At 74.6% G+C, this 54,682-nt stretch carries 55 protein-coding genes (1 of these 55 cut by a window edge); 28 read left to right on the top strand and 27 right to left on the bottom strand.

Translation table 11 applies throughout. The annotated features are described in order from the left end of the window. The first annotated feature begins 161 nt into the window (after positions 1–161). From ACQKM2_RS04950 to ACQKM2_RS04975, 6 genes are all read left to right on the top strand, one after another. Positions 162–1,418 carry a cytochrome P450 family protein gene (locus tag ACQKM2_RS04950; RefSeq protein WP_427706651.1) on the top strand — a complete coding sequence of 419 codons (1,257 nt, stop codon included), beginning with the start codon at positions 162–164 and terminating at the stop codon, positions 1,416–1,418. A gap of 104 nt (positions 1,419–1,522) precedes the next feature. Further along, complete coding sequence (locus ACQKM2_RS04955; protein WP_427706653.1) at positions 1,523–1,930, top strand: YciI family protein; 408 nt, start codon at positions 1,523–1,525, stop codon at positions 1,928–1,930. A 35-nt stretch (positions 1,931–1,965) separates the two neighbouring features. Then, positions 1,966–3,111: an RNA polymerase sigma factor gene (locus ACQKM2_RS04960; RefSeq protein ID WP_427706797.1), complete on the top strand. Its 1,146-nt coding sequence runs from the start codon at positions 1,966–1,968 to the stop codon at positions 3,109–3,111. A 370-nt stretch (positions 3,112–3,481) separates the two neighbouring features. Further along, positions 3,482–5,098 carry an alpha/beta hydrolase gene (locus tag ACQKM2_RS04965; RefSeq protein ID WP_427706655.1) on the top strand — a complete coding sequence of 539 codons (1,617 nt, stop codon included), beginning with the start codon at positions 3,482–3,484 and terminating at the stop codon, positions 5,096–5,098. A gap of 66 nt (positions 5,099–5,164) precedes the next feature. Then, positions 5,165–6,169, top strand: a complete 1,005-nt coding sequence (locus ACQKM2_RS04970; RefSeq protein WP_427706658.1) for a DUF4872 domain-containing protein — start codon at positions 5,165–5,167, stop codon at positions 6,167–6,169. A 94-nt stretch (positions 6,170–6,263) separates the two neighbouring features. Beyond that, complete coding sequence (locus tag ACQKM2_RS04975) at positions 6,264–7,331, top strand: chitinase (RefSeq protein ID WP_427706799.1); 1,068 nt, start codon at positions 6,264–6,266, stop codon at positions 7,329–7,331. A 22-nt stretch (positions 7,332–7,353) separates the two neighbouring features. On the opposite strand, the gene ACQKM2_RS04980 is transcribed toward ACQKM2_RS04975, so the two are convergent. Then, positions 7,354–8,328, bottom strand: a complete 975-nt coding sequence (locus ACQKM2_RS04980; RefSeq protein ID WP_427706660.1) for an MsnO8 family LLM class oxidoreductase — start codon at positions 8,326–8,328, stop codon at positions 7,354–7,356. 150 nt (positions 8,329–8,478) lie between these two features. Between ACQKM2_RS04980 and ACQKM2_RS04985 the strand changes: the two genes are divergently transcribed. From ACQKM2_RS04985 to ACQKM2_RS04995, 3 genes are read left to right on the top strand one after another with little or no spacing between them, the layout of a single operon-like run. After that, positions 8,479–8,868 (top strand): GntR family transcriptional regulator, encoded by a 390-nt coding sequence (locus tag ACQKM2_RS04985; protein WP_427706663.1) that lies wholly within the window; start codon positions 8,479–8,481, stop codon positions 8,866–8,868. Further along, positions 8,865–9,734, top strand: coding sequence for an ABC transporter ATP-binding protein (locus ACQKM2_RS04990; RefSeq protein WP_427706665.1), 870 nt, complete (start codon positions 8,865–8,867; stop codon positions 9,732–9,734). Before ACQKM2_RS04985 ends, ACQKM2_RS04990 begins: the two co-directional genes overlap by 4 nt. After that, on the top strand, positions 9,731–10,660 hold the full coding sequence (locus ACQKM2_RS04995) for an ABC transporter permease (protein ID WP_427706667.1): 930 nt from the start codon (positions 9,731–9,733) through the stop codon (positions 10,658–10,660). Before ACQKM2_RS04990 ends, ACQKM2_RS04995 begins: the two co-directional genes overlap by 4 nt. Before the next feature lie 3 nt (positions 10,661–10,663). Here the strand turns inward: ACQKM2_RS04995 and ACQKM2_RS05000 are convergent, their stop codons facing one another. Then, on the bottom strand, positions 10,664–11,404 hold the full coding sequence (locus ACQKM2_RS05000; protein WP_427706669.1) for an SDR family oxidoreductase: 741 nt from the start codon (positions 11,402–11,404) through the stop codon (positions 10,664–10,666). 100 nt (positions 11,405–11,504) lie between these two features. Here ACQKM2_RS05000 and ACQKM2_RS05005 point away from each other — a divergent pair, with 100 nt between their 5' ends. The 3 genes from ACQKM2_RS05005 to ACQKM2_RS05015 are packed head-to-tail and all read left to right on the top strand — an operon-like array spanning position 11,505 to position 13,408. After that, positions 11,505–12,317 (top strand): hypothetical protein, encoded by an 813-nt coding sequence (locus ACQKM2_RS05005; RefSeq protein ID WP_427706672.1) that lies wholly within the window; start codon positions 11,505–11,507, stop codon positions 12,315–12,317. Between the two features lie 60 nt (positions 12,318–12,377). Beyond that, positions 12,378–12,860 (top strand): hypothetical protein, encoded by a 483-nt coding sequence (locus ACQKM2_RS05010; protein ID WP_427706801.1) that lies wholly within the window; start codon positions 12,378–12,380, stop codon positions 12,858–12,860. Next, a complete protein-coding gene (locus tag ACQKM2_RS05015) occupies positions 12,857–13,408 on the top strand; it encodes a hypothetical protein (protein WP_427706674.1) in 552 nt (183 codons plus the stop codon). Before ACQKM2_RS05010 ends, ACQKM2_RS05015 begins: the two co-directional genes overlap by 4 nt. Before the next feature lie 13 nt (positions 13,409–13,421). Here ACQKM2_RS05015 and ACQKM2_RS05020 read toward each other — a convergent pair whose 3' ends face one another. Next, positions 13,422–14,420, bottom strand: coding sequence for a zinc-dependent alcohol dehydrogenase family protein (locus ACQKM2_RS05020; protein WP_427706676.1), 999 nt, complete (start codon positions 14,418–14,420; stop codon positions 13,422–13,424). 162 nt (positions 14,421–14,582) lie between these two features. Here ACQKM2_RS05020 and ACQKM2_RS05025 point away from each other — a divergent pair, with 162 nt between their 5' ends. The 6 genes from ACQKM2_RS05025 (at position 14,583) to ACQKM2_RS05050 (ending at position 21,071) form a co-directional block, all read left to right on the top strand. Beyond that, positions 14,583–14,945, top strand: a complete 363-nt coding sequence (locus ACQKM2_RS05025; protein ID WP_427706678.1) for an ArsR/SmtB family transcription factor — start codon at positions 14,583–14,585, stop codon at positions 14,943–14,945. A gap of 169 nt (positions 14,946–15,114) precedes the next feature. Further along, positions 15,115–16,434, top strand: a complete 1,320-nt coding sequence (locus ACQKM2_RS05030) for a ClC family H(+)/Cl(-) exchange transporter (protein WP_427706681.1) — start codon at positions 15,115–15,117, stop codon at positions 16,432–16,434. Positions 16,435–16,504: 70 nt separating this feature from the next. Further along, positions 16,505–16,960 carry a nuclear transport factor 2 family protein gene (locus tag ACQKM2_RS05035; RefSeq protein WP_427706683.1) on the top strand — a complete coding sequence of 152 codons (456 nt, stop codon included), beginning with the start codon at positions 16,505–16,507 and terminating at the stop codon, positions 16,958–16,960. A gap of 221 nt (positions 16,961–17,181) precedes the next feature. Continuing rightward, the gene (locus tag ACQKM2_RS05040) at positions 17,182–17,535 is read left to right on the top strand and encodes a hypothetical protein (RefSeq protein WP_427706685.1); all 354 of its coding nucleotides are present in this window, start codon (positions 17,182–17,184) and stop codon (positions 17,533–17,535) included. Positions 17,536–17,758: 223 nt separating this feature from the next. Continuing rightward, on the top strand, positions 17,759–18,019 hold the full coding sequence (locus ACQKM2_RS05045; protein ID WP_427706687.1) for a hypothetical protein: 261 nt from the start codon (positions 17,759–17,761) through the stop codon (positions 18,017–18,019). 136 nt (positions 18,020–18,155) lie between these two features. After that, complete coding sequence (locus ACQKM2_RS05050) at positions 18,156–21,071, top strand: BTAD domain-containing putative transcriptional regulator (protein ID WP_427706689.1); 2,916 nt, start codon at positions 18,156–18,158, stop codon at positions 21,069–21,071. 73 nt (positions 21,072–21,144) lie between these two features. Here the strand turns inward: ACQKM2_RS05050 and ACQKM2_RS05055 are convergent, their stop codons facing one another. Continuing rightward, positions 21,145–21,492, bottom strand: a complete 348-nt coding sequence (locus ACQKM2_RS05055; protein WP_427706691.1) for a hypothetical protein — start codon at positions 21,490–21,492, stop codon at positions 21,145–21,147. Between the two features lie 171 nt (positions 21,493–21,663). Then, a complete protein-coding gene (locus tag ACQKM2_RS05060; RefSeq protein WP_427706693.1) occupies positions 21,664–22,329 on the bottom strand; it encodes a MerR family transcriptional regulator in 666 nt (221 codons plus the stop codon). A 152-nt stretch (positions 22,330–22,481) separates the two neighbouring features. Between ACQKM2_RS05060 and ACQKM2_RS05065 the strand changes: the two genes are divergently transcribed. The 3 genes from ACQKM2_RS05065 (at position 22,482) to ACQKM2_RS05075 (ending at position 25,513) form a co-directional block, all read left to right on the top strand. Next, complete coding sequence (locus ACQKM2_RS05065) at positions 22,482–23,816, top strand: YhgE/Pip domain-containing protein (RefSeq protein ID WP_427706696.1); 1,335 nt, start codon at positions 22,482–22,484, stop codon at positions 23,814–23,816. Positions 23,817–23,995: 179 nt separating this feature from the next. Next, positions 23,996–24,811 carry a DUF4389 domain-containing protein gene (locus tag ACQKM2_RS05070; protein WP_427706698.1) on the top strand — a complete coding sequence of 272 codons (816 nt, stop codon included), beginning with the start codon at positions 23,996–23,998 and terminating at the stop codon, positions 24,809–24,811. Positions 24,812–25,153: 342 nt separating this feature from the next. Continuing rightward, positions 25,154–25,513: a subtilase-type protease inhibitor gene (locus ACQKM2_RS05075; RefSeq protein WP_007268161.1), complete on the top strand. Its 360-nt coding sequence runs from the start codon at positions 25,154–25,156 to the stop codon at positions 25,511–25,513. Between the two features lie 39 nt (positions 25,514–25,552). Here the strand turns inward: ACQKM2_RS05075 and budA are convergent, their stop codons facing one another. From budA to ACQKM2_RS05095, 4 genes are all read right to left on the bottom strand, one after another. Next, a complete protein-coding gene (gene budA, locus ACQKM2_RS05080; RefSeq protein WP_427706700.1) occupies positions 25,553–26,314 on the bottom strand; it encodes an acetolactate decarboxylase in 762 nt (253 codons plus the stop codon). 137 nt (positions 26,315–26,451) lie between these two features. Further along, the gene (gene puuE, locus ACQKM2_RS05085) at positions 26,452–27,360 is read right to left on the bottom strand and encodes an allantoinase PuuE (protein WP_427706702.1); all 909 of its coding nucleotides are present in this window, start codon (positions 27,358–27,360) and stop codon (positions 26,452–26,454) included. Positions 27,361–27,427: 67 nt separating this feature from the next. Next, positions 27,428–28,642, bottom strand: coding sequence for an enoyl-[acyl-carrier-protein] reductase FabV (gene fabV / locus ACQKM2_RS05090; protein WP_427706704.1), 1,215 nt, complete (start codon positions 28,640–28,642; stop codon positions 27,428–27,430). 176 nt (positions 28,643–28,818) lie between these two features. Then, positions 28,819–29,391 carry a TetR/AcrR family transcriptional regulator gene (locus ACQKM2_RS05095; protein WP_427706706.1) on the bottom strand — a complete coding sequence of 191 codons (573 nt, stop codon included), beginning with the start codon at positions 29,389–29,391 and terminating at the stop codon, positions 28,819–28,821. A gap of 166 nt (positions 29,392–29,557) precedes the next feature. Between ACQKM2_RS05095 and ACQKM2_RS05100 the strand changes: the two genes are divergently transcribed. Next, positions 29,558–30,343: an SDR family NAD(P)-dependent oxidoreductase gene (locus ACQKM2_RS05100; RefSeq protein ID WP_427706708.1), complete on the top strand. Its 786-nt coding sequence runs from the start codon at positions 29,558–29,560 to the stop codon at positions 30,341–30,343. A gap of 49 nt (positions 30,344–30,392) precedes the next feature. Here the strand turns inward: ACQKM2_RS05100 and ACQKM2_RS05105 are convergent, their stop codons facing one another. Beyond that, the gene (locus ACQKM2_RS05105; RefSeq protein ID WP_427706710.1) at positions 30,393–30,833 is read right to left on the bottom strand and encodes a C40 family peptidase; all 441 of its coding nucleotides are present in this window, start codon (positions 30,831–30,833) and stop codon (positions 30,393–30,395) included. A gap of 264 nt (positions 30,834–31,097) precedes the next feature. On the opposite strand from ACQKM2_RS05105, the gene ACQKM2_RS05110 reads away from it, so the two are divergent. Beyond that, positions 31,098–31,385 (top strand): PRC-barrel domain containing protein, encoded by a 288-nt coding sequence (locus ACQKM2_RS05110; RefSeq protein WP_427706712.1) that lies wholly within the window; start codon positions 31,098–31,100, stop codon positions 31,383–31,385. An 89-nt stretch (positions 31,386–31,474) separates the two neighbouring features. Here ACQKM2_RS05110 and ACQKM2_RS05115 read toward each other — a convergent pair whose 3' ends face one another. The 11 genes from ACQKM2_RS05115 to ACQKM2_RS05165 form a co-directional block, all read right to left on the bottom strand. Then, the gene (locus ACQKM2_RS05115; protein ID WP_427706714.1) at positions 31,475–31,891 is read right to left on the bottom strand and encodes a secondary thiamine-phosphate synthase enzyme YjbQ; all 417 of its coding nucleotides are present in this window, start codon (positions 31,889–31,891) and stop codon (positions 31,475–31,477) included. A 25-nt stretch (positions 31,892–31,916) separates the two neighbouring features. After that, a complete protein-coding gene (locus ACQKM2_RS05120; RefSeq protein ID WP_427706716.1) occupies positions 31,917–33,044 on the bottom strand; it encodes a glycoside hydrolase family 26 protein in 1,128 nt (375 codons plus the stop codon). 227 nt (positions 33,045–33,271) lie between these two features. Beyond that, a complete protein-coding gene (locus tag ACQKM2_RS05125; protein WP_427706718.1) occupies positions 33,272–34,414 on the bottom strand; it encodes an ATP-binding protein in 1,143 nt (380 codons plus the stop codon). A gap of 227 nt (positions 34,415–34,641) precedes the next feature. Further along, complete coding sequence (locus tag ACQKM2_RS05130; RefSeq protein ID WP_427706720.1) at positions 34,642–35,682, bottom strand: vWA domain-containing protein; 1,041 nt, start codon at positions 35,680–35,682, stop codon at positions 34,642–34,644. A gap of 219 nt (positions 35,683–35,901) precedes the next feature. After that, positions 35,902–36,285 (bottom strand): hypothetical protein, encoded by a 384-nt coding sequence (locus ACQKM2_RS05135; protein WP_427706722.1) that lies wholly within the window; start codon positions 36,283–36,285, stop codon positions 35,902–35,904. Positions 36,286–36,335: 50 nt separating this feature from the next. Further along, entirely contained in the window at positions 36,336–37,475 is a 1,140-nt protein-coding gene (locus ACQKM2_RS05140) for a hypothetical protein (RefSeq protein WP_427706724.1), read from the bottom strand. Further along, positions 37,472–38,101 (bottom strand): ankyrin repeat domain-containing protein, encoded by a 630-nt coding sequence (locus tag ACQKM2_RS05145; protein ID WP_427706726.1) that lies wholly within the window; start codon positions 38,099–38,101, stop codon positions 37,472–37,474. The genes ACQKM2_RS05140 and ACQKM2_RS05145 overlap by 4 nt, the downstream gene beginning before the upstream one ends. A gap of 155 nt (positions 38,102–38,256) precedes the next feature. Continuing rightward, positions 38,257–39,654, bottom strand: coding sequence for a hypothetical protein (locus tag ACQKM2_RS05150; RefSeq protein ID WP_427706728.1), 1,398 nt, complete (start codon positions 39,652–39,654; stop codon positions 38,257–38,259). Positions 39,655–39,835: 181 nt separating this feature from the next. Next, complete coding sequence (locus tag ACQKM2_RS05155) at positions 39,836–40,702, bottom strand: NmrA family NAD(P)-binding protein (RefSeq protein WP_427706730.1); 867 nt, start codon at positions 40,700–40,702, stop codon at positions 39,836–39,838. Beyond that, complete coding sequence (locus ACQKM2_RS05160; RefSeq protein WP_427706732.1) at positions 40,699–41,157, bottom strand: hypothetical protein; 459 nt, start codon at positions 41,155–41,157, stop codon at positions 40,699–40,701. Before ACQKM2_RS05160 ends, ACQKM2_RS05155 begins: the two co-directional genes overlap by 4 nt. Before the next feature lie 133 nt (positions 41,158–41,290). Further along, positions 41,291–41,812, bottom strand: coding sequence for a MarR family winged helix-turn-helix transcriptional regulator (locus tag ACQKM2_RS05165; RefSeq protein ID WP_427706734.1), 522 nt, complete (start codon positions 41,810–41,812; stop codon positions 41,291–41,293). A 517-nt stretch (positions 41,813–42,329) separates the two neighbouring features. Between ACQKM2_RS05165 and ACQKM2_RS05170 the strand changes: the two genes are divergently transcribed. Further along, on the top strand, positions 42,330–42,938 hold the full coding sequence (locus tag ACQKM2_RS05170; protein WP_427706736.1) for a response regulator transcription factor: 609 nt from the start codon (positions 42,330–42,332) through the stop codon (positions 42,936–42,938). A 67-nt stretch (positions 42,939–43,005) separates the two neighbouring features. On the opposite strand, the gene ACQKM2_RS05175 is transcribed toward ACQKM2_RS05170, so the two are convergent. From ACQKM2_RS05175 to lanKC, 4 genes are all read right to left on the bottom strand, one after another. Continuing rightward, positions 43,006–44,763, bottom strand: a complete 1,758-nt coding sequence (locus tag ACQKM2_RS05175) for an ATP-binding cassette domain-containing protein (RefSeq protein WP_427706738.1) — start codon at positions 44,761–44,763, stop codon at positions 43,006–43,008. Continuing rightward, the gene (locus ACQKM2_RS05180; protein ID WP_427706740.1) at positions 44,760–46,529 is read right to left on the bottom strand and encodes an ATP-binding cassette domain-containing protein; all 1,770 of its coding nucleotides are present in this window, start codon (positions 46,527–46,529) and stop codon (positions 44,760–44,762) included. The genes ACQKM2_RS05175 and ACQKM2_RS05180 overlap by 4 nt, the downstream gene beginning before the upstream one ends. Before the next feature lie 98 nt (positions 46,530–46,627). Further along, positions 46,628–46,774 (bottom strand): SapB/AmfS family lanthipeptide, encoded by a 147-nt coding sequence (locus ACQKM2_RS05185; RefSeq protein ID WP_401238381.1) that lies wholly within the window; start codon positions 46,772–46,774, stop codon positions 46,628–46,630. Beyond that, complete coding sequence (gene lanKC / locus ACQKM2_RS05190) at positions 46,771–49,410, bottom strand: class III lanthionine synthetase LanKC (RefSeq protein ID WP_427706743.1); 2,640 nt, start codon at positions 49,408–49,410, stop codon at positions 46,771–46,773. Before lanKC ends, ACQKM2_RS05185 begins: the two co-directional genes overlap by 4 nt. A gap of 383 nt (positions 49,411–49,793) precedes the next feature. Here lanKC and ACQKM2_RS05195 point away from each other — a divergent pair, with 383 nt between their 5' ends. Beyond that, on the top strand, positions 49,794–50,219 hold the full coding sequence (locus ACQKM2_RS05195; RefSeq protein ID WP_427706745.1) for a subtilase-type protease inhibitor: 426 nt from the start codon (positions 49,794–49,796) through the stop codon (positions 50,217–50,219). A gap of 10 nt (positions 50,220–50,229) precedes the next feature. Here the strand turns inward: ACQKM2_RS05195 and ACQKM2_RS05200 are convergent, their stop codons facing one another. Next, entirely contained in the window at positions 50,230–50,859 is a 630-nt protein-coding gene (locus ACQKM2_RS05200; RefSeq protein WP_427706747.1) for a TetR/AcrR family transcriptional regulator, read from the bottom strand. 70 nt (positions 50,860–50,929) lie between these two features. On the opposite strand from ACQKM2_RS05200, the gene ACQKM2_RS05205 reads away from it, so the two are divergent. Together ACQKM2_RS05205 and ACQKM2_RS05210 are read left to right on the top strand one after the other, a co-directional pair. Next, entirely contained in the window at positions 50,930–52,594 is a 1,665-nt protein-coding gene (locus ACQKM2_RS05205; protein ID WP_427706749.1) for an FAD-binding oxidoreductase, read from the top strand. Between the two features lie 128 nt (positions 52,595–52,722). Beyond that, positions 52,723–53,250, top strand: coding sequence for a DoxX family membrane protein (locus ACQKM2_RS05210; RefSeq protein WP_427706751.1), 528 nt, complete (start codon positions 52,723–52,725; stop codon positions 53,248–53,250). A 5-nt stretch (positions 53,251–53,255) separates the two neighbouring features. Here ACQKM2_RS05210 and ACQKM2_RS05215 read toward each other — a convergent pair whose 3' ends face one another. Beyond that, on the bottom strand, positions 53,256–53,972 hold the full coding sequence (locus ACQKM2_RS05215) for a DUF4232 domain-containing protein (protein WP_427706753.1): 717 nt from the start codon (positions 53,970–53,972) through the stop codon (positions 53,256–53,258). A 145-nt stretch (positions 53,973–54,117) separates the two neighbouring features. On the opposite strand from ACQKM2_RS05215, the gene ACQKM2_RS05220 reads away from it, so the two are divergent. Further along, positions 54,118–54,682: the 5' portion of a GNAT family N-acetyltransferase gene (locus ACQKM2_RS05220; protein WP_427706755.1), read on the top strand. Its footprint extends 365 nt past the window's final position; the window shows 565 of its 930 coding nt (coding positions 1–565); its start codon is at positions 54,118–54,120; its stop codon lies beyond the right edge, outside the window.

The raw sequence follows: 54,682 nt of genomic DNA on the forward strand, positions 1-54,682 counted from the left end.
GCCAGGACCACCAGGGCCGCGCCGAGCGTGCCGATGGCGTACGCCACCACGAGCCCCGGGCGGCGTCCGCGCGCGGTCATCAGGGCGCCCCCGCCCCGTACGTCGCACCGGCCGCCGTGGCGCTCCTGCCGCGTGACCGGTCCGCCGGGCATCATGGCCGGGTGACGACGCGATCAGGCGACGACCCCGGCCCCGGCGACGGTGAGCGGCCCGTCCGGCTGCCCTACGCCGACCCGGCCTTCGTCGCCGACCCGTTCCCGCTCTACCGGCACCTGCGCGACGAGGCACCCGTCCACCGCGTGGTCATCGCGGGCGGCCTGGACGCCTGGCTCGTCACCCGCCACGAAGACGGCCTGGAGGCCCTGTCGGACCCCCGCCTCGGCAGCGACGTACGCGACGCCACGGACACCCGCCTGCTGCGGCAACTGCCCGACACGGAGCGCGAGGCGATGCTCGGCAACATGCTCCGCAGCGACCCGCCCGACCACACCCGGCTGCGCCGCCTGGTCTCCAAGGCGTTCACCGCCCACCGGGTGGCCGGGATGCGGCCCCGCATCCAGGCCCTCACCGACCGGCTGCTCGACGCGGTCACCCCCGCCGGCCGCGCCGACCTCGTCGCCGACTTCGCGCTGCCCCTCCCCGTCACCGTGATCGGCGAACTGCTCGGCGTCCCGGTGGACGACCGCCGCGACTTCCAGCGCTGGACGGACCGCCTGATCACCCGCGGCGCGGAGCCGCCGGACCCGGCCGTCGTCAACGAGGCCTGGCAGCACATGCGCGGCTACGTCACCGGGCTCATCCGGGACAAGCGGGCACACCCCGGCGACGACCTGCTCAGCGCCCTGGTCACCGCCCGGGACGAGGAGCGGCGGCTGACCGAGGACGAACTGATCGCCATGGTCTTCCTGCTGCTGGCCGCCGGCTACATCACCACCGTCAACCTGATCGCCGGCGGCCTCGCCACGCTGCTCGCCCACCCCGACCAGCTCGGCCTGCTGCGCTCCGATCCCGGACTGCTGCCGGGGGCGGTCGAGGAGTTCCTGCGCTACGACGGCCCGGTGAACCCCGGCATCGCCCGCTTCGCCCGCGAGGACGTCGAGATCGCCGGCGTGCGGATCCCGCGCGGTGCGACCGTACTGATCGCCTCCGCCATCGCGGACCGGGACCCGGTGCGCTTCCCCGACCCCGACCGCCTGGACATCACCCGCCGGGACAACGCCCACCTGGCGTTCGGGCACGGCATCCACTACTGCCTGGGCGCACCGCTGGCCCGCCTCGAAGCCGAGATCGCCATCGGCACGGCCCTGCGCCGGCTCCCCGGCCTCACCCTCGCCGTCCGCCCGGACGAGATCCCCTGGCGGCTCGGCGGCCTGCGCGGCCCCCTGACCCTCCCCGTCGCCTTCACCCCGGCCGGCTAGCGGCAAAGATCCCGGGCGGCGATGTCGAGAACCCCGGGCCGGCTCCGTCTCCCGTATGAACGCGACCGGAAGCGGTCGCACCAGCACCACGGAGGAGAGCCATCATGGCGAAGTACCTGCTGCTCAAGCACTACCGCGGAGCCCCGGCGGCGGTCAACGACGTGCCCATGGACCAGTGGACGCCCCAGGAGATCTCGGCCCACATCCAGTACATGAACGACTTCGCGGCCCGGCTGGAGAAGACCGGCGAGTTCGTCGACGGCCAGGCGCTCGCCCCCGAGGGGACCTTCGTCCGGTACGACGGGGAGGGACGCCCGCCGGTCACCGACGGCCCGTTCGCCGAGACGAAGGACCTCATCGCCGGCTGGATGGTCATCGACGTCGACAGCTACGAACGCGCCGTCGAACTGGCCGGAGAGCTGTCCGCCGCCCCCGGGGCGGGCGGCGAGCCGATCCACGAATGGCTCGAACTGCGCCCCTTCCTGACCGAGCCCCCCACCGTCACGGAGTGACCTCCCCCATGCCCGGTGCACCCGAGGCGTCCGGAATGGACGCGGCCCTGCTCAGGAGCCTCACACCGGGCGTCCTCGCCGTCCTCGTCCGCCGCGGGGCCGACTTCGCGGCGGCCGAGGACGCCGTGCAGGACGCCCTGGTCGAGGCGGTCCGGGTCTGGCCGGCCGAACCCCCGCGCGACCCGAAGGGCTGGCTGGTCACCGTGGCCTGGCGGCGGTTCCTCGACGCGGCCCGCGCCGACACCGCCCGCCGCCGGCGCGAGGACCTCGTCGAGCAGGAGCCGGAACCCGGGCCGGCCCCCGGCGCGGACGACACGCTCCGGCTGTACTTCCTGTGCGCCCACCCGTCGCTGACGCCGTCGTCCGCGGTCGCGCTCACGCTGCGCGCCGTCGGCGGACTCACCACCCGTCAGATCGCCCGGGCCTACCTGGTGCCCGAGGCGGCCATGGCGCAGAGGATCAGCCGGGCCAAGCGCACCGTCTCGGGCGTGCGCCTCGACCGGCCCGGCGACGTCGCCACCGTGCTGCGGGTCCTCTACCTGGTCTTCAACGAGGGCTATTCCGGGGACGTCGACCTCGCCGCCGAGGCCATCCGGCTCACCCGGCAGCTCGATGCCGCGATCGACCACCCGGAGGTGGCGGGCCTGCTCGCCCTCATACTGCTCCACCACGCCCGGCGCGCCGCCCGGACCGCACCCGACGGCAGCCTGGTGCCCCTCGCCCAACAGGACCGCGGGCTCTGGGACACGGCGGCGATCGCCGAGGGCGTCGGGATCCTCCAGGCGGCCCTCGCCCGGGACCGGCTGGGCGAGTTCCAGGCGCAGGCCGCCATCGCCGCCCTCCACGCGGACGCGCGCACCGCGCGGGAGACCGACTGGCCGCAGATCGTCGAGTGGTACGACGAACTCGTACGCCTGACCGGCAGCCCGGTCGTCCGGCTCAACCGCGCGGTGGCCGTCGGCGAGGCCGACGGACCCCGCGCGGGCCTGGCGGCACTCGCGGAGCTGGACGACGCGCTGCCCCGGCACACGGCGGTGGCGGCCCACCTCCACGAACGCGACGGCGACCTCGCGAAGGCGGCCCTGCTGTACGCCGAGGCCGCCCGGAAGGCCCCCAGCCTCGCCGAACGGGACCACCTGACGCGCCAGGCCGCCCGGCTCAACGCCCGCGGACGCCGCTGACCGGACCCCCGTCTCCCGCGCCCGGGTGCTTCCCCGGCCGGGACCGGGAGGGACGGGGCCCGCCGGGGAACACTCCCCGGACGGCGGCGCACTCCCCGAGCGCCGCCCGCCCGGCGTCGGGAGGAGCGGCTTGGACGGCACCACACGCCCGGCCGCCGCCGTGCGCCCGCCTTGACGGTGGCGAAGGAGCGTCCAGCTCCGGATGTGTAGGCACCATCGACCGCCTGTCCGGGCGGGCCCGGGGGTGCGAACCTGACCACGCCGCCCGGCCGAGCCCCGCGCGCACGGGCCCCCCGATCGTGCGCGCCGCCGTTCGACGGCCGCCCGTCCCGCCCGTCCCGTCCGCCCCGTCACCGAGGGAGCCCGCCCTATGCAGACCCGTTCACCCGTCGAGCCGCGCAAACGAGTGGTGTGGGGGATAACCCTCGTACTGACCGCGGTCACCGCCCTGCTCGGGGCCGCGCCCGGGGCCGCCACGGCAGCACCGTCCCCCGCCGCCCCGCCCGTCCCCGTCCTGTCCTGGGGCCCCTGCGAGGGCGCCGCGGCCGGGGACGCCTTCGAGTGCGCGACCGCCCGCGTACCGCTGGACTACCGCGATCCGGCCGGGCCTACGATCCCGCTCGCCGTCACCCGACGGCTCGCGCCCGACCGGGCCCACCGCACCGGCGTCCTGCTGCTCCACCCCGGCGGACCCGGCAACTCCGGTGTGGACTTCGCCCGCAACAGCTACGAGAACCTGCCCGCCTCCCTCCGCGACGCCTTCGACGTCGTCGGCTACGACATGCGCGGTGTGGGGCGCAGCGGACAGATCGAGTGCTGGAACGACAAGGAGTACTCCGCCGCCGTCGACGCCGCACGCGGCGTACCCGGCCCCGGAGCCCTGCGGGAAGCGGTCCGGCAGGGCCTCGACTTCGCCACCGCCTGCCGGCAGCGCGCCGTGGACCTGGCCCCGTACATCGGTACCGGCTCCAACGCCAAGGACATCGACCTGCTCCGCCGGGCCCTCGGCGAGGAGCAGCTCACCTTCTACGGACGCTCCTTCGGCAGCTACGTCGGCACCGTCTACGCCGCGCAGTTCCCCCGCCGCGTCCGCGCCATGGTCCTGGACGGCGCCTACGACCCCCGCACGTACGCCGACCTGCCCTACGCCTACGACGCCGCGCAGTTCACCGCCCTGGACGGGGCCGTGGGCCGGTTCCTCGACTGGTGCGCGCAGGACCCCGCCGGGTGCGGCTTCGGCGACGGCCGGCCCCGCGAGGCGTTCGAGGAGCTCAAGCGGGCGCTGGACGCCGACCCGGTGATCACCCCGAGCGGACGCCCGGCGACCGGCTACACCCTCGCCTACCGCCTGATGTTCAACATCAACTCGGGCAAGGAGATCTGGCCCTACCTGGGGCAGGCCCTCAAGGCGGCGCAGGCGCGCCAGTCCACCTTCCTGCTCAACCCGCCCTCACCCGGGTCCTTCGACTTCCTCAACGTCAACCTGGCCGTGGAGTGCGCCGACCGCGTCTACCCGAAGAGCCCCCTGCTCCTGGGCGCCCTGGTCACCGCCGAGGCGGCCTCCGCGCCGCTGCTGGGGCCGGCGATCGGGTTCGGGCCGCCCACCTACGACCACAACCACGCGACCACCTGCGCCCAGTGGCAGACGGAGCGCCCGAGCCGCCACGAGGGCTCCTACCGCGCGGCCGGCTCCGCCCCGATCCTGGTCCTCGGCACCACGGGGGACCCCGACACCCCGTACCAGGACGCCGTCGCCCTCGCCCGGACGCTGGAGAACGGCCGCCTGCTGACGTTCGACGCCGAGGGGCACACCGCGTACAACCGCAGTGCGTGCGTCAGCGACCTGGCCACGAAGTACCTCGCCACGCTGGCGCTGCCCGCCCGGGGCACCGTCTGCGCGGACGAGGCGCCCCCGGAGGCGTCGGCCCGCCGCACCGCCGGCATCGAGGTCGACGAGACGCGCGACGTGATCCCCGCCCTGCGCTGAACCCCGGCCGCCGCGCGGCGCCCCGGCCGGTCACCGGCCGGGGTCCCGCGCGGTTAGGCTCACCCCATGACTGTGCTCGTATACGAAGACTTCGGCACCGGCCGCCACCGCGAGGCCTCGCTGATCAGGCACGCCCTGGGCAGCGTCCACGACGAGGAGCTCGTGGCCGGTCTCGCCGGGGGCATCGGCTTCATGTACTTCGTCTTCGAGTACGAGGGACGCCTGCCCATCCTCACGATCGTGGCCCAGTCCCACCCCGAGCCCTGGGTACAGGTCGCGCTCGGCCGCCTCGGGGTCCCGTACGAGGCCACCCGCGCGATGAACCCCCGCTGGGGCCGGGTCCGCGCCGCGCTGGACGGCGGGCAGCCCGCGTTCTGCGTGGTCGACCGCTCCTCCCTGCCCTGGCACGCGGCCGACCCGGACGCCGCGATGACCGGCACCGACCCGTACACCGTCGCCATCGCCGGGTACGACGGCGACGACCTGCTGGTCGAGGACGGGGCACCGACCCCGTACCGGATCGGCCGCGAGGAGTTCGGCGCCGCCTGGACCGCCCACCGCAAGGGCCGCCACCAGCTGATCGTCCCCACCGGCCCCGCCGAGGGCGAGCCGGACGTGGACGGGGCGATCGCCTCCACCGTCACGCACCTCACGGGCGCGGTCCTCGGCAACGCCTTCGACGTGAACTTCGGCTTCACCGGGATGGAGAAGCTCGCCGCCCAGCTGCGCGACGGCACCACCAAGACGGGCTGGGAGCGGCGGTTCGGCAGCTCGCCGGAGGCCCTGCGGGCCGGCACCGGGCGGCTGTACGCCTGCCTGGAGGAGGAGTGGACGGCCCCGGGCGCGACCCGGCCGCTGTACGCCGACTTCCTCGACCGCGTCGGGAGGCCGGAGGCGGCCGGGCTCTTCCGGGAGTCCGCCGGCCACTGGGCGGAGCTGGCGATGCTCGGCCGCGACGCCGACCCGGGGGCGGGTGCGCAGGAGCGGCGGGCGCTGTTCGACGCGTGCGCGGAACACGTGGACCGGTGCCTGGAACTGGAGCGCGAGGCGGTCCGGGCCCTGGAGAAGTAGGCCCCGCGCACCCTTGACGGATGGATGGTCTGGACCAACCCTACGTGGTGGCGCGCCACTTCCGGCGCGCACGGACGAAGGGAGCACCCCCGTGATCCGTCGCACCATCCGCCTGCTCGGCCTCGGCCTCGGCCTCGGCCTCGCCGCGTTATGCGTCCAGCTGCCCGCTGCGGCCGCGGCCGAACCGCCGGGGACGCGCGCGCCCGACACCTGTGCGGTGAAGCCCAGGCCGGCCGGCAAGGTCCTCCAGGGGTACTGGGAGAACTGGGACGGCGCCGCGAACGGCGTCCACCCGCCGCTGGGCTGGATCCCCCTGACCGACGGCCGCATCCGCGCGCACGGCTACAACGTGGTCAACGCGGCCTTCCCCGTCATCCGCTCCGACGGCACCGTGCTGTGGGAGGACGGCATGGACAGCACCGTGAAGGTGCCCACCCCCGCCGAGATGTGCCAGGCCAAACAGGACGGCCTCACCGTCCTGATGTCCATCGGCGGCGCGGCCGCCGGCATCGACCTGAACTCCACCGCCGTGGCGGACCGCTTCGTCGCGACGATCGTCCCCATCCTGAAGAAGTACAACTTCGACGGGATCGACATCGACGTCGAGACCGGCCTCGTCGGCTCCGGCAGCATCACCCGCCTCTCCCCGTCGCAGGCCAACCTGATCCGCATCATCGACGGCGTGCTCGCGCAGATGCCGGCCGGATTCGGCCTGACGATGGCCCCCGAGACCGCCTACGTCACCGGCGGCAGCGTGGCGTACGGCTCGATCTGGGGCGCGTACCTGCCCGTCGTCAAGAAGTACGCCGACAACGGCCGGCTGTGGTGGCTGAACATGCAGTACTACAACGGCAGCATGTACGGCTGCTCCGGGGACTCCTACTCGGCGGGGACCGTCGCCGGCTTCAAGGCGCAGACCGACTGCCTCGACCGGGGCCTCGTCGTCCAGGGCACCACGGTCCGGGTGCCCTACGACAAGCAGGTCCCCGGGCTCCCGGCCCAGCCGGGCGCCGGCGGCGGCTACATGGCGCCGGGCCTGGTCGCCCAGGCCTGGAACCCCTACGGCGGCCGGCTCAAGGGGCTCATGACCTGGTCGCTCAACTGGGACGGGTCCCGGAACTGGACCTTCGGCGACAACGTCAGGGCACTCCAGGGCCGCTGACGCCGCCGCCCCCGGGCCGTCCTCAGCCCCCCAGCTGCTTGCGGATCAGCTCGTACGAGCGGACCCGGTCGCGGAAGCCGTAGACGGGCGTGGTCAGCATCAGCTCGTCCGCGCCGGTCTCGGCGGCCAGCTCCGCGAGCCGGCGCACGACGGTCTCGGGGGTGCCGACGGCCTGCTGCGCGCGGAAGCCGGCCAGGGCCTCCAGCTCCGCCGGCGCGAAGGCGTGCGCGGCGGCCTCCTCGGGTGTGGGGAAGGGCATGTCGCTGATCCCCTTGAGCAGGTCCGCCTTGACCACGTTCATCGGCTCGCCGAGCCGCAGGGCCTCCTCCTCCGTGTCCGCGCACACCGCCTCCACGCACAGCAGCACCCGGGGCCGCTCGCACCAGCGCGAGGGGGTGAACGCGGCCCGGTACCGCTCCAGGACCGCCCGGGTGTTCTCCGGCCGGATGTGGTGGGCGACCGCGACCGGCAGGCCGAGTTCCGCGGCGAGCGCGGCCCCGGCGGGGCTGGAGGCGAGCAGCCACGGCTCCGGCAGCGGGCCGAGCGCGACCTCCTCCACGAGGAAGGACAGCACCGCCGCCACGTCCTCCCGGTACTCGGCGTCCGTCGTCGGGTCCGCTCCGCGGCGCAGGGCGCGGGCGATGCCCTCGTCGAAGGTGCCGGGTCCGCGCCCGATGCCCAGGTCGATCCGGTCCTCGTGCAGGGCGGCGAGGGTCCCGAACTGCTCGGCCAGGGCGAGGGGCGCGTGGTTGGGGGCCAGCACGCCGCCCGAGCCCAGCCGGATCGCCGAGGTGGACGCCGCGGCGTGCGCGGTGAGCACGACCGGCGGGAACGCCCCGATCGCGGGGGAGTGGTGGTGTTCGGCGTACCAGACGCGGTGGTAGCCCAGGCGTTCCAGCTCCCGCGCGAAGGCCGCGGTGTCCCGCAGGGTGTCCACGGCCCGGGTGCCGGTCTGGACCATCGCGACTTCGAGCGCGGAGAGGGGTATGTCGATCATGCCGCCAGCATAGGGACCGGCCGCTCCGGCGAGGTCCGCGGCGATCCGTTTTGCGCCACCGGAAGAGCCGGAAGAGCCGGAAGAGGTTGACAGTGATCACTCCCTTGCATCACCCTTTCACTAGTCAACTAGTGAAAGGGTGATGCAGCCGTGCTGGAGTACCGCATCGACCGCCGCAGCGGCATCGCCACGTACCTGCAGATCGTCCAGCAGACCAAACAGGCCCTGCGCCTGGGCCTGCTGGTACCCGGCGACAAGCTGCCGGCCGCGCGCGAGGTCGTCGAGGCCACCGCCATCAACCCCAACACCGTCCTCAAGGCCTACCGCGAACTGGAACGCGAAGGCCTGGTCGAGGCGAAGCGGGGGATGGGCACCTTCATCCGGAAGTCCCTGGGCGCCGCCCCGGCCGACTCCCCGCTCCACGACGAACTCGACGGCTGGGCGCGGCGGGCACGGGCCGCCGGGATGGAACGGGACGACGCGGCCGCGCTCTTCGCATCAGTACTGGACCAACACTTCAAGGGGGACGGCGACGCATGACCGACACCGTGATCGAGGCGGAAGGCCTCGGACTGCGCTACGGACGCAAGGGGGCATGGGCACTGCGCGACTGCTCCTTCCGGCTGCCCGAAGGCCGGATATGCGCGCTCGTCGGCCCCAACGGGGCCGGAAAGTCGACCCTGCTGGCTCTCGCCGCCGGGCTCGTGCTCCCCACCGAGGGCACCCTGCGCACGGCGCCGCGCGAGGAACTCGCCTACGTCGGCCAGGACAAGCCCCTCTACCCGCAGCTCACCGTCGACGAGACCCTGCGCCTCGGCCGGGAACTCAACCCCGGCCGCTGGGACGCGGCGACGGCCGAGCGGATCACGGACGCCGGAGGCCTGTCCCGCAAGGCCCGGATCCGCACCCTCTCCGGCGGCCAGCGCACCCGCGTCGCCCTGGCCCTCGCCCTCGGCAAGCGCCCGGCCCTGCTCCTCCTGGATGAGCCGATGGCCGACCTCGACCCGCTCGCCCGGCACCAGCTCATGGGCACCCTGATGGCCGACGCCGCCGAGAACGGCACCTCCGTGGTGATGTCCTCCCACATCCTCACCGAGCTGGAGGGCGCCTGCGACCACCTCCTCCTCGCGGACGGCGGCCGCATCCGCCTCGCCGGCCCCATCGACGAGGTCAGCGCCGCCCACCGGCTGCTCACCGGCCCGGCCGCCGCCTCCGCCGAACTCGCCCGCCACACCGTCGTGGAAACCCGTACGACGGGCCGCACCCTCACCGCGCTCGTGCGGCCGGGCGGGCCCGTCGACAGCGGGACCTGGCAGACGTCCACCCCCTCCCTGGAGGAACTCTTGCTCGCCCACCTGCGCTCCCCCGATGCCCCGACGTTCGAAGTCACGGGGGTGCGGGCATGAGCGCGGCGACGCTGAAGGGCCCGTACTGGGCCACCGTCCGCCAGCACCGCCACGCGGCCTGGGCGCTGCCCGCGCTGGCGGCGGTCGCCCTCGCCGCGGTGGCCGCCCTGCGCCTGTGGGTCGGCGACCCGGGCTCCGACGGGCCGTCCGTGTTCCCGGCCCGGGGCTACAACCTGCTGCGGCTCTGCATGCAGTACGCGGGCACCGCCCTGCTCCTGCTGCCACTCCTGGTCGGCGCCTTCGTGGCCGGCCCGATGACCGCGCGCGAACTGGAGAGCGGGACCTGGCGGCTCGCCCTCACCCAGTCGACCACGCCCAGGGCCTGGCTCGGCGCGAAGGTCCTCGTCGCCGGTCTGGTGTCCGCCCTCGGGGCGGCCGCGCTGGTGCTGGTCTACCGCCTCGGCTGGACGCAGGTGTCCAACACCTGGCAGCTCAGCCGGTTCGACCGGGGCCCCTACGAGGCCACCGGCCCGGTGCTGATCGGCTACTGCCTGCTGGGCGTGGCCCTCGGCGTCCTCGTCGGCCAGCTCGTCCGGCGCACCGTCGCGGCCATGGCGGTCGCCGGCCTGCTCACCGGAGTCGTGCTGGCGGGCCTCGGCTCTCTCCGGTGGTCGTTCCTGCCCGTGGAGACGAACACCATTCCCTTCGGCGGGAACCCGATGAAGCTGGCACCGCCCGACTCCCTGATGACGGACCTGGGGCTGCTCACCGCCTCGGGTTCGCGGCTGCCCAACGATGCCTGCTTCGAGCGCACCCGGGAGATGGGCGTCTGCCCCGCCGACCTGAACGTCACCGGCCGGTACGCGGACTTCCACCCGGCCTCGCACTACTGGCCGACGCAGCTGATCGAGACCGCCGTGGTCCTCGCCCTGGCCGCCGCCGCGCTCTACGCGGCGTTCCGGATGCTGCGCGCCCGCCGCGGCTGAGGCCTACAGCCCCGCACCACCGGTCGCGTCGACGACGCGGCCGGTGACCCAGCGCCCGGCGTCCGAGGCGAGGAAGGCCACGACGTCCGCGATGTCCCGCGGCTGCCCGACCCGGCCGAGCGCGGCGAGCGAGGCCGCGTGCGCCTCGGCCTCCGGGTTGCCTCGCAGCCAGCCGGCGTTGACGTCGGTGTCGACGATGCCGGGGGCGACCGAGTTCACCGTGACGCCCCGGGAGCCGAGGGCCTTGGCGAGGTTCAGCGTCAGGGTGTCGAGGGCTCCCTTCGTCGCCCCGTAGGCCAGGATCTCCGGCATCGCGAGCCGGGCGGCGCCGCTGGAGATGTTGATGACCCGGCCGCCGTCGCGCAGCCGGCCCAGGGCCTCCTGCACCACGAAGAACGGGGCCCGCACGTTGACCGCGAAGACCCGGTCGAAGCCCTCCTCCGTGACCTCGCCCAGCGGGGAGGGCAGCCCGATGCCCGCGTTGTTGACGATGATGTCGACGCCGTCCAGGCCGAGTCCGTCGTACGCGGCCCAGAGCGCGGCCGCGTCCCCGTGCCGGCCGAACTCGGCCCGCAGGGCGAAGGCCCGGCCGCCGTCGGCGGTGATCCGCTCGACGGTCTCCCGCGCGGCGGCCTCGTCGCCGGCGTAGGTCAGCGCGACGGTGATCCCGTCCGCCGCGAGCCGTTCGGCGATCGCCCGGCCGATTCCCCGACTGCCGCCGGTGACCAGTGCGTTCTTGCCCATGAGGAACTCCCCGTATTTCTGTAGTGGTCGTTACATAAAAAACGTAACACAAGATCCAGAACGCCTGCAACGCCCCGCGGCCGGCCGCTAGGATCCGGCCATGCCGATCACGCCGATACCCGTCCTCCGAGGCGGCAAGCGCACCGATCTCCGAGCCGTCGAGGGGGAGTTGGTCCTGCTGCGGGCGGGCCGGGAGCACCGCATCCCCTTCGAGGCCGTCGCCCTGGTCCACGCCGAGCGGCGGGCCGTCGAGGTCCGGCTCCGGGCACCCGACGGGAGCGCGCCGGCCGTCTACCGGATCGAGGGCGTCAGCGCGGCGGCCGCGACCGCCTTCGCCCGCGCCGTCCACTCGGCACTCCCGCCGATCCCCGAGGGCGCGGCCGCCGTGGACGGCGCCGCCCTGGTCACCGTCCGCGCCGCCGAGCGCGAACCGCTGACCCCGAGGGAGGAGTTCGGCCGGCGGGTGAAGTGGATGGCGTGGACGTCCCTCCTCGCCGTCGCCGCGATGAGCGTGATCGTCTCCTTCGCCACGCACCCCGTCATGATGGTCTTCGTCTGGCTGACGGGCGGTGTCGGCTTCCCCTTCGCGGCCGCGGTCCTCCTGCTGCTGCCCAAGGCAGCCGAGCGCTGGCGCCTGCCCCGGCACGGCATCACCGTGACGGCGGAATACGCCCACAGCGCCGCCGAACCGACCCTCTACCTGTACGGGGACCCGGAGGGCAACGCCCGCACGTTCTACGACGCGAGCGGCCGCCTCCGCCTGGAGGTCAGTTACGACCCCGGGGACCCCGGCCGGGTGGTCCGCGCCGACGGCAAGGGCCGCTGGCTCGACGCGATCCTCCTCTCGTCCGCGTCCCTCATCGCCGTCCTGGCCCTGCTGGCCTTCCTGGCGACGCCCTTCATGTCCGTGTAGGCCGGCCATATTGACGTGCGCATCCCCATCGGAGCTGCGACAGTCACCGTCGTGACCTTGATGAACGTCCTCCTCGACTTCGCGGCGACCGGCCGGATCGGCCCGCTCCACTGCGGTATGCCCCTCGCCGCGGCCGAGGAGGTGCTCGGCCCGGGCCGGCCGCACCCGCAGATCGTGATGAAGGGCCCGGACTTCGACGGGTACCCGTACGTCTGGGGCGGGCTGGAACTCGTCGTCACCCGGCGCCACGTCAGCGGCATCTCGGTACGGCTCGACCCCGGGTCGGCGGCCAGACTGCCGCCCGAGGTGCTGCCGGACGCCGGCGCGTACGCGGCGACCTTCCTGCGCGAGGACTTCATCGCCGCCCTCGACGCCGTCGGCTGCCGGCACGTGGCCAACCCGGTCCTGACCTTCGACGAGCAGTCGGCCGTCACCACCCGGCCCGCCGGGGTCAACGTGCTCTTCGGCGTGCCGGTCAAGGACGCGGACGTCCCGGACCGCAGCCGCTTCCACCTCGAGTTCCTCGACCGGCAGACCGCGTGACCGCCGCCCCGGGACCGCCGGGCCGCGGCTACCGGTACGTCGGGCCCGGGGAACTGCGGGCGCTCGCCGGGCCCGGGGGAGAGGGGCGGTGCGTCCGGTCGGCCGCCGACCTGCACGACTGGCTGCGGGCGGCGGCGCCGGGTGAACGGGCCGAGCCCTTCACGTACGTGGTCGACGGCGCCGGTGCGCTGCGGCTCGCACCCCGCCGCAGCGAGCACGTGGCCTGCGCCGGCGGCGGCCCCGTGCGGGCCGCCGGGGAGATGGGCTTCCGCGAGGAGTCCGGGCGGTGGCGGGTCGACGTGGTGAGCAACCAGTCGACCGGCTACTGCCCGGACACCGCCTCGTGGCCGGACGTCGCCGCGGCCCTGGCCGCGGCCGGCATCCCGCACCCGGCCGGCTTCACCCACCCGGTGCTCTTCCGCCGCTGCCCCGGCTGCCGCGAGGTCAACATCGTGCGGGAGGGGGACTTCGTCTGCGTCTTCTGCGACGCCGAACTGCCCCGGACCTGGAACGTGGACGGCGACCGGGCACCGGCGGACCGCCGCTGAGCGGTCCGCCGCCCTAGTGGGCGACCTCGACGACGATCTTCCCGATCTGCACGCCCGACTCCATGTACCGGTGCGCCTCGGCGATCTCGCCGAGGCCGAAGACGCGGTCCACCACCGGACGGAAGGCCCCCGCCGTCAGACCGGACGTGACGAACGCCTCCGCCCGCCGCAGCCGCGCGGGGTCCCTGGTCGTCTCGTGCATCGTGTACGTCCGCATGTTCAGGGCGGGCATCCCGAGTTCGAAACCGGGATACGGCGTCGGCAGGCCGCTCACCGCCCCGTACAGGAAGAGCGTGCCCCCGGGGGCGACCGCCCTGGCCAGGTCCACCACGCCCGGCCCCGCCACGGCGTCGAAGACGAACTCCGCGCCCCGGCCCCCCGTCAGGGCCAGCACCCGGTCGGCCACCGGCTCCTCGTCGGTGACGATCACCGCCGCCGCCCCCGCCGCGAGCAGCGCCTCCCGCTTGGCGCGGCTGCGCGTCGTGGCGACCGGCACCGCGCCCACCCGCCGGGCGACCTGGATCGCCGCCAGGCCCACGCTGCTGGAGGCGGCCGTCAGCACCACCGTGTCGCCGGCCCGCATCCCGCCGACCTCGACCAGCGCCCCGTACGCCGTCACGTAGGGCATCCACACCGCCGCCCCCTCGACCGCGCCGAGCCCGGCCGGGCGGTGCACGACCGCGGCCGCCGGGACGAGGGCCCGCTCCGCGTAGACGCCGTAGTCGTTCATCGAGAACGCCGGCACCACGCTCACCGCCTCGCCCGCCTCGAACCCGGTCACCCCCGGACCGGCCGCCTCGACCACCCCCGCCGCCTCGGCGCCGAGCCGGGCCGGGAACTCCTTGGCCGGCTCGATGTAGTGGCCGGCCCGGAACAGCACCTCCGCCCGGTTGATGCCGATCGCGTCGACCCGGACCAGCAGTTCGCCGGGGCCCGGTTCGCCGACCGGCACCTCCTCGATCCGCAGTACCTCCGGGCCGCCGTACTCGTGGAACCGCACCGTCGCGGTCATAGTGCCTCCCCCTCCGATCGACGCCGGTACGGGACCCGCACCGCCGTGCCCCCAGCCAACCTGAAAGTTCGACAGCTGTCAAAGTTCGATGGCGGTGGTACTTTGGCAGCCGTCGAAGGCGGAACCAGTCAGGCATGCGGAACACGGGAGGCGGGCGGACCGATGGCGGCAGCGGAAACGGCAGCGGCAGCACGGCGGAGCGGCACCCGGACGGACCGGATCCCGGAACACCCGGACATCGCCGCCATCGGCCTCCAGCAGGTGCTCGAAGCCCTCGTCGACCCGGTGCGCCGGAAGATCGTCGGCGAGCTCTACCACGCCCCGCAGGACCTGGCCTGCGGCACCATCGACCTTCCGGTCGGCAAGTCCACCGCCACCCACCACTTCCACGTGCTCCGCGACGCCGGCCTGATCCGCCAGTACTACGTGGGCACCTCCCGGATGAACGCCCTGCGCCGGGAAGAGGTGGACGAGGCCTTCCCCGGCCTGCTGCGCGCGCTGGTCGGCGTACCCGGGCGCCCCTGACGGGGGCCGGGCGCCGCTTCGCCCGGTCGGGCGCCTCCGGGACGCCCCCACGGCGAGCTTCGCCGGCCCGGACGCCCGGCCGGTCCAGGCTCGGACGACGTCCGTACGGCTCGGTACGGCTCGGTACGGCTCGGTACGGCTCGGTACGGCTCGGTGGGGAGGCAGGCGCATGCCCGGTCCTCGGTCCGGCCCGCCCGGACGCACCGCAGTGGGGTACCGGGCCTACCGGGCCTACCTGGTCGCGGTCCCGGCCGGCGCCCTGGTGGGGCTGGTCGGCGGCGCGTTCCGCCGGTGCCTGGAAGGCGCCGGCGAACTGCGCGGCAGGCTCCTGGAGACCGCCGACGCACTCGGCGGTGCGGGCCGGCTGCTGATCCCGGTGGCGCTCGCCGCGGCCGGTGCGGCGGTGGCCTGCGCGATCGCCCGGCGGGTCCCGACCGCCGCGGGCAGCGGCATCCAGCACGTGGAGGCCGTATGGCGGGAGGAGGCCGGGCCGGGGCCCCGCTCGCTGTGGCTGCTGCCCGCGAAGTTCCTCGGCGGCCTCATCGCGATCGGCTCCGGCCTGGTCCTCGGCCGGGAGGGCCCGATCGTGCACATGGGGGCCTCGATCGGGTCCGGCGCCGGCCGCCTCACCCGTCTGGAGGCCGACGACGCCCGGCAGCTGCACACCGCCCTCAGCGGCGCCGGCCTGGCCACCGCCTTCACCGCACCCCTCGGCGGGCTGCTGTTCGTCTGCGAGGAGGTGACCCGCACGGTCCGGCCCCGCATGGTGCTGCTCACCCTCATCGGCACGGCCTCGGCGCTCGCCTGCTCCCGGTTCCTGGTCGGCGACGCGCCCGTCTTCCCGGTCGCGCCCATGCCGCTGCCGCCGGTGTGGACGCTGCCCCTCTTCCTGCTGTTCGGCGCGGTGGCCGGGCTGCTGGGCGCCGCCTACGCCGGCCTCGTCGTGGGGACCCTCTCCGTGTGCGACCGGCTCACCCGGGTGCCGCCCGTGGCCCGGGCCGCCGCCATCGGGGCCGTCGTCGGCCTGCTCATGGCGTACGACCCGCTGCTGGCCGGGGGCGGCGACCCGCTCAGCGAAGCCCTGCTGGCGGGCGGGACCCCCGCCGCGGCGGTGCTGGCCGGCTGCTTCGCCGTCCGGTTCGTGGCCGGCCCGCTCAGCTACGCGGCCGCGACCCCGGGCGGGCTGTTCGCCCCGCTGCTGGCCCTGGGAGCCCTGTGGGGGACCTTCGCGCACGCGGTCACCGCGCCGCTGCTGCCGCCCGGGGCGGCCGGGCCGGGGGCGTTCGCGGCGGTCGGGATGGCCGCCCTGTTCGCCGGCGTCGTACGGGCACCGTTCACGGGCGTCGTACTGGTGCTGGAGATGACCGGCGCCACCCCGCTCGTCCTGCCGCTGCTGGTCGCCTGCTTCGCCGCGACACTCGCCGCCGACGCCGTGGAGAGCGAGCCCGTCTACGACGGCCTGCGGCGCCGGATGCTGGAGCGGCCCTGACCCGGCGGAGGGTGACCGCCGCCCGAACCCCCCCCGCCGGGAGGCGGCTCTGTGATGGTGTGGCCTTCCGATGCCCACCGCACTCCCAGGGGAGGCCGCCGTGCCGGCGACACCGCAGCAGATCTTCGAGGGCTACCTCTACGCAGGAACCGTGAGCCGCAACGCCGACGCCCTCGCCGAGACCTTCACCGAGGACGGGGTCTTCGAGGCGCCGCTCATGCCGGACGGCGCCGCCTTCCCCCGGAGGCTGGCGGGCCGCGAGGAGATCCGCACCGCGATGGCGGCGTACTACGCGCGCCCCGTCGAGGGCGGCCGCGCGCCGAACTTCGAGAAGTCCGGCTACGTGCTCCACACCACCTCCGATCCCGACGTGTTCATCGCCGAGATCGACACCGTCTTCGACGGCGACGCCGCCGACGGGGACGCCGCGCAGGACCGGGCCGTCTCGCTGGTGCAGATCTTCCGCGTCCGGGACGGGAAGATCGCCCGTCTGCGCGACTACTTCGACCCCGCGCTGCTGGACTGAGCCCCCGCACGCACCGCCCGGGGGTGCAGTGGCGATTCGCCGGGTGAACGCATTGGCCCGAACGGGTGAGTTCCCCCTTCGGGCCCTGTCCCCGCCCGGCCCGGGGTCGTTACAACCGGATCGTGATCAAGAACGGCCCCCGCGGGCGCGACGACGGTCACCGCCGCCCGCCGGCGTTCCCCGAACAGCGACAGAGCGACAGAAAGAAAGACGGCTTTTCCATGAACAACCGCCTGCGGTACCTCGCCGCGACCCTGGCAACCGGTGTCACCCTGGCGCTCACCACCGGTGCTCCCGCCGACGCGCGTCCGGGCGGCGTCGACAGCCAATGCGGCAGGTACATCTGCGTGATGACCGCCCACCACAACCGCTTCGTCCAGGACATCACCGTGCAGACCAAGGACGGTCTGCCGGGCACCCTGCGCTCCTACTGGGGCGGCTTCCACAGCCCGAAGGTGGTCGCCGCCTCGCACCGCTGGCCGGTGAACTACGAGCAGGCGAACGCGAAGCTGGTCTGCGGCGGCCTGGAGCGCGACGGCCGCACCATCGAGGACGGCATCTGCGTCACCATCTGACCCCGGCCCGCCCTCCCGGAAGCCGTCGGCCCGGCCCCAGTGCCCCCGGCGGCATCCTCGCGCCACGTCCCGAGTGGCGAACGGCTGCGCGGAGCGCCCCTTGAGCCGCGCTCTTCCCCGTGGCTCCCTTCCGTCCCGCCGCCGGCGGCTCGTTCGCGCTCTGGCCGCCGGCCGGCGCTGCCGTCACCGTCGACAGAGCAGACGTCGACCGAAGGGACGCCCCTTGGCAGCACCGGCAACACCGCTCCCCACCCCCCGCAAGCAGCTCGTCACCGCATGGCAGGGCCGGCTCCTGACCCGGTTCGCCGTGGTCGTGCAGCACTTGTTCGCCCGCCACGCCAACCGTCCGGACGTCGCCCTGCGGAACGCGGCCATGCGCGCGGCGAACAGCCGCGGCGTCGGCCGCGTCGAGCTGATGCGGGCCACCGGCCTCAGCACGACGACCGTGGCCAACGCCCTGGCCCGCAAACCCACTACCGAATAGCCGCCGACACCGGGGCCCGCGCCGCCACCGCGTGCCCCGGCCACCGCGCAGCCGTCAGGACCGTACGGCGGGCGCAGTTGATCAATACCCGTCTCTGGACGACAATGTCCGATCGTTCAGACTTCGGGGGTGGCTGATGAGGTTCGGCATATTAGGGCCGCTGACGGTGGAGGACGACGCGGGCCGGCTGCGCCCCGTCGCGCGGCCGAAGTCCCGGGCCGTGCTCGCCGCCCTTCTCCTCGACGCGAACCGCGTAGTCGCGTTCGGAAGCGTGATGGCCGCCCTGTGGGGTGACGACCTGCCGGCCTCCGCGCTCGCCTCCATGCACAACCACGTCGCGCGCCTGCGCAAGGACCTGGGGCCGGACGGCGCGACCCGACTCCGCACGGCAGGCCGGGGATTCCAGCTCCGGGTCGCGGAGGGGGAAGCCGACTCCGACTCCTTCCTCCGGCACGGCGAGCGCGCCAGGGAAGCCCTGCGGCTGGAGAAGTGGGACGAAGCGGAGCGGGAAGCCGGGGCGGCGCTGGAGCTGTGGAGGGGCACACCCCTGGCCGACGCGTCGACGGCGCCGGAGCATCCCGGGATCGTCTACCTGGAGGAGCAGAGGCTCCAGACCCTGGAGTGCCGGTTCGAGGCCCTGCTCAACCTCGGGCGGGTCGAGGGCCTCTGTGCCGAACTCGCCCTCCTGGTGGCGGAGCATCCGCTGCGCGAATCCTTCCACCGACAGCTGATGTTCGCCCTGGACCGCACGGACCGGCAGGCGGAAGCCCTGGCCCGGTACCAGAGCCTGCGGACCGTGCTGGTGGACGAACTGGGCGTGGAACCCGGCCCCGCGGTCCAGCAGGCGCACCGGCTCATCCTGTCGGGGAAGAGCCGCTCGGACGCTCCGGAGGAAGCGGTCACCATCGTCGCCCCGACCGGACGGCCGGCGCAGCTCCCTTCACCGCCTTTGCATTTCGTCGGCCGTACCCAGGACGTCGAAGCGATCCGCTCCGTTCTGCTCGCCCCCCGCACCCACCCGGCCATGGCCGTGATCAGCGGGATGGCCGGTGTGGGGAAGACCGGCCTGGCCCTGCACGTCGCCCAGGAACTGCGAGGCTCCTTCCCTGACGGACAGCTCTTCCTCAACCTGCACGCGGGCACTCCCGGAGTCCCGCCGGTGGAGTCCTGTCAGGCAGTCGCGCTGCTTCTGCGGGGCATGGGCGTGGACCCGCGGCTGGTTCCGACGAGCAGTGCCGGGGCATCGGCGCTGCTGAGGTCGACCCTGGCGGACAAGCGCGTTCTCCTGGTCCTCGACGACGTCTCCTCGGTGAGCCAGATCAGGCCCGTGCTGCCGGCGGGACCGGGTTGTGCCGTGCTGGTCACGAGCCGGCTTCCGCTCGCAACGCTGGATTCCGGCAGGCACATCCGATTGGCACCCCTGTCAGCGGCGACGAGCGGCCTCCTGCTCCGCAGGGCCTCGGGCCGCCCGCTGAGGGCGGATGACTCCGCCTTCGTGGACCGACTCGTCGCCCTGTGCGGGGGACTCCCGCTCGCACTGCGCATCACGGCCGCCCGGCTGGCGAGCCGCGAAAGCCTCTCTGTGGAAGCGCTGTCCGAACGACTTGCCGCACAGGAAGCCCGGCTCGACCACCTCGAACTGGACGACCTGAGCGTCCGCAGGTCCCTGGCCGCGGCCCACGAGGCCCTCGGCTCGTCGCCCGAGCAGACCGACCGCGACGCGGCGGACGCGCTGACCCGCCTCGGTTCCCTCGACCTGCCCGAGTACTCCGCCGGCTTGACGGCACGGCTCATGGACGTCTCCGTACTCCGCGCCGATCTGGCGCTCGAGCGGCTGGCCGAGGTCGCGCTGCTGGACGAGCCGTGTGCCGGCCGGTACGTGCCCCACGACCTCGTACGGGACTTCGCCCGGGAGCTGGCACGCTCCCACCCGGCACGAGCGCACCACTCCGGGCTGGACGAGGGTGCTCTGAATTGGTACCTGCGCCGGGCAGCAGCATGCGCCGAGGTCCGGTACCCCGACACTTTCTGGGCACGTACTCGGCGTACGGCCACGGACCCCGCCTCAACGGACGGCTCGTCCTTCCACAACGCGACGCAAGCCCTCACGTGGGCGGATCAGGAGGCGGAGAACCTGATCTTCCTGGCCGGACAGAAGGACGGCGGCAGACTGGGCCACCGGCAAGCCGTCGAACTGATCCAGATGCTCTACCCCTACTTCCACGACCGCGGACTCACGCAGGTGAGGAAGCGGCTGACGCACCACGCGATCCGCCTGGCCCGGGAAGCCGGCGATACGGAGGCGGAATCCGAGGCCCTGCGCTGCCTGGCGGTCGCCCAGTACTCCGACGGCTTCATGAACGAGGCACTGCGTCTGCTGGAGGAGTCCAGCGCGATGCGGGCGGGACAGGACGCCGTCACGCGCATGATCACGCTCGGCAACCGGGCGGCCGTCCTGAGAGCCATGGGACGGTACGGCGAGGCCCGGACGGCCCTGGCCCAATGCCTGGCACTCCGCCCCGAGCCGGTCTCCGACTTCCATCAGGCGCTCCTCCTGGGGAACCAGGGATACGTGGCCGAACCTGCCGACGCCCGCCTCGCGATCTCGTACCACCTCCAGAGCCTGGACATCGCGACGCGCATCGACGCTCAGGCACTCCGCCTGGTGGCACTCAGCAACATCGGCCACACCCACCTGGCGTTGGACGAGCCCGAATCCGCGCTGTCCCGCTTCGCCGAAGGCCTCGCCGCCACCGCCGAGGGCGGCGGTACCCACTGGAACGCGGAGCGGGAGATCCGCCGGGGCGAAGCCCGGGCGCTGCGCCTGCTCGGCCGCCTGGAGGCGGCGCGGCGCACCTGCGAGCTGCTCCTGGAGCTCACGCGTCAGCGCGGCGACGCGTACGCGACCGGTCTGGCCGAGTACGAATACGGACACGTACTCCGCGATGCGGGCGACGAACCGGGAGCCCGAAGGCTCTGGCACAGCGCACTGCACGCCCTGGAGGGCACTGACGCCCCCGTACTCCCGGAACTCCGCCGGCTCGCCGCCTGATGGGCGAGCAGCGGAACGGCCCCTGCCGGATCTCCCGGCAGGGGCCTTTCATGATGCTCTGTTCAGGCGTTGCTCAGTTCCAGACCTTGCCGTAGAAGAACCCGCCGGAACCACGCTCGTAGTAGTGCTGCCCGTACAGACCGCCCACGCACCTGCTCTTCGTCTCCCATGCGTTGGTGGGGAAGGAGGCGACCATCACACCGGTGTCGGCGTCCCAGAGTTCAGCACGCCCCCAATAGGCGAGGGCCGTGTGGGTGCCGGAGAAACACACCTCGTGGTTGCCGTTGGAGGGCACGCTCCCGCTGGTGCACGTGTACCCCTCGCAGACCGCGGTGGCCGCGCTCGCCGGGCCGGCGGCGATCAGCCCGAAGGTGGCTACCGCGGTAGCCGTCATGGCGGCCTGAATGATCCTCTTCTTCATGGTGTGCCCGTGCTCCTAAGAAAGGTCGGCTGGACGTCGCATGCGTTCCGCTTGCCCCGTCGCAGGTGCTGCTCCGCGGGGAGCGCACGGACAGCACTGTGCTGGGCCGTACCAACAACCCGCCAACACGACGCCAACCGCACGGAGCGGGAGCCCCGGTTGCCGCGGGGTCTAGCAGCCGGACTCGGGGCCGTCGTCCGTGATGCGGCGGCGGACCTGGTCCTCCTGGGCCAGGCGGCGGAGCAGTTCGAAGACCGGGGCGCAGATCGCGAAGACGATGACGGCCCGCTCCGCGAGGGCCACCGGCTCGTCGAGGCAGGACGCCCGCTCCAGGTCCAGCCGGGCCACCGACTCGGCCAGCCGCGCGTAGGCGGCCAGCTCGCCCGGGGCGTACTGGGCGTCCAGCCGGCGCAGCTCCTTGAGCGCGGCCGTCAGCCCCTTCACGTGGGGTGAGGTGCCGGGCGCCCGCCACTCCAGGGCGGCGAGCAGCTCCGTCACCTCCGCCGCGGCGGCCTCGTCGGCGTCGGTCTCCTCCTCGTCGTCCGCGGGGCCCTGGGAGGCCACCGGCACCGGGAGCGCGTAGCTGATCGCCCCGAGGGCCCCCTCGGTGCTGTGGGCCTGGTCGACGGCCCCGAGCACCTCGCGGGTGGCGGCGATGGACAGGCCGCCGAGCGTGGTCAGGGCCTTGATCAGCCGCAGCCGCTCCGCGTGCTCCTCCCCGTACTCCGCCAGGGTCGCGGCCGTCGCCCGGCCGGCCGGGAGCAGGCCCTGCCGCCGGAAGTACTTGATGCTGGCGACCGGCACGCCGGTGAGCCGGCTGAGCTCCGAGATCTTCATGCGGCTTCCCTGCTGGTCATGCGGTCCGGTCCGGTGCCCGCCATCGGCTGGCCGCCGTCGGCGATTGGACACCACAACAAGATACTGCCAGTATCCAGTCACTGGATACCAGAAGTATCCAACTCAGGAATCGCAGCCGCACCGGAGAATCGATGCCTCACCCCACGCCACCCTCCGTGCTCCGCCGACCCCAGCTGTGGATCGGTACGGGACTCATCGCCGCAGTGGTCTCGATGTTGTTCGCCCTGCTCTACGTGGGCGGCAACGTCAACCCCAGAGGGAACCTGCGCGACCTGCCGGTGGCCCTGGTCAACGCCGACGCCGGCGCCGACGCGCGCGGCCGCCGCGTCACCCTCGGCGAGCAGGTCGTCTCGGGCATCGAGAAGGCCGCCGAGGGCGACAAGAGCATCGACTGGCAGCTCGTCAGCCGCGAGGAGGCCGACAAGCGGCTGGGCAGCGGCAAGGTCTTCGGCGCCCTCGTCATCCCGAAGGACTTCTCCGCCACGGTGACCGCGCTCGCCGCCCCGCAGCCGCCGGCCCAGGGCAAGCCCGCCCCGCCGACCATCACCGTGCTGACCAACCAGTCCGCCGGCAGCATAGGCTCCTCCATGTCGTCCCAGGCCGCCCAGAAGGCGGCCCACGCGGCCTCCGCCCAGATCGGCCAGGAGCTCCTCAAGCAGGCCGCGGCCCAGAAGACCCCGCTGCCGACGGCCGCCCAGCTCAAGCTGGCCGACCCGGTCACCGTCACCGTCGCCGACGGCCACCCCGTCGGCTCCCGCAGCGCCATGGGCCTGAGCGCCTTCTACTACGCCCTGGTCCTGGTCGTCTGCGGCATGCTCGGCGCCAACCTGGTCAACTCCCAGGTCGACACCGCGCTCGGCTACCTCCACACCGACTACGGCCCGGTCCGCAAGCGCGAGCCCGTCCAGCACACCAGCCGCGTCCGGACCCTCGCCGTCGGCGTCGCCCTCATGCTCGGCATGTCGGTGATCATGGGCACCCTGGTCGAGGTCGCCACCGTCTCCGTCCTCGACATGGACGCCTCCCACCTCGGCCTGCTGTGGCTGTACTCGGTCGCCACCATCGCGGTCGTCGGCATCGGCGGTCTCGCCCTGTTCGCCGCGTTCGGCACCCCCGGCATGCTGCTGGCCACCATCGTGTTCATCGCGATGGCCGTCCCCTCCTCCGGCGCCACCGTGCCCCTGCAGGCGCTGCCCGGCTTCTTCCGCGGCCTCGCCGAGTTCGAGCCGCTGCGCCAGATCACCGAGGGCCTGCGCTCCATCCTCTTCTACGGCGCCCAGGCCGACGCGGGCCTGACCCGGGCGTGGACCGCGATGGGCATCGCCCTCGCCGCCGCCCTGCTCTTCGGCTTCGCCGTCACCCGCCTCTACGACCGCCGGGGCCTGCACCGCATCCCCCGGCCCGACGCCGACGAGACCCCGGAGCCGCCCGCGGCCGCCGAGGCTCCGGCGCCCGCCACGGCCTGAGACGGCGGGCCGGCCGCCGAGGGGGCCCTTCAGGGCAACGGGCGGCCGGCCACAGCCGGGATCCTTGGAAAGGCGGGTTCCGCGCGGTACCCCTGACAGGGCGTACGCGCGGAACCCGCCTTTTTCGCATCCGCCCACCGGACCCGCCCGTGCGCCCCGACCGACGGCAGGAGCGCCCCATGACCACAGGCTGGACCCCCCGCCCGCCGGACGCCGGCCACCCGCAGGGCGAACACCTGCCGGAGCTCGACGTCCCGCCGCCCGGCCGGCAGCGGCGGTGGACGGTCCTGCTGCGGCTGCTCCTGCTGCTGCCACAGCTGATCGTCACGGCCCTCCTCGCCGTCGCCGCCTTCTTCGTGACCGTCGCCGGCTGGTTCGCCGCGCTGGTGCTGGGCCGTCTGCCCGACGGCGTCGCCCGGTTCCTCGGCGGGTTCCTGGCGTACGAGACCCGGGTCGCGGCCAGTGCGATGCTGCTGGTGGACCGGTACCCGCCCTTCTCCTTCGAGGCGCCCGGCCATCCGGTCCGGATCGAACTGCGCCCCGGCCCGCTGAACCGGGCGGCCGTCCTCTTCCGCCTCGTCCTGATGATCCCGGCGATGATCGTCACCGGCCTGCTGCAGTACGGCTGGGGGGCCGTCTGCTGGGTGTTCTGGCTGATCACCCTCGTGCTGGGGCGCATGCCCGCCCCCGTCTTCGGCGCCGTCGCGGCGGTCGCCCGCTTCCGGATGCGCTACCAGGCGTACGTGATGATGCTGACCTCCGCGTACCCCAAGCGCCTGTTCGGCGACGCGTGGGCCGCCGACGCCCCGGTGTCCGGGCCCGCCGCGGCCTCCGGCACCCGCCCGCTGCTCCTCGCCGCACCGGCGAAGGCGCTGGTCGTGCTGCTCCTCGTCCTCGGGATCCTCGTCGCGTGCGCCTCCCCGACGGTCCGGGTCCAGGTCAGGGACGACGACCGGTTCGAAGGCGTGGAAACCGCAGCGATCCGGACAAGCTGAATGGCCTCCAGGTGAACGCGAGCCGCTCGACACCAGGTCAGCGGCGCGCGTTCCGCCGGGGACGGCCCTCATCACCCCCCGTTTCCGAGCGGACACGGAGCGCCGCACACCGCCTGAGCTGCCCGAACGGCCATTCGCTATCCGATATTCGAACGGCGTGTCCGTAAATCGGCCGTAGACATGCGCCCCACCTTCGCATCCGACAGACTCAGCCGCATCGAAGCCCGACAACGCAAGTAATTGTCGCGCTCAATCTTCACATCGAAAGCGAGTCTTGTCGTGCGCTACCGCTTCGCTGCCGTCTCCGCCGCCGCCCTCCTCTGCCTGGCAGGCGCCACCGGCATGGCGGAGGCCAAGCCCACCAGCCTGTACGCCCCGTCCGCGATGGTCTTCTCCGTCGCCCAGGGCGACGACGCCTCCGCCCCGGTGCTGCGCGCCGCCACCCTCAGCTGTATGCCGACCGCACAGGGCACGCACCCGGACCCCAAGGCCGCCTGTACGGCCCTGAACTCCACCGGCGGCACCTTCGACCGGCTGCTGGCCGCCCCCGACACCAACCGCGCCTGCCCGATGCACTACGCGCCCGTGACCGTCACCGCGGAGGGCGTCTGGCAGGGCAGCCGCGTCGCGTGGAAGCACACCTTCTCCAACGCCTGCTCCATGAACGCGACCCTCAACGGCAACGCCGTCTTCGCGTTCTGACGCCCGCTCCGCCGGCGGGCCCCCGCACGGACCCGCCCGTCACGGCCTCGGGCCTCCCTGGAGCACCGCCTCGATCTCGCCCGCGACATCGCCGCGGCCCAGCCGCGCGCGGCCGAAGTCGGCCGTGCGCGGCAGGTGCAGGACCAGCTCGTACCCCACGTCGACCCGCACCCGCCCGGACCGCAGCACGAAGTCGTACGCGTGCCCGCCGCGGGTGCGGCAGCCGGACAGGAAGTGCAGGTGGTACCCGGCGGCGGCCACCCCCAGCAGGTGGGCGGGGCTGCGGAAGCCGACGACGGTGCCCCGCAGGCCGGTGTGGGTGGAGATCACCTGTCCCGCGACCGCGTCGATCAGCCGGGGATACGGCCGGTGCTGCTCGGGGAGCATCCGGGTGACGACGTGGTCGAAGTGCCCGTCGACCCGGACCGCGTAGAAGTGGTTCGGGCTCGGCAGCCACCCGTCGATCAGCGCGCGCAGCCCGGCGGCGTCGACCGGCTCCCGGGTCCGCCAGTCGTGCTCCCCGTGGAAGTAGGTCACCGCCGCGAGCGGCGTGCGCGTCGACGGGTCGGCCTCACCGGCGGACCCGTCGGCGCGCAGCCGGTAGCAGCGGCCGTCGAGGACGATCATCTCGCCGTCGAGCCGGTCGAAGGTGCCGATGCCGAAGTCCCCGTGCCGGCGGAGCTCGGCGACGGTGGTCGTGCCCTCGTAGACGCCCTCCAGCATGGCCGTCATGGTCGAGGTCTGGAAGATCCTCCCCCTCGGCCGGGGCGCGCCCGGCGGGTTCCCTTCCGGTGCGGTCATGTTCCCCCCTGGTTCCCGTGCGTACGCCGGACCCGCGTCGAGCACCGTAGGGAAGCGCCACCCCCGTCACAACGGCGCGCACGCGGTCGCGCGGGGCGCGCGAGGGTGTGCGCGCCCCGCCGAGCCCCTCCCGGCCCTCAGCCGGCGGGCGGGTGCGTGGCCAGCCAGTGGCGGGCGATGCGTTCGCGGGTGGTGATCCAGGCGCCGCCGCGCCGCGCGACGTGCCGCAGGAAGCCGTCGAGCGCGCGGATGCGCCCGGGCCGGCCGATGATCCGGCAGTGCAGGCCCACGCTCATCATGCGCGGCCGGTCCGCGCCCTCGGCATGGAGGGCGTCGAACGTGTCGACCAGGTAGCCGAGCATGTCGTCGGCCGTCGTGAAGCCGTGGACGATCAGGAACTTGAAGTCGTTCGCGTCCAGGCTGTACGGCACCACCAGGTGCGGCCGCCCGGCCGCCTCGACGTAGAAGGGCAGGTCGTCCGAGTAGTCGTCGGAGTCGTAGAGGAAGCCGCCCTCCTCGGCGACGAGGCGCCGCGTGGCGGGGCTCGTCCGGCCGGTGTACCAGCCGACCGGCCGACGGCCGCAGAGCCGCTCGATCGTCGCCGTGCACCGCGCGATCTCGGCCCGCTCCGCGTCCTGCGGCACCTGGCGGTAGTCGGTCCAGCGCCAGCCGTGGCCCGCCACCTCCCAGCCGGCCGCGCCCATCGCGCGCGCCGCCTCCGGGTTGCGTTCCAGCGCCTGCCCCACGGCGTGGACGGTGAGCGGCGCGCCGTGCTCCGCGAGCGTGCGGTGGACGCGCCAGAACCCGGCCCGCGAGCCGTAGGCGAACATCGACTCGACGTTCAGGTCGCGCCCGCCGACCACCGGCGGCGCTCCGACGATCTCGTGGAGGTACCCCTCCGACGCCGGGTCGCCCTCCAGGACGCTCCGCTCGCCGCCCTCCTCGTAGTTGAGCACGAGGCTGACGGCGACCCGCGCCCCGCCGGGCCAGGCGGCGTGCGGCGGCTCGGCACCGTAGCCGACGAGATCGCGCTGATGCTCCGACACGCGCCGCACCCTACCGCGCCGCCCGGCGGGAAGGCCGGACCGCTTCCGGCCGTGTCCGTCCCGCGGATCAGGGCGCGGCGACGGGCCAGGGGACCTCGGTGGCCACGGGGGCGGTGTAGTCGACGCCCGGCACCGAGAACCCGTACAGGCGCCGGACCTCGTCGCGGAACCAGTCGAGGTCGGCGAGGCCCGCGATGGTGCCGGTCGTGGCGGCCTCCCAGCGCTCGGCGACGGCCGCCTGCACCTCGTCGGTGAGCTCCCAGGTGTCCAGCCGGACCCGGCCCTCGTCGTCCTGGGCGAGCGGGGCCGCACCGGTCAACTGGTCCCACAGGGCGGCGAGCTGACGGATCGACGGGACCACCTCCTCCCCGAGCACGCCGCGCAGCAGGCCGGTGTAGAGGGCGATGCCGGGGATGGCCGTGGAGGACTGGGTGACGGCCGCGCCGTTCACCGAGGTCACGGCCCGCCCGCCCACCGTCTTCCCGAGGCGCTCGTCCAGGGTGCGGGCGGTGGCCTCCAGATGGGCCTTGGCCGCGCCGATCGTGCCCTGCCGGTAGATGGCCGCCGTCAGCGGCGAACCGATGTAGGAGAGCGCGGCGGTGGCGAAGCCCTCCGCGAGCAGACCCCGTCCGGCGAGGTGGTCGATCCAGCGCTCCCAGTCCGCTCCGCCCATCACGGCCACGGTCTGCCGGACGTCGTCGCCCTCGGCCGGCCCGGTCTCGACCTCGCGGACCTCGGGATCGCCCTGGTCGTCGAAGACGAGGGTCTTGGTGCGGTTCGCCGCGCCGATCGGCTTGAGGACGGAGGCGTACGCGGCGCCGGTGTCGGGGTCGGTGCGGCGGGGCGCGGCCACCGAGTACACCAGGTAGTCCAGCCGGCCGCCGAAGCGCCGCTCGACGAGCTCGGCGACCTGGTCCTTCATCGCGTCCGAGAACGCGTCGCCGTTGAGGAAGACCAGGTCCCGCCCGGCCGCGCGGGCGATGTCGGCGGTGGCCGCGGTGCGGTACCAGCCGGCGGTGGCGGTACGCCGGTGCGTGGGGGCCTTCTCGAAGGAGACCGCGATCCCGCGGATCCCGGCCCGCTTGAGCCCGGCCAGGGTGGCCGCGAGGCCGTATCCGGCGGACGAGCCGATGACCAGTGCCACCGGGCCGTCGCCCTCGGGGGCTCCGGCGGGAGCCGGGCACGCCTGCCACATGTCCTCCACCAGCCGCCGGCAGCCCGCCGGGTGGGAGTCGAGGAAGAGGAAGCCCCGGTTGCGGGGGGTCAGAACACGCTCGTTCACGGTGGCAGTCCTTGGATCGGCCGGGACGGGGACGCGGCGGCCGGCAACCGGCCACCGCGTCCCGCCAGTCTGCGACAGCACCACTGCGCACCGGAGCCGCGGCCGCGGACAACGATCTTGAGCAGGTCTTGGAGTGTTCCCACCATCGGCGCCCCCGCGACGCCGGCGCGAGCCCCCTACGAAGTCCGCGCCGGGGCGAACTGGGTGAGGACCAGCAGGGTGTCGACGAGGTCCTCGGCCGGGGCCCCGGTGGCGAGGCGGCGCAGCTGCCGGCCGAAGACCAGGGCCACGGCCGTGCCCGCCAGCCGCTCGGGATCCGGCACGCCGAGCCGGGCCAGCACCCGGGCGGCCAGCAGGTCGTAGGCGGCGAAGCACTCGGCGGCGGATGCGCGCAGCCGTTCGTCGCGGCCGGCCTGGACGTACAGCTCGAACGGGGCGATGTGCCGGCTGTCGAACGCGTCGCCGCCCGCGACCCGTGCCACCACCTCCGCCGCCCGCCCGACGTCGAAGTGCCCGTCCGCACAGGCGTCGGCGAGCTCCGTGAAGTGCCGTGTCTCCTCCGCCACGAAGTGCAGCAGACTCTCGCGCAGCAGCTCGTGCTGGGTGGCGAAGTGGTAGGTGACGGAGCCCAGGGAGACCCCGGCCTCCCTGGCGATGCGGCGGTTGGTGACGGCGGCGATCCCGTCCTGCCCGGCGATCCGCAGTACGGCGTCGATGATGCTCTGGCGGGTTTCGGAGGCATGGGACATGCGGGCATTCTGCCCCATCGGCCGCCCCGGGCCACGATCCGTGCGGGGCATGGGAGTTGGGGCCGTCCGGGGTGTGGACACGGCGCCGCACCCTCCCTACTGTTCGTTCGAACGAACAGTAGGAGCGAACAGTCCGATCGAACGCCGTACGGGAGTCGTCGTGGAGATGTCCGGATCGAACGTCCTGCTCACCGGGGCCACCGGAGGCATCGGAGCCGCCCTGGCGGCGCGCCTGACCGCCGAAGGGGCCCGCCTCACCGTCACCGGCCGCCGGGAAGGGGCCCTGAAGGACACCGCCGACGCGTGCGGCGCCCGCGCCGTGGTCGCCGATCTCGCCGTCCGCCCGGACGTGCTGCGGCTCGCGGAGACCTGCGCCGGGACGGACGTCCTCGTCGCGAACGCAGCCCTGCCCGCCAGCGGTGACCTGCTGGACTACACCGAGGAGCAGCTCGACCGCGCCGTCGACGTCAACCTGCGCGCGCCCGTCCTGCTGTCCCGGCTGCTCGCGGCGCGCATGGCGGAGCGCGGCCGCGGCCACATCGTGCTGGTGGGCTCCATCTCCGGGAAGGCGGCCACCAGGTCGACCTCCCTGTACAACGCGACGAAGTTCGGGCTGCGCGGCTTCGCCCTCGCCCTGCGCCAGGAACTCAGGGGCACGGGGGTGGGGGTGTCCCTCGTGCAGCCGGGATTCGTGCGCGACGCGGGCATGTTCGCGGCGACGGGCGCCACCCCGCCGGGCGGTATCAGGACCGTGACGCCGGGACAGGTCGCCGAGGGCGTCGTACGGGCGGTCCGCCGCGACCTCTGCGAGGTCAACGTGGCCCCGCTGGAGCTGCGGCTGCTCAGTGCCGTGGCCGGCCAGTTCCCCGGCTTCGCCGAGCGGGTCCAGGCCCGGGCCGGAGTGGGCCGCTCGGTGCGGCGGATCGTCGAGGCGCAGCGCTCGTACCGGTAGGCGTGCCGCCGTTGCCCGTGGTGCCGATTCGTTTCGCCCCACTGCTCGTTCAATTGGCCCGGCTGTAGCGGGCGGTGCCGGTCCAGATGCGTTCCAGCCGTACGCGGGTGCCGGGTTTGGGGGCGTGCCAGATCTTGTCGTGGCCGGCGTAGATGCCGACGTGGCCCATGGTTCCCCCTTTGGGGAAGAAGACCAGATCGCCGGGTGCGCGCTGCGCGTGCGGAATGTGGAGTGTGCTCTCGTACTGCGCTTCCGCAGTGCGGGGAAGGGCCCGGCCGGCCTTCCGGAAGGCGTAGAGGGTGAGGCCCGAGCAGTCGAATTCATCGGGCCCGGTGGCCCCGTAGACGTAAGGTGCGCCTTTCTTGGAGGCGGCGATGGCCACGGCCTTTATCCCGTACAGGGAGGCGGCCTGGGCCGGGCGCGCGGGGGCGAACAGGGCGGCGGCGACGGAGACGGAGACGAGCAGGGCGGGGCCGCGATGTCTCTTCATGCGTTTTTCTGTTTTCGGCAATCGTGATACCTCCGCATTCAGATACAGGAACAAGACCGTGATGGTGACTGTTCTCGGTGACTGCGTAATGGCTCCCGACGACCGCCCATTTTGCACGAAGTGTCCGCACTTGCACGCTCGGACACGGCGCGAGTTTTCCGGGGCGCATGCGGGGCGGGTGCGGGACCGAGAACGCGTGGGGCTACCGCGAGACGTCCGGCCGGCTGCAGGGCGTCGACCTGAGCGGATTCAAGGGGGGAGGCCGTGGACGGCGGCATCGGCAAGGCCGACAGGCACTCGGACGAGGTCGGCTCCGCCTGCCGGGTGGTCGACACCGGCCCGTGGATCTTCGGCAAGGAGGTCCTGCTGCCCGCCGGCGCCGTCTCGCGGATCGACGTCGACGAGGAGGAGGCCCACGTCGACCGGACCGGGGAACAGGTCGAGAACGCACCGGAGTTCCACCGCGAGAAGCACCTCGGCGACGCCGGCTGCCACGACGAACCGGCCGACTGCTACCGCTCCGGCGGCGCCTTCGGCGGCCGCCCGTTCTGAACCGCCGTGCAGGACGGCGGAGATGGCCGGAAACCGGCCCGCGCCACCGGTGCGGGCCGGTGCGTTCGTGCGCGGGCCGGTGCGGCCGGTCAGCCGAGGAAGGACAGCCGCACGGTACGCCGGGGGTTGTCCTTGTTGGTGTCCACCAGCACGACGGACTGCCAGGTGCCCAGGGCGAGTTCGCCGTCGACGACCGGCAGTGTGGCGTGCGGCGGGACGAACGCCGGGAGCACGTGGTCCCGGCCGTGGCCGGGGGAGCCGTGGCGGTGGCGCCAGCGGTCGTCGGCGGGCAGCAGCCCGGCCAGGGCGTCGAGCAGGTCGTCGTCGCTGCCCGCACCCGTCTCGATGACCGCGAGCCCGGCCGTCGCGTGCGGGGTGAACACGTTGAGGAGCCCGTCGCGGCCCCGGGCCGCCTCGCGCAGGAAGCCGGCGCAGGCCGAGGTCAGGTCATGGACGGTCTCCGCCGAGCCGGTGGTGACGTCGATGGTCCGTGTCGTGAATGTCATCCCGCCATCCTCGGACGGACGCGGGTCACTTCCGCGCGCGCGGACCGGTGCCGGCCCCGAGGGCGGGGCCGCCCCAGAGGGCGCCGGGTCCCGCCGCCTCACGGCCGGCGCCGCCGGGGCCCCCGTCACCGTCCGGGCGCGGCGGGCCGCCCGCCGGCCGCCCGCCCCGGCCCGACGACAGGAACTCCCGGAACACCTGCGCGGAGCGCGGGTTCTGCCCGCACTGCCACACACCGTGCGGGCAGTAGTCGGTGATGCTGTGGTACAGCGGCTTGTGGTCGGCGATCCACGCCAGCATGTCCCGCATGTACTCGGCGTTGTCGCCGTTGCGGAACAGCCCCCACTCCGGGTACGAGATCCGCTTGCCGTGCTCCCGCGCGAAGTCGATGTGCTGCTGGAGGCCGTACGGCTGGGTGACCTGCTCCTCGAAGCTCTCCCCGGGCGGCTGGTCGTAGGAGTCCATGCCGACGATGTCGACCACGTCGTCCCCGGGATAGCACTTCGTCCAAGCGATCGAGTCAGGGCCCCGGTTGGGGGCGAAGTCGAAGCGGAACCGCTGGCCCCGCACCGAGCGCATCGAGGACACGATGTTGCGCCAGTACCGCTTCCAGCTCTCCGGGTCGGGCTTGCACCGGTGGGTGTAGTTGAACCCGTTCATCTCCCAACCGAGCACGATCACGGTGTCCTGCAGCCCGAGGGAGACCAGGCGCCCGGCCAGCCGCCGGAAGTGGTGGTCGTACGCGCCCTCCGCGCCGGCGCGCAGCAGCTCGGCGACCCGGGCGTCGGGCACGCCGGCCTCGTTCCGGTCGAGCATGGGCACGTTGAGGACGAACAGCCGGTCCGAGCGCTCCTTGCGCCACCGCGCCCAGGTGTGCAGGGAATCGGGCGCCCCCTCGATGTTCGTCCAGGTGTCGCCGGGCAGATAGGTGTGCCCGGCTCGCAGGTCGGTGCCGCCGAGCCAGTGCGAGAGCCCCTGCATCCGGTCGACGCCGGGTGAGCCGTAGTGGAGGTAGGCGCCCACCGCGACCCCCTTCCCGGAGCCTCCCCCGAACGCCCCGTGCGGCGCGGGGGCCGGGGCGCCCCCGGTGGCGAGCAGTACGACGGCGGCCGTACTGGCGCAGGCGCCGGCCATCCAGCGGCCTCTACGGGACATGGCGTCTCCACAAGGTCTGCGAAAGGGTCTGCGAACAGGTCTGCGAACGCGTCGGCGAGCGGTGTGCCTCCTCAGCGACGTTAGGCACCCCACCCGGACAACGGCCTGTCCGGTGTCCCGATCCTGGACCATTCGCCGTAGCGGACCGCCGTCGTTTGATCCGATCAGGTGACGGCGGGAGGGCCGGACATCCGTTCGCCGGGAGACCGGCCCGTCCCGGAGGCGGGTCAGGCCCGGCGGGAGCCCCGCAGCAGGCGGCTGACGACGGCCGCGGCCGTCTTCCGGTCCCGCGCGAACCAGGCGCCCAGCTCCTCCCGCACGGCCTCCGCGACGCCGCCGCGCACCGCGGGGCCACCGAGCATCCCGTGCGTGGCGCCCTGGAACTCGGGCCGGTCGAGCTTCACCGAGACGACCGCGACCAGCCCCTCGCCGGCGCCGTCGGCGGCGGGTCCCGGCTCCGCCGCCGACAGCGGCCCCCGCTCGCGCGTGAACGCGCCGACGGCGGCCGCCAGCCCGTCGCGCAGGCCTTCGGCGTGCGTACCGCCGTACGGGGTGGGCGAGCTGTTGGCGAAGCTCAGGACCCGCTCGCCGGGGGAGTCGTGCCAGCGCAGGGCCACCTCCACCGTGCCGCCCATCGCCGGGACCTCCCGCTCGAAGCCGAAGACCTCCGGGTGGACGGGCTCCCCTGCCCCGGCCCCGAGGAAGGCGACGAACTCCCGGGCCCCGTCCGGGAACCGGAACCGCTCGGAGCGCGGCCCGTCCGCGGCGCGCCCGTCGGTCAGCGTGAGGTCCAGGGCACGGTTCAGGAAGGCCAGCTCCCGGAAGCGGTCCGCCAGTACGTCGAACGCGTACGGGGCCGTGCCGAAGATCTCGGTGTCGGGCCGGAAGGTGATCACGGTGCCGGTGCCGGCCGCGGGGCCCGCCGGGGTCAGCGGCGTGACCTCCTTGCCGCGCTCGTACTCCCGCAGCAGGCGGACGCCGTCGTGCCGCAGCTCTGTGGTCAGGCGGCTCGACAGCGCGTTGGCGACGCACAGGCCGGTACCGCCCAGGCCCAGGGCGACCACGTGCCGGCCGGCGTGCCGGCGTCCGGCGGGCAGGCGGCTCAGCAGCGCGTCCGCCTCCTCCGCGGGCAGCGCCGGGCCGTCGTCGGCGACCCGTACCGAGCCGTCGGCCGTGAGGGTGATGTGCACGGCCCCGGCACGGCCGGCCAGGACCTCGTTCACCGCCCGGTCGGCGACCTCGAAGACCAGCTGGTGCAGCCCGCGTTCGCCGCTCGACCCGACGTACATGCCGGGCTTCTTCCTGATGGCTTCCAGGCCCTGCAGCACCTGGATGTGGGAGGCGTCGTACTCGATGCGGTCCTTGCTCATGAAGTCCCCCTTCGATGGTGTCCAGCAGACCCCCACAGCCTAGGCATGATCTCGCATAACACCAGGTCAGGCCCTTTTCCCCGAACCGGTGTACGGCCGGATGGGCGCCCCGCGCGGGTCCGGGCGGCCGACCTGTCGCGACCCCGGTTGCCAGGCGCCGGGGACCCCCTCCGAAGGCCCCCGGGCCCCCGTTCCGGGCGGCCCGCAGGCCCCCGATTCCCGGTTCTTCAGACCATGAGCAGCAGCCGCGTCTGCGGCACCAGCTTGCGGTTGACGCTCGTGCTCTGGATGAAGATCGTGAAGTCGTCGTTGTGGTCGGGCTTGACGCGGACCTCCGCGTCGGGCAGGCCGAGCAGGGCGCGGGCCTCCGGCCCCGTGTAGACCCGGTCCGTCTTCTTCTCCAGCACCGCTATCTGCTTTCGCGCCTGGACCTTTTCCGACTTGCTCAGCTGGTAGAAAGCACAACCGGTGCGGTAGGTGTGCCCGCTCTCGACGACCCATTCCCGGATGGCCGCGTCACGGGCCACCGGAATGAGCTGGTACTTCGACGGATCCGCGGGAGTGAGACCGGCCGCCTCGATCGCCTTCTTGTTGACCGCTTCACCGCCCGTGGAGAAAACCGCCCGCGATCCGCGGATTCCCTTCGTACGGCCCACCATGAATTTCTCGGTGGCCTCCTGGATGACCTGCCCGGCGTCCTCCAGCCCCTGCGTGCTCGTGGCGTCCCAGATGGCGATGTTGTCCTTCGGGAAGCCGCACTGCATGGCCTCGCGCTTGCCCATCTGGTCCGGCACCAGGACGGCCAGCGTCCAGTTGTCGTCCTGCGTCTCGATCATCGTGCCCACGGCCTTCACCAGCTCACCGGGGGTGCGGCCGGGGGCGCCCGGGCACCGGTGGCTGGCGTTCTCCTGACCATCGGTCAGCACGAAGGTCAGGAAGCTGTGGTCGCCGTACAGCTGGGCCGTCTGCGCCAGCTCCCGCTGCGACTGCAGCGTCGCCGCCAGCAGCGCCGTCATCCCGCCGACCCGGTACAGCTGCTTCAGGGACGGCATCCGCAGCACGTCCTTGTCGTAGATGACGCACTCGACCTTGTTCGAGAACACGTAGACCGTGACCCGGGTTTCCTGGTCCAGTTCCTTGGAACGACGGGCCAGATAAGCGATCTGCTGATCGGCTACGTCGACCACCTTCTGACTCAGGTGCGACATGGAAGAACTCGCGTCCAGCACGAGGGCGACGTGATTGATGTAATTCTGGATTCCGGCCATGGCGGACCCCCCTGATTCCGTTCCCGACTTGATGCTCCGATCCTCGCACCCGCCACTGACAATCGGCCTCGGACCGCTCGGCCGGCGGCCTTCGAGGAGTGCGCAGGCGAAAGCGTACGGAGCGTCGGGGGCTACCCCGGCGGGCCGCCGAAGACCGGGAAGGACGCCTGGAACGCGGAGGGATACCGCTGTTCCGCGTACTGACAGCGTCTCACCCCGTCAGCGGGTGAAGCCCGCGACCGAGGTGTGGGCCGTGACGGTGCCGTTGCCGAGGAGGGCGGCCTTGGCGTGGAGGCGGTCCATCACCGAGGGGCCCGGGTCGCCGTACACGTCGATGGAGCGCATCCGGATCAGCGGGACGAAGGCCCGGAACCTGGGGCCGCCGAGTTCCAGGTGGAGCTCCAGCGAGGCCGCGTCGGGGTGGACGGCCACCAGGGTCATGGTCGACCCGGCCCGGTCGACGTGGAAGCGGTAGGCCAGCAGCTGCGGTTCGACCGTCTCGACGAAGGCCGCCAGCTCCCGCATGGCCGCCTTCACGTCGTCGAGGCGGCCCGGCAGGACGTCCGAGTGGTCGACGTAGTAGATCGTCTCCGGCGGCGGCATGCCCAGACGCTAGCGGGACCGGGGGCCGGCGCCGGCCCGCCGCGCCGCGTTCACCGGAGGACGGCGATGCCCAGGGGGCGGGTCCCGGCCGGGAGGCGCCGGGTGGTGCCGTCGGCGAGGTCGACGACGGTCAGCCCGTTCCAGTAGCCGTCCCGCGTGTAGCCGCCGGTGACGTACGCCGTCCGGCCGTCGCGCGACACCGCCACGTCCTCGTGCGGGCCCTCCAGCGGGTACACGCGCTCCTCGCCGCCCGGCGACCGCACGGTCAGCGACGGGCCCGCACCCTCCTCCACGGCACCGGTGCCCACGACGAGGAGCCGCCCGTCGGCCGTGAGGGCGGTCCCGTGCTGGTGGGTGGCGGCCGTCATCGGCTCCACCGCGACCGTGCCGCTGCGCGGGTCCACCACGGCCAGCCGCTCCCCCTCGAACGGCAGCAGCAGCCGGCCGTCACCCGGACGCACGACCGCGTAGTGCGGCTTGAGCCAGGAGCCGAGCCCGCCCTCGGTGCCGTACGGGGCGACCTCGATGCGGCGCGGGGCGAGGGTGTCCGCCGAGACCACCGTGACGTCGAAGGAGTCGTGCCCGGTGACGTACACCTCGCCGCCGTCACGGGCGACGTCCACGTCGAAGGGCCGCCGGCCCACCGGCACCGTCGCCGTGACCGAGCGCCCGGCGGTGTCGATCACCTCCAGGACGCCCCGGCCGCCGGGGACGTTCACCCCCACGTAGGCGCGCGAGCCGTCCGGCGAGAGCGCGATGCCCATGCCGCCGCCCCGGTACTCGCCGGTGCCGACCGGACCCGTACGCGTCGTGTACGGGATGCGGGCCACCCGGGTGCGGGCACGGGTGTCGACCACCGCCACGCCCTCGGCGGTGGCCACCCAGGCGAGCCCGTCCGGGCCGACGGCCAGCCCGTACGGCGCCGTGCCGACGGCCACGGACCCGACCGGGCCGCGCCGGGGATCGACGAAGGTCACGGTGTCGGCGCCGAAGTCGGCGACCAGCAGGGTCCCTTCGGGGGTGGGGAGTCCGCCCGGCAGCGGGGTCCCGCCCGGGGCGGCGGGCGGGGCGGAGGCACGGCCGGCGCCGCCCTCCGCCCCGGCCGAGGTGGTGCAGCCGCCGAGCAGCGCGAGGACGGCCGGTACGGCCACGAGCAGTGCCCGGCCGCGGGCCCGGGCCCGGCGGCTCACCGCGCGCTCCGGCCGCCGCCGCCCGACCGGTCCTGCGCCGCGCGCAGCAGCCGGGCCAGGCCGTCGAAGCCGCGCCGCACCGCGTGCTCGTACGCCGTCACGCCCTTGGAGTCGGCGAGCCGCGGGTCGGCTCCGGCGGCGAGCAGCAGCCGGACGACCTCCTCGTGGCGGGAGCCGCCGTCGCCGAGGATCACCGCCTCCAGCAGGGCGGTCCAGCCGAGCCGGTTGACGTGGTCGACGTCGATGTCGGTCTCCGCCAGCACGGCCCGCACGTATCCGACGTGCCCGCGCTCGGCGGCCGGGATGAGCGAGATCCCGCCGAAGCGGTTCCGCTGCCCCAGATCGGGTCCCGCCGGGAGCAGGGCCCGCATCATGCGGACGCTGCCGGTGACGCCGGTGACCAGCCAGGGGCTGTCCGCGCGGGAGTCGGGGGCGTTCGGGTCGGCGCCGGCGGCCACCAGGACCTCGGCCGCCCGGAGGTGGTCGCCGAGCACCGCGAGCAGCAGCGGTGTGCGGAGGTCCTCGTCGCGGGTCTCCAGGGCGGCGCCGGCGGCGAGCGCGGCGCGCACCGCGTCGGTGTCCCCGGCCTTGGCGGCGTCGAGCAGCAGTCGGTCGTGCGGGTTCATGCCCCCATCGTGGCCCGGCCCGGCAGGGTGGGCGGTCCGCCCGCCGTCCCTGCCGGGCCGCCCGCCCGGCCGACCCGCCCGTCATCCGATCGGCTGATCCGTCCCGCACCGGCATCGGCTACCAGGGCCCGGCGGACCGGCCGCGGCGACGTGCCTCAGCCGGTGCAGCCCGGGACCGTTCCGGTCGGGGCGCAGTTGTTCGGCCGGTTCTCGCGGACGACGTCGCCGTTCAGGGTGAGACCGCCGGAGGCCCTGAAGATGCCGCCGCCGTCGGCCGCCCGGTTGTCGGTGATGGTGTTCCGCTTCAGCGTGGACGTGCCGGACGCCGGCAGCCCTGCCGCGTGGTAGAGCCCGCCGCCCTGCGCGGTGCCGTTCTCCGCGGTGGCCGTGTTGCGGAGGATTTCGTTTCGCTCGGCCCTGAGGACCCCGCCGTCGGGGTTGTCGATGCCGGCGCCCTGCGCGGTGCCGCCCGGTGCCTCGACGGTGTTGCCCGTGATGCGGCTCTCCTTCAGGTCGAGCGTGCCGGAGGGGCCCACCCGGACACCGCCGCCGCGCGCGATGCCGTCCTTGGCGACCGCCCGGTTGCCGCTGATCTTCACGCCCTTCACGGTCATCAGGGCGTTGTTGGCGATGCCGCCGCCCTGGGCCACGCCGCCCGGGGCGTCGGAGACGTTGTCGCGGACGGCCCCGCCGATCACGGTCAGTCTCCCGGAGTCTGCCGGGATGCCGTTGGAGACGGCCGCGCGCGCGGTCCCCTTCTCGGCGAAGGCGCGGTTCCCGCTGATGACGGTGTTCTTGATGGTCGTGCCGAAGAAGCTGATGATGCCGGCGCCGAAGGCGGTGCTCCGGGTGTCCGGGGTGACCGTCGCGGTGTTCCCGCTGAGCTTCGAGTCGGTGATGGTCAGCGGACCGTCGTTGGAGATGCCGCCGCCCGCGGCGCCGCTTTCGGGCTCCTGCCCGGTGTAGACGACGTGGTTCCCGCTCACTTCGGTGTCGCTGATGGTGCTCTTGGCGCTGCCGGGGCTGTCGATGCCGCCGCCCTGGGCGAAGACCGGGGAGGCGGAGGTGTTGCCGGTGAACTTGCTGTGGGTGATCCGCATCTTCCCGTTGTTGGAGATGCCGCCGCCGCAGGAGGCGCCCACGGCGTCGGGGAAGGCGGGGCAGTCCGTGGCGTAGCCGCCGCGGATGGTGGTCCGGATCAGCTTGAGAACGCCCGTCTTGTCGACGTAGATGATCCGGAACCTGGGCACCTCCCCGCCCTGCCCGTCGCGTTCGATGGTGGCCCCGCGCCCGTCGATGGTGATCTCACTGGTGATCACCGGCAGACCGTTGCCCGGGTTCACGGGGTCCGGCGCCCGCAGTTTGTACGTGCACCCCCGCGCCAGCCGGATCGTGTCCGCCCTCGGGGTGCCGTTCGCCGTGTTGATCGCCTTGACGAGGTCCGGGACCGAGCAGGGGACCTGGACGGTGGCGGCGTGCGCGGCCTGGGCCGGGACCGCGACCAGCGCGCCCGCGACGAGGGCGAGGACGGCCGGGACGTGCCGACGGGACATGGGTTCCTCCTTCTGCGACTTCGGGGGTGCGGCCGGGGCGGGGGAGCACCCGGCCGAGCCCAGCCGACCACGCACCCGGGTGGTCGGCTCCCCGGCCTGATCCGTACGGGCGCGCGGACAGCCCGTACGGATCACGCGGTCCTGCGAACGGGTGGGGCCCGCACGCCCTCTTGACCCCCGGTCAGCGGAACCGGTGCAGGTTCTCGCGCAGGAAGGCCTCAAGGGTGCGCGGGGCGCGTCCGGTGAGGCGGAGGAAGGCGTCGTCCGGGACCTCCTCGCGGGCCGCCGCGAGCTGCTGGATCTCCACCACGTGGGAGGCCAGCCAGGGCGGCATCCCGGCCCGGTCGACCAGGTGGGCGTGGAGTCCGGCCGGGCCGAGGTCGAGGTAGCGGACCGGCCGGCCGAGCATCTCGCCTAGCAGCGCGGTGAGTTCCGGGTGGCTGTAGGCCCGCCCGCCGGTGAGCGGGTACGCGCCGCCGGCCGGCTCCGGGCGGGTGAGGAGGACGGCCGCGGCGTCGCCGATGTCCCGGACGTCCACGTAGTTGCACCGCGCCCCGCCCATGGCGCCGTGGACCAGTCCGGCGCGGGCGATGCCGGGGGCCAGGAGCAGCAGCTTCTGCATGAAGGCGTACGGCCGCAGCACGGTGGCGGTGGTGCCGCAGGACCGCAGCCGCTCCTCGACCAGGTGGTGGCCGCGGGAGACCGCGACGGGGGAGTCCGGCTCGGCCGCGGGCGCGGACACCTTGACGATGTGCTCCACCCCGCAGTCGACGGCCGCCTCGATGGCGTTCAGCTCGTACCGGACCTGGTCCGGGCCGTTGGCCATGGTGAGGAAGAGCCCCCGGGCGCCCCGGAAGGCCGCCCGCAGGGAGCCCGGATCGGCGGCGTCCGCCGCCACGACCGTGGTACGGGCCAGGGTCTGCTCGTCGAGGCCGGCGGCCAGGCGGACGGGGTCGCGGGTCAGGGCCCGGCCGGCTGCGCCGAGGGCCGCGAGGCTGCGCAGGGTGGCGCCGCCGGTGGCGCCGGCGGCGCCCATGATGACGATCACGGTGTCTTCCTTCCGGAGCGGGGTGTGGCGGGGAGCCGCCGCCAGGCGGTGATGGTGGCCGCGATCGCCGCCGACACCGGCAGGTCGACGGGAAGCCGGCGCGGCCAGGGGCTGTCGGCGAGGGCCGGGACCTGCGGCAGCCAGTGGGCGGCGGCGAGTCCGGCGGCCAGGCCGAACAGCGCGCCCGCCAGGCCGAGGGCGGCGGCCGCGAGCGGGCGCGGTATGCGGGCGGGACGGGTGTGCGCGGGCCGGCGCCGCAGGGTCGCGCCGAGGGCGGCGGCGACCAGGGCGGAGGTGCCGCCGATGGTGGTGAGTGCCGCGGCCACCAGCTGCGGCTGCCCGGTGACGGCCCCCGCGAGACCGGCCGTCAGGGCGGGCATGGCGTAGGCGGCCAGAACGTCGGGCCACAGGACGGGCGTCGGCGGGGGAGCGCCGGGAGCCTTCGTGCTCGTCATGGGGTGTCCTCTCGGGAGAGATGCTCGGATGTTCAGTCGGCTGACTACTACGTCAGGGGGTCAGGTGATTAGTTCCCTAATTACCTGGGTGAAGGAAGGGCGGGTCGCCTCCTGGCGGCCCGCCGGGTCGGGGTCAGTCCTCCGTGAGCGAGTCGATGCCCGCGACCACCCGGGACAGCAGGTCGAGGAAGGTGGTGCGCTCCTCGGGGGAGAGGCCGTCGACCAGTCCCTGCATCCGGCTGAAGTGCTCCGGTGCCAGGTCGCGCAGCTTGTCGGCGCCGCGCGCGGTGAGGATCACCACGTTGCCGCGCCCGTCCTCCGTGGACGGCCGGCGGGCCACCAGTCCCTCCCGCTCCAGGCCGTCGACCAGGCCCGTCACCGTGGCGCGTGACACGCCGAGGCTCGCCGCGAGCCGGGAGGGCGACTTCTCGCCGCCGTGGTCCTCCAGGTCGGCCAGCAGCCGGTAGCGGCCGGTGGAGAGGCCGAAGCGGCCGAAGTGCACCTCGCCGGCCTGCCCGATCCGGGCGCCCGCCGCCATCAGCCGTGCCGCGACCAGGACCGCCTGCGGATCGGCCGTGAGGCCGTAGCGGGCGATCTGGCGGCGGGCCTGGTCGAGGGTGGGCGCGTCGGGGTCGTTGCCGGGATGCTGGATCACGGGGAAAGTATGGCGGCTAATCAGATTGCCGGTCAAGTGAGGGGCGGGCGCGGCGACGCGGACGTCGCAGAGGTCCTGCTCGCCGAGCAGGACCTCGAAGGGCTCCTCGCCTCCTCGCTCGACCGGGCGTGGTGGTGCGGACCCGCGCCCTCGGTGTCGGCGGCGTCGTCGAGCGGCCGTCGGATCCCGGCGATCGCCTCGGCCGCCGAGCCGTCCTGGCGGTGCGCCGGCAGCCGGCGGCCCTGGCGGACCTCGCCGAGCAGGGGCCCGCAGCGCCCCCGCGTCCCGCCGAAGGCGCCCGGAATCAGCCCTACCGCTTCGGGCCGCCGACGCGCCCGACCCCGCGGCGCGGCCGCACCGGCGGAGCGTGGCGCGGGTGTACCCGCCCCCGCGGCTCCCCGCCGGGGCGCCGGGCTTCGGCCACGCGCCCCCCTGCGCCGCCCGGGCCCACGTTCCTACCCGTTGGTTGCTGGGCACCCGCTTGGTGCCCGTTGATCAGCACCCGAGGAGAGCCCCGATGACCAAGGTCCTCGTCCTGCACAGCGTCAGCATCGTGAGGTCCGCGCTCGCCGCCCTGCTGAGATCCGAGGGCGGGTTCGACGTCACGTGCGCCGGCTGGCGGTCCGCGGCCCGCGAGGCGGAGTCCTTACGGCCGGACGTGACCGTCGTCGACCTCGACTGTCCGGGCGCTTCGGCCACCCTGGAGGCCCGGGCGGGGACCTCCCGCCCGCTCGACGGGCCGCCCGACCCGCTGCTGGTCCTCGCCACCTCGGGAACCCCCGGCTCCCTGCAGCGTGGAGTCCGCGCCGCGGCGCGCGGCTACGTCGACAAGGACGGATCGCCCGGCCGCCTCGTCCGGGCCATCCGCAAGGTCGCCGCCGGAGAACGGTTCGTCGACCCCTCGCTCGCCTCGGCCCTCCTGGAGGCCGACCCCATGCCGCTCAGCCCGCGCGAACTGACCGTGCTGGCCCGGGCCGCGGAGGGTGACTCCATCGCGGAGATCGCCCACGCCCTGCACCTCGCCAGCGGCACCGTGCGCAACTACATGGCCGCCGCCACCCGCAAGATCGGCGCCCGCAACCGGATAGACGCGATCCGGATCTCCCGGCGGGCCGGCTGGGTCTGAGCCCTACCCGCTCCCACCCGCCCGCTCCCACCCGCCCGCTCCCACCCGCCCGTTCACACCCGCCCGTTCACACCCGGGCGTTCCAGACCCCCACCAGCTCCCGGTACAGCGCCGACCGGGCCGGGAGGTCCGCGTGCGTGCCGCAGACCGCACGGCTCCCGTCGAGTACGAGGACCCGGTCGGCCCGGGCCGCGGAGGAGATGCGGTGGGCCACGACGACCAGGGTGCCGGGGCGGTCGGCGAGCGCCCGCTCGGCGCGCTCCTCGGCCGCCGGATCGAGGTGGCAGGTGGCCTCGTCGAGCAGCAGCAGCGGAGCGGGCGACAGATGGGCGGCCACCAGGGCCAGCAGCTGCCGCTCGCCCTGCGAGAGCCCGGCCGGGTCCAACGGTGCGTCGGGCCCGCCCAGCCGCCGCACGAGGCCGTCCGCCCCGAGGGCCGCCACGGCCCGTTCCAGCCGCGCCCCGGACACCGGCCCGGGGCACAGGTGCGTCAGGTTCTCGCGGACGGAGCCGGTGAACACGTACGCCTGCTGCGGCAGCAGGGTCCGCCGGGGATCGGGGCCCCGGCCGGGCCCGCGCAGCGCCGGGGCTCCGGCCAGCAGCACGGTGCCCCGGCCGGGCGGCAGCAGCCCGGCCAGCAGGGCGGTGAGCGTGGACTTGCCGATGCCGCTCGGCCCGACCACGGCGAGGTGCTCCCCCTCGCGCAGGGCCAGGTCCAGGCCGTCGACCACCGGCAGGGCGTGGACACCGTACGCGAACCGCACCTGCCGCAGCTCGGCGGCGAGCCCCCCGCCGCCGGGCGCCGGCACCGGCACCGGCTCAGGACCGGGCTCCCGCGCCCCCGGGGCGGACGCCCGCCCCGGCCGCGGGAGGCAGAACCGGTCCAGGACCACCACGAGCCGGGTGCCCGCGGAGCCCAAGGCGCCCATGAGCGCGTCCAGCGCCGGCAGCAGCGACTGGACCAGGTACGTGAGGGCCGCGGCCAGCGCTCCCGCGCTCAGCCCCCGCCCGAGCAGCCAGGGCGCCCCCAGCAGCAGCGCGACGACCGGGAGACGGCCCGCGACGCCGAGCGCCACCGTGCGCAGCGCGGCCCACCGGGCGAGCAGCCGGGTCAGCCGCTCCTGTTCGGCGATCAGCAGCAGCGGGCCGGCCCCCGCCTCGGCGCCGCCCCCGCAGGCGACCACGTCGCGCAGGCCCGCCGCCAGCTCGCCGGTCCGCGCGGCCAGGGCCTCGTCGGTGTCGAGCGCCCGCCGCTGCACCCGGGCCATCGGGCGCAGCGTCAGCAGGAACCCGGCCGTGCCCAGGAGCAGCGGCGGCAGCACGAACAGCAGCAGCACGGGCGCCAGCGCCGCCATTCCGGCCAGCGCCCCCGCCGCCGTGAAGACGAAGGACCGGGCGACGAGCACCAGTCCGGCGAAGGAGTCCCGGGCCATCTCGGTCTGCTGGGTCAGCCGGGAGACGGCCCCGTCGTGCGCGGCCCGCGCGGGTTCGGCGACCGCCCGCTCCAGGGCCTGGCGCACGGCCCGGCGCACCAGGCCGTCGCGCAGCGGTTCGACGAGGTCGGCGAGCCCGCCGAACACCCCCCGCAGGGCGAGCCCGCCGAGGAGCGCGCCGGCCCCGGCGACGGCCAGCCAGGCGAGCCCGGTGTCGGTCCGGGCGGCGAGGAAGCCGTCGTCGAGGGCGCGGGCCACCGCGTACCCGCCGAGGAACGTGTGGGCGGACTCCAGCAGGGACCACAGCGCGAGGCGGCGCAGCGTCCGGGCCCGGCCGCGCAGGAAGCGGAGTCCCTCGCCGCCGACCCGCCGCCAGGTGCCGTCCCCGCTCACCGCCGCTCCCCGGGGCCGGCCGCGTCCCCGCCGGCCCCGAACAGGGCGCGGTAGCCGGGGTCCCGCCACAGCTCCGCGTGGGCCCCGGTGGCCCGGACCCGGCCCGCCTCCAGCCATACGACGAGATCGGCGCGGGCGGCCGTGGCGGCGCGGTGGGTCACCACGAGCCGGGTCCGGGCCCGTACGTCGCGGGCCAGGGCCAGCTCCACCTCGCGGGCGGTGACGGTGTCCAGGGAGGAGGTGGCGTCGTCGAGGACGAGCAACCGTCCCGCACCGCGGAACGCCCGTGCCAGGCCGAGGCGTTGCAGTTCGCCGCCGGACATCGGGGCGTCGGCGAGCGGCGTCCGGTAGCCCCGGGGCAGGCGGAGTACGAACGGTTCGGCGCCGGCGGCCCGCGCGGCGGCCCGCACGGCGTCCGCCCCGGGCTCCGGCCGGCCTCCGAAGGCGACGGACCCGCCGACGGTCGCCCCGAACAGCGCGGGCCGCTCGAAGGCGTGACCGACCTCGCGGCGCAGCGCCCGGGCGGTGAGCTCCTCCAGCGGGGTGCCGTCCAGCAGGACCCGGCCCCCGTCGCAGGGGGTGAGCCGTCCGGCGGCGGCGGCCAGCAGGCTCTTGCCGGACCCCGAACGGCCGACGACCGCGGTGGTGGTGCCGCCCGCCAGGCGCAGGTCGACGCCGCTCAGCACGGTCCGGCCCGCCCGCACCAGACTGACCCCGCGCAGCTCCAGCGTGCCGGGGCCGTCGGCGGCGTACTCCCGTTCCCCCTGGGGGAGTTCGGGCAGGCCGAGCAGGGCGGCCGTGCGGCGGGCGGCGGCCCGGCCGCGCACCACCGCCGCGAGCCGGCCCGTGACGGCTCCGGCACCGGCCGCGAGCCCCGCGTAGCGGACGGCCGCGAGCAGGCCGCCGACGCCGAGCGCCCCGGCCGCCAGGCGCAGGCCGCCCACGCCGAGGACCACGTACAGCAGCAGCGGCATCAGGGCGCCGGTGCGGGCGGCGGTGCCCCCGTAGATCCGCCACATCAGCCGTCCCTCGCGGCCCAGTTCGGGCAGCGGGGCCAGGATCCGTGCCGCCTCGCGTTCGGCGGTGCCGGCCGCCGCGATGGTGCGGGCGCCGGCCAGGGCCTCGGCGAGGCGCCCGGCGAGGGTGAGCTGCACCTGCTGGTAGCGGCCCACGCTGGCGTCCGACGCGCGGGCGAAGGCCCGCAGCAGCAGCGCGAGGACGGGCACCCCGGCCAGGAAGGCGAGGCCGGTCCAGACGTCGACGAGGAACAGCGCGACGAGTCCCCCGACCGGCGGCAGCAGGGCCGTGACGGCCGTCGCGGCCGCCGCGGGGACGGTCCCGGCGGCCGCGGCGTGCGCGGTGAGCCGGGCCGAGACCTCGCCGGGGGAGTACCGGGCGGCGTGGTGCGGGGCGGTGCGCAGCAGCGCGCCGAGGCCGCGCCGGCGCAGCCAGGCGGTGGAGCGGGCGTCGACGCCGCCGGTGAGCCGTGCGGTCGCGGCGTCCAGCAGCACCTCGGCGGCGATCACCGCCGCGCAGCACAGGGCCCACAGGGTGCCGGAGGGGTCGCGGCGCAGCAGCAGGTCGAGCGCGTGGCCGAGGAGGGCCGGTTCCGCGAGTGCCGCGCAGGCGGCGGCCAGCGAGCAGCCGGCCACGGCGGCGCTGCGGCCGGCGCTGTGCCGCGCGGCCGCCCGCAGCGCCCGGTCGGCGGCCGCCGCTCCACCGGACGGGTCGGCGGCCGCGGCTTCACCGGCGGCGGGCGGGGTCATCGGCGGCGGCTCCTCGTGTCTCCCGGGGCCCGGGACACGGGTGCCCGGGATGAGGTGCGGGCCCGGGCGGGGGTCCGCCCGGGCCCGAAGTGACCCGATCAGTTACAGGTCGTGATGCTCAGGCTGCTGTCGCCGCAGAGGAGGAGGCTGGCGCGGCTCCCGCCACCGCCGCCGCCGCCGAGCTGCGCCGCCTCGGTGTTCTCTTCCTTCGGGGTCTCCATGGACTGCAGGTCGAGAAGGGTCATGGCTGGTTCCTTTCCTTCGCTGGTGTGTTCCGATGGGTCACGGCCCCCCGGTGGGGGACCGGCTCTGGGGCCGCCGCGGTGCGCGGCGGCGGGAGGAACGGCAGGTGCACGCGTCCGCCGGTGGCGGCGCTGCCGAGGGCCAGGAGGGCCCCGGCGGTGCCGGTCGACAGGTCCATGGACAGGCGCATCATCTGCTCGCCGGGGAAGGCGAGGTGTCCCTCGTACGGAAGTGCGTGGCGGGCCAGGGCCTCGATCTGCCGGCCGATGTCCGCGGGACCGGTGCCGGGACCGGGGGTGGTGGTCCGGGACAGGTGCAGGATCATTCCGGCCGCGCCGCGGAAGAGGCCGGGCTGGGCGTAGAAGGTGGCCTGGGCCGCCCGGACGATCTCGGGCCGGGCCTTCTCGAAGCGGTCGTCCCGGGCGTGCCGCGACCAGTCGTCGAGGACCACGCCGATGCCCACGCTGCCCGCGCCGAGGTAGGGCATGGTGCGCCAGCCCTCGTCCACCTGGAGGGTGCCGAAGGCGCTGGTCACGCAGCGGTCCAGGTCCCGGTGCAGGAAGTGCCCGGCGCGCCGCAGCAGTTCGGGGTCGCCGGTGCGCTCGTACAGGCGCAGGTGCAGCAGGGCGATCCCGCTCTGCCCGTACAGCAGCCCCGCCCGCTTCAGCCCGGGGGCGGCGGCGTGGGCCAGGTCCGCGCAGCGCAGGGCTGCGTCGTGCAGGGCGCTCTCGCCGGTGGCGGTGCCGAGGGAGTCGAGGGCGAGTCCGATTCCGGAGAGGCCGCCGTGCAGGTCGGGTCCGGCGGACCGCCACGGCTGCGCGAGCAGGCGCTCCACCAGGGCGGACGCGCGCTCGTGGTGGCCGAGCCGGTGGTGGGTCCAGGCCAGTCCGGCGAGGCCGTCGTAGAAGCCGAGCGGGGTGCCGGACTCGGGGTCCCGGGTCCGGGCGAGCAGCCACTCCTCGGCCTCCGGCCAGGGCGCGTCGCCCGTCTCGGCGAGCGCGTACAGGACCCCGGCCGCCCCGTGGCCGAAGGCCGTACCGCCGCCGGCGGTGGCGAACTGGGCCGGATCGCCCGGGAAGAGGCGGTCCTCGCGCTCCGGGGTGGCGGTGGCGCGCAGGCCGGCCGTCAGGGAGGCGCGGGCGGACGGCCAGTCCTCGGGGCGGGCCGGGAGGTACGGCCGGGCGGGGGCGGGTGCCCGCCGGGCGCGGGAGCCCTCGTCGGGATCCGCGAGGATCTCCCGTACCGCCTCGTCGAGGAAGGAACGGGGTACGGGGAACTGCCCGGCGGCGATGTCCGCGAGGTGCGCGGCCTTGCCCCGGTCCATCACCAGCAGGCTGGTCAGCGGCAGGAACAGGGCGAGGCGCAGGCAGGACAGGGCGTACCGGTCGACGGCGAAGCCGCGCCGGCCGGGCGGTGCGACGAAGGCCGGGTTGGCCACCGTCTGGCGCAGGCCCTCGTCGACGTGGGCGGCGGCCTCGAAGTCGAGCAGCGCGACGGAGGGTTCGCCGGTGTCCGGGTCCTCCGCGACCATGATGTTGAACAGGTGCAGGTCGTTGAAGACGACGCCGCGGGCGTGGACCGCGTCGACGGCCTCCGTCACACGGGCGTGGATCTTCAGCGCCCAGTCGGTGTAGGCGGCGAGCTCCGCGGGGCCGGGGTCGGCCTCGATCAGCGGATGGCGGCGGGCGAAGTAGGTGTTGAGGGGTTTGCCGTCGAGGTACTGCAGCGCCAGGAAGTGGTGGTCCCCGACGGTGAAGGCGCCGCGCACGGCGGGTACGCAGTCCAGTCCGGCCAGCAGCTCCAGCGCCCGGTGCTCCCGGTGCAGCCGGGCCACGGCGTCCGCCCCGTCGGCGGCCAGCCCCGCGAAGGGCCGGGCCTCCTTGAGGACGACCGCCTCTCCCGTACGGGTGTCGCGGGCCGCGTACACCCCGCCGCCGTTGGAGAAGTGCAGGGCCCGCTCCACGGTGTAGGGCATGCCCTCCAGCGTGACGGCGGAGCGCCGCTCCAGGTGCGGCCGCAGGAAGTCCGGCTGCTCCACCCAGGCGGGCGGCCGGAACACCGGACCGCGCACCTCCGGCACCAGCCGTCCGCCGGGCTCCTCGATCGCGGGGACCAGCTCGCCGTGTTCGTCGTAGCAGTGCCGCAGGGTGAAACTGCCGTAACGCAGGTGCACAGGGCCGTCGTTCCAGCGCAGGTCGCTGAGGACGTACGGGCCGGGCTCGCCGGCCAGCAGGGCGTCCAGGTCCTCGGCGATGCTCCGGCAGGCGTCCGCGTCGGCGGGGTAGACGGTGACGAACTTGCCGCTCGCCGCGCGGTCCGCGTACTTGGCGTTGCGCAGGTGCAGCAGGTAGCGGCTGGGCACGAACTTGAAGGCGGTCCGCCGCTCCACGCAGTAGCCGTGGACCCGGTCGAGGACGGACTCCGCGTTGTCGAGGCGGGCCGACACGTGGATCTTCCAGCCCTGGGAGGGGAGCGGGAGGCCGAGGGGCCGCAGGGCCAGCCAGTCTCCGCTGCGGTGCGAGCGCCAGCCCTCGGGGACGGGGGCGGTGGCCGCCGGGAACTCCTCGCCGGCGCGCCGGTACGGGGCGTCGTAGAACCAGCGGTCGGCGTCGCAGAAGGCCGCGTGCCCGTTGTTCACACCTGCTCCCTCGGTCGGTGACGGGAGCAAAGGTGGCACGTGGCGAGGAGCCCGCGACAGTCGCGTTTGTCACCAGCCCGGCGTGCAGTACGCACGGGTCACCAGGGCTCCCGCACGCCCCGCGTCCGGCCCGCCTCCGGCCCGCCTCCGCCCCGGATCCGGCCCTTCGCCGGCCCCGCCGCCGCTTCGATCCGGTCACGCTGGACGGCCCCCCGGCGAACCGGAGGCCGCCGCCACCAGGCATCCGATATCCGAACGGGCCGTCCGTAAATCGATCCTCGATATGCGGAGGCCTTTGGGATCTGGCAGTGTCACCCCCAACTGGCCGCTGGATAGCAGAGATAGGGCCAGTTTCAACCTTTGAATCGAAAGCGAGTCCTGTCGTGCGTCACCGCTTAGCAGCAGTCTCCGCCGCCGCCCTCCTCTGCCTCGCCGGCGCCACGGGCGCGGCGGAGGCCGCGCCCGCGACCCCGCACGGTCCGTCCGCCATGGTCTTCAGCGTGGTCCAGGGCCGGGACGCCGCCACCGGTACCGCCCTCCGGGCCGTCACCCTCAGCTGCGCCTACACCGCCGAGGGCACGCACCCCGACCCGAGGGCCGCGTGCGACGCGCTGGGCGCCACCGGCGGGAAGCTCGACCGCCTGCTCGCCGCCCCGGCCCCGGACCGCCCCTGCCCCCGGCAGTACGCCCCCGTCACGGTCACGGCGGACGGGGTCTGGCGCGGCAGCCGCATCGCCTGGCAGCACACCTTCCCCAACCCCTGCGAGATGGCGGCGACCCTGAACGGCAACCCGCTCTACGCCTTCTGACGCCGCGGGATCAGCGGCCGCCCTCCGGGGCGAGCGCCGCGGCCGCCGCGAAGAGGCGGGCGCAGCGCCGGGTCATCGCCTCCGGGGTCTCCTCGGGGTGCTTGACCCACCAGCGGACCAGGGTGGCCACCAGGTCCCGCCACACGTACAGCAGCGCGTCGGCGTCCAGCGGGTCGTCGGATCCGGCACCGCTCAGCAGTTCGGCGGTGCCGGCCGCGGCCAGCCGGTCGATGGCCGACCGGTACCCGGCGGCCGTGCGCGCCGCCTCCCCGCCCGGGGGCAGGGTGGTGTCGTAGAGCACGAACCACGACTCCCGCCGCCCCTCCAGTGCGGTGAAGATCGCGTCGAGCACCCGCAACGGGGTCTGCGGGGTGGTCCCGTCCGGCCCCATCGCCGTGCGGACCGCTCCCAGCAGCCGGTCGCCGACCGGTACGAGGCAGGCCACCCAGAGGTCCTCCTTCGTGCCGAAGTACTGGTGCAGCAGCGTCTTGGTGACGCCGACCCGCGCCGCGATCGCCGGCAGCGAGGCCGCGGCGTAGCCGCGGGCGCCGAACTCCTCCGTGGCGGCGTCCAGCATCTGCCGCGCGCGGAGCTCGCGGGGGACTCCCTTGGTGCCGGCTTTGGAAGAAGGGGTTGCCATGAGCCGATCTTACCAGTAGGTAATTTACCTCAAGGTAAGTTCGTGCCACGGCGACCTCTGGAGTACCTCCATGGACGGCACCACCCCCCGCCCGGCTCCGCACGCCCGCACCCGCTCCTGGTGGGGCTGGGGCTGGGCCGACGAGCACCCCGCCGACGCGGAATGCGTCGCGATGGGCGCCCTGCTCCCCGGCACCCTCGCCCGCCCCCTGCCCGTCCCCGACGTACGCGACCTCGTACGCGGCCGCCGCATCGGCGCCCCCGCCGTCGAGCCGCCGGCCGCCCTCGCCCACCTGGTCACCGCCGACCCCGCGGACCGGGCCGCCCACGCCATGGGAAAGGCCTACCGCGACGTGGCGCGCGCCCTGCGCGGGCAGCCCGGCCGCATCCCCGACCTGGTCGCCCGCCCCGCCGGCGAGCAGGACGTGGCCGACCTCCTCGACTGGGCCGGCGGCCACGGGACCGCCGTCGTCCCGTACGGCGGCGGCTCCTCGGTCACCGGGGGAGTGGAGTACCGCGGTGACGCCCACCGGGCCGTGCTGTCCCTCGACCTGACCGCGATGCGGCGCGTCCTGGAGGTCGACACCGAGGGGCGGGCCGCGCGCATCCAGGCCGGCGCCCTCGGGCCGGACCTGGAAGCCCGGCTGCGCCCGCACGGCCTGACCCTGCGCCACTTCCCGCAGAGCTTCGAGTTCTCCACCCTCGGCGGCTGGCTCGCCACCCGGGCCGGCGGCCACTACGCCACCGGACGCACGCACATCGACGACTTCGTCCAGTCGATGCGGGTGGTCACCCCCGCCGGCACCAGCGGCTCCTGGCGGCTGCCCGCCTCCGGCGCGGGCCCCTCGCCCGACCGCCTCTTCCTCGGCTCCGAAGGCGCGCTCGGCGTCATCACCGAGGCCTGGATGCGGCTCCAGGCACGCCCCCGGCACAAAGCCTCCGCGGCCGTCTCCTTCACGGACTTCCACGCCGCCCTCCGCGCGGTGCGCGACCTCGCGCAGTCCGACCTCTCACCCGCCAACTGCCGCCTCCTCGACCCGGGCGAGGCGGCCCTGTCGGGCGCCGCCCACGACGGCGGCTCCGTTCTCGTCCTCGGCTTCGAGTCCGCGCACGAACCGGTGGACGGCAGGCTCGCCCGTGCCGTCGAACTGGCCCGCTCCCACGGCGGCCGGCCCGCCGACGCCCGCTCCCACGGCGGCGGGCCCGCCGGGAACACCGGCCCGGACCACGGCCCCGACGGGACACCGGCCGGCGACGCGGCCGTCGGCGCCTGGCGCGCCGCCTTCCTGCGGATGCCCTACCTCCGCGACGGCCTCGTCCGGATGGGCGCGGTGGCGGAGACCTTCGAGACGGCCGCCACCTGGGACCGCGTCCCCGCCCTGATCGACGCCGTACGCGCCGAGGTCGGCGCGGCCGCCCTCAAGGCCACCGGACACCCCGCCACCGTCAACTGCCGCCTGACGCACGTCTACCCGGACGGCGCGGCCCCCTACTTCACCGTCCTCGCCGCAGGACGGCCCGAGGACGGAGTGGCCCTGTGGGACGACCTCAAGGCGGTCGCCGGCGAGGTCCTGCACCGGTACCGCGCCACCATCACCCACCACCATGCCGTGGGACGCGACCACCGGCCGGGCTACGACCTCCAGCGCCCCGAACCCTTCGCCCTCGCCCTGCGGGCCGCGAAGGACGCGCTCGACCCCCGCGGCATCCTCAACCCGGGCGTCCTCGTGGGCTGACGGGCCGCCCGCCGCTCGCCCGATCGGCGGGACCTGTTCCCGTACGCGGGGCGGCGCCGCCCGGAACGGTTACGGATGTTCCCGGCATCCGGCATCGGCATCCGGCCCCGTGTCCCAGGGAGACTTCGATGAGCTGCATCAACCGACGCGACCTCGCACTGCTGGCCCTCCGCGCCGGGACCGGGGCCGTGCTCATGGCACACGGCACCCAGAAGCTGTTCGGCTGGTTCGGCGGCGGCGGCCTGGAGAAGACCGCCGCCGCCATGGAGCACATGGGCTTCACCCCCGGCCGGCAGAGCGCCCTGGCCGCCGGGCTCGGTGAGACCGGCGGCGGGGCCCTGCTGGTCCTGGGGCTCGCGACCCCGGCCGCCGGCGCCGCGGCGGCGGGTGCCATGGCCGGCGCGGTGGCCGTCCACGCCCCGGCCGGCTTCTTCGCGCAGTCCGGCGGATTCGAGTACCCGGCCTTCCTCGGGTTCACCGCGGCCGCCATCGGCCTCGCCGGCGCGGGCCGCTACTCCCTCGACCACGCCACCGGCCACACCTTCGACCAGCGGTGGATGCTCGGGCTGGCCTTCGGCGCCAGCGCCGTCGCGGCGGCCGTGGTCGTCGGCAAGCGGGCGAAGGGGCGGCAGGACGCCGACGGGAACACCGGCTGAAGCGGCTACGAGAGGGTCTTGAACGAGTCGCGGGCGGTGGAGTGGTACAGGCCGACCCTCGGCTTGACGACGGCGCCGGGCGTGGTGAGCGGCAGGCTGACGCCGTCCGCGTTGGGCATGTGGTAGCCGTCGGCCAGGATGTTGATCTCGTCGGCGACGGGCCCGCCCGCGCCCGACGGGTCGAGGTCCACCGCCGCGTACGTGGTGGCACCCGGCCGGACCGGGTGCGCCGGACCGCCGATGCCCTCGGGCGGCGTCGCCTGGATGCCGAGGGCGGTGCCCTTGGCACTGAAACCGACGGCGGGGTGCAGGTCGAGCCCGCAGCTGGTGGAGCCGTTGTTGGTCACCGTGATGACGCGGACCGTGGCCGGGAAGCCCTCCGGCGCGGTCACCCTGACGGTGAGGTTCCGCGCGGAACAGGGGTGGGTGTAGGCGTAGCCGTCGTCGGTGCCGGGGCCCCCGCCGCCGCCCGGGACCTTGCCGTCGCCACCCGCGTCGGCCGGGCTCGCGGTGGCCGCCGGCGTCTCGCTGCGGGACGGCGTCGGAGTCGGAGTCGGCGTCGGCGAGTCCGACGGCGCGGACGTCGCAACGGCGGGGGAGGCCGGAGCGCCCGTGCCCGCCGCGGGCGCCGCGCTCGTCCCACCGCCCTCACAGCCGGTCAGACCCAGGACGAGCCCGGCGAGGGTGGCCAGGGCCGCGGAACGGCGCCGGTGGATGCGCATGATGGAACTCCCCGTGTGGTGCTTGCGTCCGGGAACCGTAACCGGTGCTCCGTACAAGGGAGTCGACCGGGTGCTGCGACACTCCGGCGCGCCCCGCCGCACACCGCGTTCGACAACGGCGGCGGCGCTTGCCACAGTCGTCACCGTGCCCTCCGCCCCACGCCTGACACTGCGCCCCTACGCCCCGGCCGACGCCGGCGCGGTCCTGTCCCTGGTGAACGCCGACCGCCTCCCCGGACAGCCGGTGGCGACACCGCAGGCGCTCCGCGAGGCGCTGGCCGGCCGCTCGCCCGTCGACGGCGGCTGGTGGGCGGAACTCGACCCGCCCGCCACCCACGTCGCGGTCGGTCCCGACGGCACCGTACTGGGCGTCGTCTCCCGGGCCCTGCGGCCCAAGGACGCCACGGGCCTGATCCTGTGGCTGCACTGCCGGGAGGACCCGAGGACCGCCGACGCGCTCGTCGGCGGGGCGCTCGCGGCCCTCGGCCCGCGTCCCGTCGAGGCCTTCCAGCTGGCGACCGCCCTCACCCGGGGACTGGAGGCGCTGCCACGGGCACACCGGGAGGCCACCCACGAGGCCCTGGAACGGGCCGGGTTCCACGGCGAGCCGCAGTGGCGGTACCTCCTGATCGACCTGCCCGCGCCGGACCTGCCGCGCGCCGCACGGGTACGCACCGTCCCGGAGCCCGGCGACAGCCACGCCCGCCGTC

Source organism: Streptomyces sp. NPDC004126 (genome assembly GCF_050275515.1).
Lineage (GTDB): Bacteria > Actinomycetota > Actinomycetes > Streptomycetales > Streptomycetaceae > Streptomyces.

Bases quoted from the DNA above. Each gene is read 5' to 3' on its own strand.
- ACQKM2_RS04955 (WP_427706653.1), top strand. From the start codon at position 1,523: ATGGCGAAGTACCTGCTGCTCAAGCACTACCGCGGAGCCCCGGCGGCG.
- ACQKM2_RS04960 (WP_427706797.1), top strand. From the start codon at position 1,966: ATGGACGCGGCCCTGCTCAGGAGCCTCACACCGGGCGTCCTCGCCGTC.
- ACQKM2_RS04965 (WP_427706655.1), top strand. From the start codon at position 3,482: ATGCAGACCCGTTCACCCGTCGAGCCGCGCAAACGAGTGGTGTGGGGG.
- ACQKM2_RS04970 (WP_427706658.1), top strand. From the start codon at position 5,165: ATGACTGTGCTCGTATACGAAGACTTCGGCACCGGCCGCCACCGCGAG.
- ACQKM2_RS04980 (WP_427706660.1), bottom strand. From the start codon at position 8,328: ATGATCGACATACCCCTCTCCGCGCTCGAAGTCGCGATGGTCCAGACC.
- ACQKM2_RS04990 (WP_427706665.1), top strand. From the start codon at position 8,865: ATGACCGACACCGTGATCGAGGCGGAAGGCCTCGGACTGCGCTACGGA.
- ACQKM2_RS04995 (WP_427706667.1), top strand. From the start codon at position 9,731: ATGAGCGCGGCGACGCTGAAGGGCCCGTACTGGGCCACCGTCCGCCAG.
- ACQKM2_RS05000 (WP_427706669.1), bottom strand. From the start codon at position 11,404: ATGGGCAAGAACGCACTGGTCACCGGCGGCAGTCGGGGAATCGGCCGG.
- ACQKM2_RS05005 (WP_427706672.1), top strand. From the start codon at position 11,505: ATGCCGATCACGCCGATACCCGTCCTCCGAGGCGGCAAGCGCACCGAT.
- ACQKM2_RS05010 (WP_427706801.1), top strand. From the start codon at position 12,378: ATGAACGTCCTCCTCGACTTCGCGGCGACCGGCCGGATCGGCCCGCTC.
- ACQKM2_RS05020 (WP_427706676.1), bottom strand. From the start codon at position 14,420: ATGACCGCGACGGTGCGGTTCCACGAGTACGGCGGCCCGGAGGTACTG.
- ACQKM2_RS05025 (WP_427706678.1), top strand. From the start codon at position 14,583: ATGGCGGCAGCGGAAACGGCAGCGGCAGCACGGCGGAGCGGCACCCGG.
- ACQKM2_RS05030 (WP_427706681.1), top strand. From the start codon at position 15,115: ATGCCCGGTCCTCGGTCCGGCCCGCCCGGACGCACCGCAGTGGGGTAC.
- ACQKM2_RS05035 (WP_427706683.1), top strand. From the start codon at position 16,505: ATGCCCACCGCACTCCCAGGGGAGGCCGCCGTGCCGGCGACACCGCAG.
- ACQKM2_RS05040 (WP_427706685.1), top strand. From the start codon at position 17,182: ATGAACAACCGCCTGCGGTACCTCGCCGCGACCCTGGCAACCGGTGTC.
- ACQKM2_RS05050 (WP_427706689.1), top strand. From the start codon at position 18,156: ATGAGGTTCGGCATATTAGGGCCGCTGACGGTGGAGGACGACGCGGGC.
- ACQKM2_RS05055 (WP_427706691.1), bottom strand. From the start codon at position 21,492: ATGAAGAAGAGGATCATTCAGGCCGCCATGACGGCTACCGCGGTAGCC.
- ACQKM2_RS05060 (WP_427706693.1), bottom strand. From the start codon at position 22,329: ATGAAGATCTCGGAGCTCAGCCGGCTCACCGGCGTGCCGGTCGCCAGC.
- ACQKM2_RS05065 (WP_427706696.1), top strand. From the start codon at position 22,482: ATGCCTCACCCCACGCCACCCTCCGTGCTCCGCCGACCCCAGCTGTGG.
- ACQKM2_RS05070 (WP_427706698.1), top strand. From the start codon at position 23,996: ATGACCACAGGCTGGACCCCCCGCCCGCCGGACGCCGGCCACCCGCAG.
- ACQKM2_RS05075 (WP_007268161.1), top strand. From the start codon at position 25,154: ATGGCGGAGGCCAAGCCCACCAGCCTGTACGCCCCGTCCGCGATGGTC.
- budA (WP_427706700.1), bottom strand. From the start codon at position 26,314: ATGACCGCACCGGAAGGGAACCCGCCGGGCGCGCCCCGGCCGAGGGGG.
- ACQKM2_RS05095 (WP_427706706.1), bottom strand. From the start codon at position 29,391: ATGTCCCATGCCTCCGAAACCCGCCAGAGCATCATCGACGCCGTACTG.
- ACQKM2_RS05100 (WP_427706708.1), top strand. From the start codon at position 29,558: ATGTCCGGATCGAACGTCCTGCTCACCGGGGCCACCGGAGGCATCGGA.
- ACQKM2_RS05105 (WP_427706710.1), bottom strand. From the start codon at position 30,833: ATGAAGAGACATCGCGGCCCCGCCCTGCTCGTCTCCGTCTCCGTCGCC.
- ACQKM2_RS05115 (WP_427706714.1), bottom strand. From the start codon at position 31,891: ATGACATTCACGACACGGACCATCGACGTCACCACCGGCTCGGCGGAG.
- ACQKM2_RS05120 (WP_427706716.1), bottom strand. From the start codon at position 33,044: ATGTCCCGTAGAGGCCGCTGGATGGCCGGCGCCTGCGCCAGTACGGCC.
- ACQKM2_RS05125 (WP_427706718.1), bottom strand. From the start codon at position 34,414: ATGAGCAAGGACCGCATCGAGTACGACGCCTCCCACATCCAGGTGCTG.
- ACQKM2_RS05130 (WP_427706720.1), bottom strand. From the start codon at position 35,682: ATGGCCGGAATCCAGAATTACATCAATCACGTCGCCCTCGTGCTGGAC.
- ACQKM2_RS05135 (WP_427706722.1), bottom strand. From the start codon at position 36,285: ATGCCGCCGCCGGAGACGATCTACTACGTCGACCACTCGGACGTCCTG.
- ACQKM2_RS05145 (WP_427706726.1), bottom strand. From the start codon at position 38,101: ATGAACCCGCACGACCGACTGCTGCTCGACGCCGCCAAGGCCGGGGAC.
- ACQKM2_RS05150 (WP_427706728.1), bottom strand. From the start codon at position 39,654: ATGTCCCGTCGGCACGTCCCGGCCGTCCTCGCCCTCGTCGCGGGCGCG.
- ACQKM2_RS05160 (WP_427706732.1), bottom strand. From the start codon at position 41,157: ATGACGAGCACGAAGGCTCCCGGCGCTCCCCCGCCGACGCCCGTCCTG.
- ACQKM2_RS05170 (WP_427706736.1), top strand. From the start codon at position 42,330: ATGACCAAGGTCCTCGTCCTGCACAGCGTCAGCATCGTGAGGTCCGCG.
- ACQKM2_RS05180 (WP_427706740.1), bottom strand. From the start codon at position 46,529: ATGACCCCGCCCGCCGCCGGTGAAGCCGCGGCCGCCGACCCGTCCGGT.
- ACQKM2_RS05185 (WP_401238381.1), bottom strand. From the start codon at position 46,774: ATGACCCTTCTCGACCTGCAGTCCATGGAGACCCCGAAGGAAGAGAAC.
- ACQKM2_RS05200 (WP_427706747.1), bottom strand. From the start codon at position 50,859: ATGGCAACCCCTTCTTCCAAAGCCGGCACCAAGGGAGTCCCCCGCGAG.
- ACQKM2_RS05205 (WP_427706749.1), top strand. From the start codon at position 50,930: ATGGACGGCACCACCCCCCGCCCGGCTCCGCACGCCCGCACCCGCTCC.
- ACQKM2_RS05210 (WP_427706751.1), top strand. From the start codon at position 52,723: ATGAGCTGCATCAACCGACGCGACCTCGCACTGCTGGCCCTCCGCGCC.
- ACQKM2_RS05215 (WP_427706753.1), bottom strand. From the start codon at position 53,972: ATGCGCATCCACCGGCGCCGTTCCGCGGCCCTGGCCACCCTCGCCGGG.